Here is a 54651-nt window from a genome sequence, read left to right on the forward strand (position 1 = left end):
AGAGCAGCAGACCGGACCAGCCCACGAAAACGAAGCGGTCGCGCTTGAGCCAGTCGTCGAGGACGTCGAACCATCCACGCGTGGCCGGGGCGCGCCCCAGGGCGATCGTCATAAGGATGCCTTCATGAAGCTTTACAACGCGACTGTAAAAGATGAGAGCCGCTGCCGCGGCGGATCGTGCACGGGCCGGCGGCTGAATGAGCAGAAATGCTCAGCCGGTCCCGGTCGCCCCGCGATTCGTCAGAGTGGGCCCACTCTCCTGCCGCCCCCGGGCGACACGCCAGCCCCCCCCACCATGTACGTCGTCGAGATCTCCCTCCGGCTCAGCCCCATGCCCGTCGCCGTCCAGCGCAAGGAGCTGGAGGCGGCCCAGACCCTCTACGCAGAGGTGCGCCAGGCCCTGGAGAGCGGCCAGCCCAAGGTGCTGGAGCTGAGCTGCGAGAAGGATGAGCAGAAACGCATCAGCCTGCTCAGCGGCGAAATCCTGGCCGTGCAGATGTATGAGAAGTCAGCGGCGGCCGGCGGCGGCAAGCGGCCCGGTTTCAGCTTCGAGCCTTGACACCCTCCGCGGCGGCGGCGCCCCCCCTGTCCGTCGAGGGACTCCGCTTCGGCTGGGGCAAAGGGCCGCAGGCCCTGCAGGACTGCCGGCTGGAGATCCCGGGACCGGGTCTGTGGATGCTGGTGGGCAGCAACGGCAGCGGCAAGAGCACCCTGCTGCGGCTGATCGCCGGCCTGCTCACCCCGGAAGCGGGGCGCATCAGCTGCCCCTGCAAGCCGGCCCTGGTGTTCCAGAACCCCGACCACCAGTTGCTCCTGCCGAGCTGCGGCAGTGATCTGCAGCTCGCCCTCCCGGAAGACCTCAGTGCGGCGGAACGGGCGGAGCGGGTGGCCCGGGCCCTGGCCCAGGTGGGTCTGCCCGGGCTGGAGCGACGCCCCATCCACACCTTGAGCGGCGGCCAGAAGCAGCGGCTGGCGATCGCCGGAGCTCTGGCCAGCGCGGCAACCCTGCTGCTGCTCGACGAACCCACCGCCCTGCTGGATCCCGACAGCCAGAGGGAGGTGCTGGAGCTGATCCATCAGCTCTGCCACCGAAGCGACGCCCCCCTCACCGCCCTGTGGATCACCCATCGGCTCGAGGAACTGCGGCGCTGCGATGGCGCCGCCCGCATGGAGTCCGGCCGCATCGGGCCCTGGCAGAGCGGCGCCGCCCTTCGGCGCAGCCTGGCCCACTTGCCCGCCGGCGGCGCCGAAAGGTAAGCTCATCTGGCTCGGGGATCCGGCTTCAGGCGCGGAGTTTCGAGTGTTTTCCTCGGTAGCTCAGTGGTAGAGCGGTCGGCTGTTAACCGATTGGTCGCAGGTTCGAATCCCGCCCGGGGAGTTTTTCCTTTCAGCTTCGGGGACCAGCTTTCTGGTGCCGCTGGCCTTCGGCCAAGGCGCCGGGGTGGATTGGCGTTCCTGCCTGGGCCATGGCCCCTGACCGACTGGAGACCGGTCAGGAGGACGTGAAAAGGTTCAAAATGTCATACCTCGTAAGCTGTTGCGACTGCTTCGAAAGGCCCCTCTGAAGCCCCCCCGGCGCTCCGCAGAAGCCCCTTCCAAAGCACCACCCCAGAAGCAACGAAGACGCCCCGACGCCTGCCATGAAGCCCTGCATCCTGCTCATCGAAGACGACGGTGACATGCGTGAGCTCGTGGCCGGCCATCTCGAGCACGGTGGCTTCGACGTGCAGCGGGCGGAGGACGGCATCAAGGGCCAGGCCCTCGCCCTCCAGTACGGACCCGATGTGATCCTGCTGGACCTGATGCTGCCCAAGGTGGACGGACTCACCCTCTGCCAGAGGCTCCGTCGCGACGAGCGCACCGCCAAGATCCCCATCCTCATGCTCACCGCCCTGGGTGGCACCAAGGACAAGGTGAGCGGCTTCAACTCCGGAGCCGACGACTACCTCACCAAGCCCTTCGACCTCGAGGAGCTGATGGTGCGGGTCAAGGCCCTGCTGCGCCGCAGTGAACGGGCACCACTCTCCACCAAGCACAACGAGATCCTCAGCTACAGCTGCCTGACCCTGGTGCCGGAGCGCTTCGAGGCCATCTGGTTCGATGCGCCGGTTCGGCTCACCCACCTGGAATTCGAGCTCCTCCACTGCCTGCTCCAGCGTCACGGCCAGACGGTGGCTCCCTCCCTGATCCTCAAGGAGGTGTGGGGCTACGAACCGGACGACGACATCGAGACGATCCGGGTGCATGTGCGTCACCTGCGCACCAAGCTGGAGCCCGATCCCCGCAAACCCCGCTTCATCAAGACGGTCTACGGCGCGGGGTACTGCCTGGAACTCCCCGGCAGCGACCAGCTCGAACCCCTCACCACCCTGATCAACGAAGCCCGCGCCACCCGGCAGCAGGAACGGGCCGGCGGCACCGCGGTGGCCTGACGCCCCGCCTAAGCCCCCAGCTCCAGCAGGGCCACCTCCCAGGCCAGTCGCGGTTGCACATAGGCCAGCAACTGGCTGCGCAGCTGTTCGATCCGCCGCAGCGGGCCAGGCTCCCGGCATCGCCGCCAGAGCTGCCACTGCCACCAGTCGAGCAGCCAGAGCTGCTGCTCACCATCAAGGGACTCGCAGAGGTCCCGCGCCAGGGCCAGGGCCTCCATCGGCTCCCGTCCCAGGGCCAGCAGCCGCTCGGTGAGACCCTCCGGGAGCGCGCGCCAGAAACGCCGGTGGCGCAGCAGGGCGCCGGGGGAGCCGGCCGCCAGGTCCAGCAGTTCGGGGGGATCGCTGGAGGGAGCCTCTCCATCCGGCGGGAGCCGCTGCAGCACGTCCTGCACCAGGGCGGGGGAAAGACGCTGGAAAGGAATCGGCTGGCAGCGGGAACGGATCGTGGTCAGCAGCCGTTCGGGGGCTGCCGTGAGCAGGACGAGCAGGCCATGGCCGGGTTCCTCCAGGGTCTTGAGCAGGGCGTTGGCGGCTGCTTCGGCCATGGCTTCGGCGGCTTCCAGCACCACCAGGGAGCGATCCCCCTCGACGGGCCGACGACTGAGGAAGCGGGTCACCTCCCGCACCTGCTCCAGACGCAGCTGGGGGGGGCTGCGGCGGCTGACGCCTTGCTCCTCGGCCTCGGAGGCCTTTACCAGCCGGCCCTGGTGTGAATAGGTGGGCTCGACCCAGAGCAGGTCGGGGTGATTGCCCTGCTCCAGCCGTCGCCGCAGGGGCACCGAGCCGGCGATACCCCCGGCCAGCACCCCCTCAAGCAGGCGCAGGGCCGCCAGCCGGCGGCCCACCCCATCGGGCCCCACGAACAGATAGGCCGGCGCCAGCCGCTGTCGGAGGAGGGCGGCCGTGAGCAGCTTCACCGCCTGGGGTTGGCCGATCAGATCAGCGAACAGCTCAGCCATGGCCCTCCCGGGACGGGGCCCCGCCCAGCTGCGTGGCGATCAGCTCACGGCAGCGGGCGGTCACCTGCTCCCGGGGCAACCCCCCGTCCACCCGCTGCCAGCCGCGCTGCCGCGCCAGGGTGGCGAAGCCGTCGCTGACCCGCTGCAGAAAGGCGTCGCCGGCGGACTCGATCCTGTCGGCGGGCCGATCGCCGCGGCGGCGCAGCGAGCCCGCCAGAGGCAGGTCGAGCCAGAGGGTGAGATCCGCCTCCAGCCCAGCGGTGGCCAGGGTCTCGAGCTGGTGGATGGTGGCCAGGGACAGGCCGCGGCCGTAGCCCTGATAGGCCGCGGTGGAGCCGGTGAAACGGTCGCAGAGCACCCAGTCTCCGCTGGCCAGGGCAGGACGCAGGCACGCCTCCACGTGCTGGGCCCGGTCGGCGGCATAGAGCAGAAGTTCGCTGAGGCTGGACGGGGCCGCGTCCTCGGGCGGGCTCAGGAGCAGGGCACGCAGGGCACGGCCCAGGGCCGTGCCGCCCGGCTCCCGCGTCACCACCAGGCGGGCCCCCGGGCCCATCAGGCCGCTGGCGGGCAACCAGGCGCGCAGGGCCTCGATCTGGGTGGTCTTGCCGCAGCCATCGATGCCCTCCAGCACCAGAAAACGTCCGCTCATGGCGCCGGATCCGCCGGGGAACGCTGGAGCAGCAGGGCATTACCCACCACAGTGATGGAACTGAAGGCCATCAGCAGGGCCGCCAGCTCAGGCGAGAGGCGCAGGCCGAACCCCGGCAGCAGCACCCCGGCCGCGATCGGCAGCACGATCAGGTTGTAGCCGAAGGCCCAGGCCAGGTTCTGGCGCACCTTGGCCATGGTGCGGCGGGCGATCTCCAGGGCCCGCACGATGCCGTCGAGGTTCTCGCCCATCACCACCAGGGAGGCGCTCTCCTGGGCGATCTGGGTGCCCGTGCCGACGGCGATGCCGAGATCGGCGGCGGCCAGGGCCGGCGCGTCGTTGACTCCGTCGCCCACCATCGCCACGGCCCCCTGGCCATGGGCCTGCAGGATCCGTTCCAGCTTCTGCTCCGGCCGCAGTTCCCAGGCCAGTTCCTCTGGTTGCAGCCCCAGCCGGCGGCCCAGCAGCTGAACGCTGGCCCGGCGATCGCCGCTGAGCAGGCCCAGGCGCAACCCCTGTCGCCGCAGGCGGCTCACGGTCGCGGCGGCATCGCCGCGGGCCCGGTCCTCCACGGCCAGGAGCCCCAGCAACCGCCCCTCGCCGGCCACCGCGAGCACCGTGGCGCCGCCGGCTTCGAGCTCCTGCTGCAGGGTCTCCATGGCCGGATCCAGCGCCAGCCCGCACTGGTGCAACCAGGCCAGCCTGCCCACCCGGGCGGAGCTGTTGTCCTCGAGGTGGCCCTCCACCCCATCCCCCGGGATGGTCCTGGCGTCTGTGACGGGCAGCAGGGGCAGCCCCCGGCCCTGGGCCTCCTCGAGCAGGGCGTGGGCGAGGGGATGGCGGCTGTGCTGCTCCAGGCTGGCCGCCAGTTGCACCAGCCGGTTGGCCTGGTCCGCCGCCGCCGGACAGCCCGGGGGCGCTGCGGTGACCCTCACGGCCGTCACCACCGGCCGACCGATGGTGAGGGTGCCGGTCTTGTCGAAGAGCACTGCCCCCAGCCGCGCCGCGGTCTCGATCGCATCTCCGCCGCGGAACAGCAGCCCCGAGCGGGCCGCCAGGCCCGAACCCACGGTGATCGCCGTGGGGGTGGCCAGGCCCAGGGCGCAGGGGCAGGCCACCACCAGCACGGCGATGGCCAGCTGCAGACCCAGGGAGAAGGGTGTGGCTGGGCCGGAGCTGCCGCCATGGCCATGACCCCCGTGGCTCGCCGCGTCCGCAGCGACCAGCACCGTGGGCCAGTGCTGGCTGCCCCAGAGCCACCAGAACAGCAGCGTGGCCACCGCCAGGCCCAGCACCACCAGGGTGAAGCGCCCCGCGACCCGATCCGCCAGGCCCTGGATCGGGGCCTTGCGGGCCTGGGCCCGCTCCACCAGGTGCACGATGCGGGCGATGGCGCTTTCGGCGCCGCAGCGCCGTACCTCCAGCACCAGCGAGCCCTCGAGATTGAGCAGGCCGGCGGCCAGTTCGCTGCCCGGCTGCACCGCCCGGGGCAGGGGTTCGCCGGTGAGGGACGAGGCGTCGACGCAGGACGCCCCCTCCAGTACCACCGCGTCCACCGGCACCCGATCGCCGGGCAGGAGCCGCAGCCGGTCCCCCGGCCGCAGCCCCCCCACCCGGACCTGCCGGGGGGGGCCTTCGCCCAGCAGCAGCAGGGCGTGATCGGGCTGCAGGGCACTGAGTTCCTCGATCGCCCGGCCGGTGCGGTAACGGGCCCGCTCCTCAAGGAAACGGCCGGTGAGCACGAAGCCCAGCAGCATCACCGGCTCATTGAAGTAGCAGGGCCAGCCGCTGGCGGGCCAGAGCCAGCCCACCACGCTGGAGAGATAGGCACTGACCACCCCCAGCCCCACCAGGCTGTCCATGGCGGGCAGCCCGGCCAGGGCCGACCGCACACCCCGGAAGAGGATCGGCCGGCCCGGGAAGGCCAGGGCACCGGTGGCCACGAGGGCATGGAACCAGGGGGTACCCAGCAGGCTCCAGGGACCGCGCCAGGGCAGCTCCCCGGCATCGGCCAGGTGGCCCAGACCGGAGACGAGCAGCAGCAGCAGGGCCACCACCAGCTGGCGCCAGTGGCGCCACCAGTGCTGGGCCTGGCGGCGCTGCCACTCGCCGGCCTGGGCTTCCAGGCCCTGTGAGCGCGGCCTGGCCTGGAAGCCCAGGCCCTCGAGGCCGCTCAGCAGGGCAGGGAGCGGGTCCTCAGCGGCCGCTCCGGAACCGACGACCGGTGTCTCCAGGTCGACCCAGGCGGTGCGGGTGAGCAGGTTGACGCTGGCCTGACGCACCCCCGGGGTCTGCAGCAGCCGCTGCTCCACGGCGCGCACGCAGCCGCCGCACTTCATGCCCTCCACTTCGAGCAGCAGCGGCTCGACGGCGGCCTGGGAGGAGGGGGGGGTGCTGGCGATCACGCTGAGGGTTTCGGAGCAGACCCGGAACGGGGCCTCAGGCTAGGGACCCGCCACTGCTCCGCACTGGTGCGCCACTGCTGCGCCGCCCGTTCGCAGACCCTGCGCCCTCGCCTCCGGCCGCCCGAGGCAGGATGGGGGCACGATCCGGACCTGGACCCTTGCCCCGCTCGCAGCGCAACGACAACTTCATCGACAAGAGCTTCACGGTCATGGCCGACCTGATCGTCAAGCTTCTGCCGATCGATCCGAAGGCCAAGGAGGCGTACGTCTACTACCGGGATGGCCTCTCGGCCCAGAACGACGGCGATTACGCCGAGGCCCTGGAGAACTACGAGGAGGCCCTCAAGCTCGAGGAGAACAGCATCGACCGGGGCGAGATCCTCAAGAACATGGCGATCATCTTCATGAGCAACGGCGAGGAGCACAAGGCGCTCGACTACTACCGCCAGTCGCTGGACGCCAACAGCAACTCCCCCTCCTGCCTGAAGAACATGGGCCTGATCTACGAGAAGTGGGGCCGGCTGGCCGAGGAGAGCGGCGACCGGGACGCGGCGGACCGCTGGTTCGATGAAGCCGCCGTCCACTGGACCAAGGCGGTGCGGCTCTACCCGGGCGGTTACCTGGACATCGAGAACTGGCTCAAGTCCTCCGGCCGCAGCAACGTCGATGTTTATTTCTAGTCGGCGACGTCCTGCCAGGTCGTTCTAGTCGGCGGGGTTCACCCCCAGCCCCGCCACCAGGGCTTCCGCCACCGTCGCCGCCTCCAGCAGCTGCAGGCCCAGGCCGGCCGCCAGCGGCCCCAGGGCGCTGCCCCGGGGCACCACCGCCCGGGTGAAACCCAGCCGGGCGGCCTCCTGCAGGCGCAGCTCCAGCTGGCCCACCGGCCGCAGCTGGCCCCCCAGGCCCAGTTCCCCCAGCAGCACCGTGCCCGCCGGCAGGGTGAGGTCGCGGTAGCTGGCCACCACCGCCGCCGCCACCCCCAGGTCAGCCGCCGGCTCCTCCACCTCCAGGCCGCCGGCCACCGCCAGGTAGCAGTCGAACCGAGACAGGGGCAGACCCATGTGCTTCTCCAGCACGGCGAGGATCTGATGCAGGCGGTTGGTGCCGATGCCCGTGGCCGTGCGCCGCGGGCTGGCGTAGCTGGTGGTGCTCACCAGGGCCTGGATCTCCACCAGCAGCGAGCGGGTGCCCTCGCAGGCCACGATCGTGGCGGTACCCGGGCTTGGGCCGTCTCCGGCCAGGAACAGCTCGCTGGGGTTGTTCACCTCCACCAGCCCGGCCCCCTGCATCTCGAACACCCCCAGCTCATGGGTGGCGCCGAAGCGGTTCTTGACCGCCCGCAGCAGCCGGTGGCTGGCGAAGCGGTCCCCCTCGAAGGTGAGCACCGCGTCCACCAGGTGCTCCAGCACCTTGGGGCCCGCCAGCATGCCCTCCTTGGTGACGTGTCCCACCAGCACCAGGGCGGTGTGCTGGCGCTTGGCGATGCGCTGCAGGGCAGCGGCGCATTCCCGCACCTGGGACACCGAACCGGGAGCGCTGCCCAGCTCGCCGTCATGCAGGGCCTGGATGCTGTCGATGATCGCCACCGCCGGCCGCAGGGTCTCCAGCTCCTGCAGCACCAGCTCCAGGTCGGTCTCCGCCAGCAGTTGCAGACCCTCGCCCTCGCCTGCCGCGGGGCCGTCGTCCGCCAGGCGCCGCCAGCGCAGCTTCACCTGCTGGGCCGACTCCTCGGCGCTCACATAGAGCACGGCCGCCCGGGACGCCATGGCCCGGGCGCTCTGCAGCAGCAGGGTGCTCTTGCCGATGCCCGGATCGCCCCCCAGCAGCACCAGGGAGCCCGGCACGAGGCCGCCGCCCAGCACCCGGTCCAGCTCCCCGTAGCCGCTGGCCAGGCGCTGCAGGGGCTTCTCCCCCACGGCCTGGATCGGCTCGGAGCGGCGGGGCCGACCCGGGGCGGCGGCGCCGGCACCGTCCTCACCCCCGCCGCCGGCGACCGGACGGCGGCGGCGGCTGTCGACGCTCGCCTCGACCTGCTCGACCAGGGTGTTCCAGCCGCCGCAGCCGGCGCAGCGGCCAAAGAACTGCCGGGTCCTGGCGCCGCAGGCCTGGCAGACGAAGAAGGAGCTGGAACGGGCCAAGGCAAGGGCGCGGTGTGTATGAAGAAAGGTGGCGTTCGGTGAATTCGCGACCTTCCGGCCGGTTCAGTGGGTCGGAACCGTGTTGCATTCTCCGCGCCGCAATGACGGCCTCCCCCACCGCCAAGGAAACCATCCTCGTCGTCGATGACGAGGCAAGCATCCGCCGCATCCTGGAAACCCGCCTGTCGATGATCGGCTACCAGGTGGTCACCGCCAGCGATGGCGAGGAGGCCATTGAGGCCTTTCACCGTGTCCTGCCGGACCTGGTGGTGCTCGACGTGATGATGCCCAAGTTGGACGGCTACGGCGTCTGTCAGGAGCTGCGCAAGGAGTCCGACGTGCCGATCGTGATGCTCACCGCCCTCGGCGACGTGGCGGACCGCATCACGGGCCTGGAGCTCGGGGCCGACGACTACGTCGTCAAGCCCTTCAGCCCCAAGGAACTGGAGGCCCGCATCCGTTGCGTGCTGCGGCGGGTGGAGAAGGAGACCGGCGCCGGGATCCCCAACTCCGGCGTCATCCAGGTGGGCGATCTCCGCATCGACACCAACAAGCGGCAGGTGTACCGCGGCGATGAGCGCATCCGCCTCACCGGCATGGAGTTCAGCCTGCTGGAGCTGCTGGTGAGCCGCTCCGGAGAGCCCTTCAGCCGCGGCGAGATCCTCAAGGAGGTGTGGGGCTACACCCCCGAGCGTCACGTGGACACCCGGGTGGTGGATGTCCACATCTCCCGGCTGCGATCCAAACTGGAGGATGATCCGGCCAACCCCGAGCTGATCCTCACGGCGCGGGGCACCGGCTATCTGTTCCAGCGCATCGTTGAACCCGTTGCCACCGAAGGACCCTGAAGGCGGCAGCCGCGACAGCCGCCGCCTCATCTCCCAGCGCACCAAGCCCAACCGCACGATCCGGCGGCTGGTCATCTGGTATCGGCGCAACGCCGCCGTCACCAGCCTGGTGGGCACCGCCACAGCCACCGCAAGCGGGGCCGCCTCCGGGGCGGTGTCCGTGGCCGGCAGCATGGCCGGCTCCGTGCTCCAGCCCCTGGTCTTCGATCCCCTGCGACGGCTCCAGCAGGGAAGCGGCGGCATCGGCATCGATGATCGCGGGCGGCTCTGGGTGGCCGTGGACGGCATGGGCGGTGACCACGCCCCGGGACCGATCCTGGAGGGCTGCCTGCGGGCGGTGAGCCTGCTGCCCCTGCGCATCCGCTTCGTGGCCGAACCGGAGCCCCTGCGCCGGGCGGTGGCGGCGATGGGTCTGACCCAGGCGCTCGACGAGGCGGTGGAGCGGGGCCTGATCCAGCTGGTACCGAGCGGCCCCTCGGTGGGCATGAACGAGGAGGCCACCGTGGTGCGCCGCAAGCGCGACGCCAGCATCAACCTGGCCATGGACCTGGTCAAACGGGGCGAGGCCACCGCCGTGTACTCGGCAGGCAACTCCGGGGCCGTCATGGCCGCCGCCATCTTCCGCCTCGGCCGCCTGGCGGGCATCGACCGCCCGGCCATCGGCGCCCTGTTCCCCACCAAGGACCCCAGCCAGCAGGTGCTGGTGCTGGATGTGGGGGCCAACATGGACTGCAAGCCCGAATGGCTGCACCAGTTCGCCCTGCTCGGCAACATCTACAGCCGTGACGTGCTGCAGGTGCGGCGGCCCCGGGTCGGCCTGGTGAACATCGGCGAGGAGGAGTGCAAGGGCAACGACCTCTGCCTGCGCACCCACCCGCTGCTGGCGGGCGATGAACGCTTCGTGTTCGCCGGCAACTGCGAGGGGCGCGACATCCTTTCCGGCGACTTCGACGTGGTGGTCTGCGACGGCTTCACCGGCAACGTGCTGCTCAAGTTCCTGGAATCGGTGGGCAGTGTGCTGCTCGACGTGCTGCGGGCCGAGCTGCCCCGGGGCCGGCGCGGCAAGGTGGGTTCGGCCTTTCTGCGCAGCAACCTGGTGCGGATCAAGAAGCGCCTCGACCATGCCGAGCACGGCGGCGCCCTGCTGCTGGGGGTCGACGGCGTCTGCGTCATCGGCCATGGCAGCAGCCGGGCCCTGTCGGTGGTGAGCGCCCTGCGACTGGCCCACTCCGCCGCCAGCCACGGTGTGATGGACGACCTGCACGCCCTCGGGGAGGGGAGCGCCGGGGTGGCAACCACCTGTGGTTGACTGAGCCCACCTGTGAACCGAATGGGTGCCGCTCGGGGCAGACACCGCTGGGACCACGGCATCCTTCCGGGGCATGGCCCTGGTGGGCTGCGGCCGTGCCCTTCCTGTCGCCAGCATCCCTAACGAGCAGCTGAGCGAACGGGTCGAGACGAACGACGACTGGATCCGCAGCCGCACCGGCATCGGCGCCCGCCGGGTGGCCGGGCCGGGAGAGACCGTCACCAGCCTGGCCGCCGACGCCGCCCGAGCCGCCCTGGCCCACGCCGGCTGGGCCGCCGGGGAGGTGGATCTGATCCTGCTGGCCACCTCCAGTCCCGACGATCTGTTCGGCACGGCGCCGCGGGTGCAGGCGGCCCTGGGGGCCCACCGAGCCGTGGCCTTCGACCTCACTGCCGCCTGCAGCGGCTTCCTGTTCGCCCTGATCACCGCGGCCCAGTACATCCGCACGGGGGCGATGAGGCGGGTGCTGGTGATCGGCGCCGACCAGCTCAGCCGCTGGCTGGACTGGGACGACCGCCGCACCTGCGTGCTCTTCGGGGACGGCGCCGGGGCCGTCGCCGTGCAGGCCTGCGACCCCGACGAGGACGGGCTGCTGGGCTTCCGCATGCGCTCCGACGGCAGCCGCAACGCCTGCCTCACCCTGGCCCAGGTGACCGGGCACCGGCCACTGGTGGGGAGCCTCTCCTCCCAGACGGGAGGGTTCGCACCGATCTTCATGAACGGCCAGGAGGTCTACAAGTTCGCCGTGCGGGAGGTGCCCGCCGTGCTGGCAGAGCTGCTCGAGGGCACCGGCACGGACCCTGCTGCCGTGGACTGGCTGCTGCTGCACCAGGCCAACCAGCGCATCCTGGATGCGGTGGCCGACCGGTTCGCCATGCCCGCCGCCAAGGTGCTCAGCAACCTGGCCGCCTACGGCAACACCTCCGCCGCCACGATTCCGCTGATGCTCGATGAAGCGGTCCGGGACGGCCGGGTGGGCGCCGGCGACCTGATCGCCAGCAGCGGCTTCGGCGCCGGGCTGAGCTGGGGGGCGGCCCTGTTCCGCTGGAGCGGTCCGGGGGCGCCACCGGCCGAGGCCTAATCTCCTGCCGTTGAAGGGGGGCTCGCATGGCCATCGCCTGGGTGTTTCCGGGGCAGGGATCGCAGAAATCCGGCATGGCGGAGGGGGTCATGGCCCTGGCCGGGGCGCCCGAACGCTTCGCGAGGGCCTCGGAGCTGCTCGGCCGCGACCTGCTGGCCATCTGCGCCGGAGAGGGGACGACGGACGGGGAGGAGCCCGGCGACCTGAACGACACCCGCAACACCCAGCCGGCCCTGTTCGTGATCGAGAGCCTGCTGGTGGACGAACTGCACCGTCAGGGGCGCAGCGCCCAGCTGGTGGCGGGCCACAGCCTGGGCGAGCTGGTGGCGCTCTACGCCGCCGGCGTGTTCGACGCCGAGACCGGACTGGCCCTGATGAAGCGCCGCAGCGAGCTGATGGCCGCCGCCGGCGGCGGTGCCATGACCGCCGTGATGGGGTTCGACCGTGAGGAACTCGAGCATGTGGTGGCAGCCACCGAAGGTGTGGTGATCGCCAACGACAACAGCGCCGCCCAGGTGGTGCTCTCCGGCACCCCGGAGGGCGTGGCCAGCGTCAGCGCCACGCTGCGCTGCAAGCGGGCCATCCCCCTGGCCGTGTCGGGTGCCTTCCATTCCCCCTTCATGGCCGACGCCGCCGAGGCCTTCGCCGCCGAGCTGGAGGCGATCCCCTTCGCCGAGGCCCGGGTTCCCGTGCTTAGCAACGCCGATCCCCGGCCCGAGACCTCGGCCGCGGTGCTGAAGGAACGCCTGCGGCGGCAGATGACCATGGGCGTGCGCTGGCGGGAGACCATGGAGCAGTTGCAGAGCGCCGGCATCGGCACAGCGGTGGAGATCGGCCCCGGCAACGTGCTGAGCGGCCTGATCAAGCGCAGCTGCCCGGGGCTTGGCACGGCCCAGATCGCCGGCAGCGGCGACCTGGGCCTGTGAGGCGCCGACGCCGGCCCCCGGCCGACCCCCCGGCCCTGCTGAGCACGCCGAAGCCGAGCCTCACCTACCGGCTGATCAGCTACCTGCTGGTCTTCCCCATCTACCGGCTGCTGTTCCGGGGCCGCACCGCCGGCAACGCCAACGTGCCCCTCGAGGGAGCCGTGGTGGTGGTGGCCAACCACGGCTCCCACCTGGATCCCCCCCTGCTGGGCCATGCCCTGGGCCGCCCCGTGGCCTTCATGGCCAAGGCGGAGCTGTTCCGGGTGCCGCTGCTGGGGCCGATCATCCGCGCCTGCGGCGCCTACCCGGTGGAGCGGGGTGCCGGGGACCGGGAGGCGATCCGCACCGCCACCGACCGGCTGCTGCAGGGCTGGGCCACCGGCGTCTTTCTCGACGGCACCCGCCAGCAGGATGGCCGCGTCAACCAGCCCCAGCCCGGGGCGGCCCTGCTGGCGGCGCGGGCCGGCGTGCCCCTGCTGCCGGTGGCGATCATCAACAGCCACCGGGCCTTGGGGCCGGGGGGCAACGGGCCTCGGCTGGTGCCGATCCACATCCGCATCGGCACCCCGATCCCGCCGCCCGCCTCCCGGCGCCGGCCCGATCTGGACGCGGTGACCCGCGCCGCCCAGGACCAGATCAACCAGCTGCTCGACCTGGGCCCGATCAGCGAAACCCTGCTTTCTCCAGCCAGGGAGCGAGCCGGTCTTCCACCCAGGGCCTGATGTCACGGCCGCTCACCACCCAGAGCGCGGCCCGCACCCCATCCCCCCACAACCGCCGCCGCCCTTCGACGACGCAGAGGGGGCCGCAGGGGACCGGCACCGGGGTGAGATGGATGCCGCGGCTGCCGGCCACGATCCGTCCCACCAGCAGGGCCCGGTCCATGTGATCGGTGGAGGTGACCAGCAGGGCGTGGCGGATGCGGGCCTTGCGCAGGTCGTCGACCAGGGAGGTGAAATTGGAGACCGTGTCGCGGGCCCGGTAATCCAGCTGCACCTGGCGGGACGGCAGACCTTCCTTGTGCTGGAACAGCCAGTGGGCGTATTCCGGGTTGGTGCCGCCGGTCACCACCACCGGCAGGCCGTCGGAGCGGGCCAGGCGGGCGGCCGCCTCCTCCCGGGCCGCGTCGCCCCCCAGCACCAGGATCATCTGGGGCGGAGGCGGAGTGGGCCACCACCAGCCGCGGGAGAGCCACAGCAGGCCCAGCCCTGCCAGGCCGACGAGCACCAGCCGCCCCGGGAAGGACCGCCGCCGCCGGGCGGCCGGCGGCGGCGGTCGGCGGCCAGGGGAGGAAGGGGATGGGGCCCCTGGGGAGATCGGCCCGGCAGGGCGGCGGCGCCGCGGGCGACCACGACGGGTGCGGGGGCCGGGTCCGGGCCGACTCAGCATGGGAGCACCTCCACCGGGCTGGTGGGATAGAGAGGCAGCACTGGTTGCCAGGGGGCTGCCCGACCCCCAGCGGCGATCGCTTCGCTGATGGCGAGCAACTGGCGCACATCCTCGGGCAGCAGTGCCTGGGCGTTGCCCACCGGGAAGTCCGCCAGGTCCTCGACGGCGCGATGGAGCCGCGGAGCCTCCAGCTCAGCCACCCCGCCGGGCTGAGTCGGGTCGAGGCGATAGAGCCCCGCCACCACACCCCGCCGGGGCAGCTCCTGCATCAGCCAGAAGGGACCCGGCCCGGGGGGCTCCGGGCCAGTGATCCGTCGGCGGGCCACCAGCAGGAAACTGCTGACCCCATCAAGGGGCAGGTCGAGCTGCTGGGCAAGGGTGCGGGCGAGCACCACGGTCAGGCGGGTGCCGGTGAACCCTCCGGGGCCGGTGGCCACCGCCAGCCGGCCCAGGTCCGGCCAGGCGCTGGCGGGCAGCACCGATTCGAGGCACTCGAAGAGGCGGTTGGAGAGCGAACGGCCGAGGGGAAAGTGCTCGAGCCGCTCCGGCTGGGACGACCCGAGCCGCTGCAGCCCCACCCCGAGACTCTCACTGGAGCTGTGCAGGGCCAGCAGCCAACGGCCGGCCCCGGGACGCGGCGCCGTCATGTGGGCAGCGCCCCCTCGGGCCGCCAGCGCCGCCAGCGACCCGTATCGGAGCGGAAGTCGGAGCAGGCCCGCACATCCCACTCCACCCCGACGCCGCCCGTGCCTCCAAGGTCCCCGCGGCCATCCCCATCAAGGTCCATCACCTGCACATGGATACGGGGCTGCCGGGGCCTGAAGTCGGGATGGGAATTGAGGTGGGCGACGCCGTGCTGGCGCTCGACCGCGTGGTAGGCCTGACAGCGCTCGACCCAGTGGCAATCCACGCAGATGCACATGCCGCCACGGCCCAGCAGGGTACCCATTGTGGCGCGGGAGCCGGCGCGTCAAGCCGGGGAACTGTGGCGGGCCCTGGCGCCGGAGGGCTGGCCCCTGCCCCCTGGGCTGCTGCCGGCCGGCACCGCGCTGGTGGGAGGCGCGGTGCGGGATGGCCTGCTGGGCCGCCTGACACCGCACCCGGATCTGGACCTGGTGGTGCCCGTGGACGCCGTTGCCCTGGCCAGGGCCCTGGGCCGGAAACTCGGCGGCAGCTGCGTTGTGCTGGATCCGGAGCGCTCGATCGCCCGGCTGGTGCTGGCGGGGTGGACGATCGACCTGGCCCGCTGCGCCGGGGGCGACCTGGCGACCGACCTGGCCCGTCGCGACTTCACCGCCAACGCCATCGCCCTCCCCCTGCCGGCCGCGGTGCGGGCCGACGGCGACGGGGCGGCGGACCTGCGGCTGATCGACCCCTGCGGCGGCATGGGCGATCTGGCAGCGGGCCAGCTGGTGGCGATCAGCGAAGCCAACCTGCTCGACGATCCGCTGCGGCTGCTGCGGGGTGTGCGCCTGGCCAGCGAACTGGACTTCAGCATCGCTCCGGCCACCTGGGAGCTGATCCAGCGGCACCGGGAACGCATCAGCGCCGTGGCCGGTGAACGGGTGCTGGCGGAACTGGAACGGCTGGCCGCCTCCCCTGAGGGGCACCGGGGACTGGAGCGGGCCCTGGAGGCGGGGCTGCTCCAGCCCTGGGGGGCCGCCCTGGCAACCGCTGCCCCGCTGGCGCCCCTTGGCCCCGAGCGGCCCGAGGCCTGCGGCCTGACGCCCCAGGAGGCGACCTGGGCCCTGCCGCTGGCGCGCCTGGCTGCCGTTGCGGATGGCCCCAGCCTGGAGCGGTTACGGGCCAGCCGCCGCCTGCAGCAGCGCTGCCAGCGGCTGCGCTGCTGGCAGGGGCGGCTGCAGGCGGCGGCAGAGCGGACCGGCCAGAGCGGGCTGGACGCCCTGGCCGAGCCGGAACGGCTGCTGCTCCAGCGCCAGCTGGAGGACGACCTGCCCGCCCTGCTGCTGTCGCTGGAACCGCCACTGGCACAGCAGGCGCTGGATCGCTGGCGGGACCCGGCGGATCCCCTTTTCCACCCCCGCCCCCCCCTGGACGGACGTCGGCTGCAGCGGCTGCTTGCCATCAAGCCCGGCCCCAGGCTGGGCCGGCTGATCGATCACCTCACCGGCGAACGGGCCTTCGGGCGACTGGGCGATACGGCAGCGACCGACACAGCGGAAAAGGTCGAGGCGGGCGCGGTCGCAGAGGCCCGCCGCTGGCTGACCAGAGAGGCCGAAGGGCAGGAGATGGACCCGCGGCGTGATTAACTGCTGAATGCAATGGCGTGATCGCACCGCCTGCCAGATTTTTCCCTTTCCCGAGCCCCCTGCCATGAGCGTTCGTCTCTACGTCGGCAACCTGCCGCAAACCTTTGATGCCAAAGAGCTGGATGCGCTCTTCTCGAACGTGGGAGAGGGGGTTCGCTTCAAGGCCGTCAACGACAGAGAGACTGGCGCCTGCCGGGGCTTCGGCTTCGCCAACGTCGACGACCTGGCCCTGGCCGAAGCCGTCATCGCCCAGCTCAACGGCAAGGACTTCGGCGGCAGCACCCTGCGCATCGAGATCTCAGAGCAGCGCCGGGAGTCCCGCTCTGCCACAGGCGCCGACCGACGCCCCGGCGCCGCTCCGGCCGCAGCCCGCAAGAGTGTCAACAAGGTGGTCCATGCCGACGCCGTGGGCGAAGGGGGCCCGGATCCCCGCTGGGCCGGCGAACTGGCGAAACTGAAGAACCTGCTGGCCAACCAGAAGGCCGCCGTCTGAGGCTTTCCTCGGGCCCGCGCCTCCGGCGGCCCGATCCCATGAGCCCTTTCCCACCAGCTGGCGTCGCTGCCGTCTATCCAGCTCAGTGGCAGGGCCTATGGGACTGGCAGGGACTGTCGATCAGCTATGTGAGCAGCGGAGGCGGCAGTCCCGACCTCGACGATCAGGGCCCTGGGCAACGGACAGCTGCCACCACCGCCCAGCCCGCTCTTTTCATCCACGGTTTCGGCGCCTGCAAGGAGCACTGGCGCCACAACCTGGCCGAGCTCGGCGGGAGTCGTCCCTGCTATGCCCTCGACCTGGTGGGCTTCGGCGCCAGCAGCAAGCCCCCGTCGCGGCTCGATGGCGAACCGGAAGATGGCCTGGCCCTCCGCTACGGCATCGACCTGTGGGCCACGCAGGTGGCCACCTTCGCCAGGGAGGTGATCGGAACGCCGGTGCAGTTGGTGGGCAACTCCATCGGCGGTGTGGTGGCTCTGGCCGCGGCCATGCAGCTGGAACGGGAGGTGAGCCAGGTGATCCTGATCGACTGCGCCCAGCGCAGCCTGGATGACCGGCGGCTGGGCGAGCAGCCCCCCCTGGCCAGGATCGGCCGGCCGCTGCTGAAACAGCTGGTGCGGCAGCGGTGGCTCACCGCCCGCCTGTTCCGCTGGGTGGCCAGGGCGAGCGTTGTGCGTCGGATCCTCACTGTCGCCTATCCCTCGGGCGACGGCGTCAATGACGCCCTGGTCGACCTGCTGCTGACCCCGGCAAAAAGCCCCGGTGCCGTCGAGAGCTTTCGTGGCTTCATCAACCTCTTCCAGGATCGGCTGGCCCCGGACATGCTGGCCGAGCTGTCGATCCCTGTCCGGCTCCTGTGGGGCGAGGCTGATCCCTGGGAGCCCGTCGACGAGGCCCGTCGCTGGGAGCGTACCTTCAGCAGCGTTCGCGAGCTACGCGTTCTGAAGGGCCTGGGCCACTGCCCCCATGACGAGGATCCTCGTTCGGTGAATGCCGTACTGGAAGCGTGGCTAGCCAAGGCCGATCACCACTGAGGCAGATCACCACTGAGGCAGATCAGCCTGCGGCGGGCGCAGGCTGATCTGCCTCATCGCGCCTGGGCGATCACATAGGAGCAGGGAAGATCCAGCAGCTTGCCGACCCTGGGCACGAAGGCGCGGTGATTGAAGACATCGTAATCCAGCTGCTCGATGACATCAAGAATTCCCCGATACAATCTCAGAGATGCCCACACAGGCCAGCGCGCATCGGGTGCCAGCCAGCGCACCCCGGCCTCGGAGCGGGTGAACCACTCCCGGGCACGGCCCAACTGGAAGTGCATCAGGGCATGCCAGTTGTCATTGAGACGACCGGCCATCAGATCATCTTCCGAGTAACCGAAACGATCCAGGTCTTCCTGGGGGAGATAGATCCGGCCACGCCCCCGGTCTTCCCCCACATCCCGAAGAATGTTGGTCAGCTGATTGGCGATGCCAAGGGCGACGGCGGCCTCTGAGGTGTTGGGACGTTCGCTCCAGGGAGCGGAGGTGTAGGCGGCATCCACGCCCATCACCTCCTGAGTCATCAGTCCCACGGTGCCCGCGACCCGGTAGCAGTAGAGCTGCAGGTCGGCGAAGCTCGCATAGCGATGGCGCAGCACATCCATCCGCTGGCCCTCGATCATGTCGAGATAGGCCTGCAGGGGCTGGGGAAAGCGCTCGATGGTGTCCACCATCACCCGGTCGAAGCCATCGGTGGCCCTGCCGGCGAACAGGGCGCGGGTGCGCTCCTCCCAGGCATCGAGCCGTTCCAGCAACGCCGCCGAAGGAAGCGTCTGGGCCTGGGCACTGTCCATCAGTTCGTCGGTGCGCCGGCACCAGACATAGATGGCCCAGATCGCCCTCCGCTTGGCCGGGGGCAGGAGCATGGTGCCCAAATAGAACGTCTTGGCCCAGCGGGCCGTTTCGCGGCGGCAGGATTCGTAGGCCTCCTGAAGCTCGGAGGGGAGGGAGGCAGGCAGCGGGGCCAGCACACTCACACCGTCGCCAGGCTGGGGGCTGGGGTGGGACCTTCGCCACTGACGGACAGGTGGCCGTCCACGGCGGAGGCACAGAGTTTTCCGCTCAGCACCGCCCCCTCCATGGAGGCGAGGTAGCGCTGCATGGTGAAACAGCCCGCCAGGAAGAAATTGGGGATGGGTGAGGCCTGGGAGGGCCGCAGCTGCTGGCAACCCGGCACGGTCTTGTAGACGGAGAGCGGTGTCTTGACGACCACCGACTTGCGCAGCCGGGCTGGGGAATCACCGGTGAAGTGGATGGGAAAGAGCCGCTTCAGTTCCTCCAGGGTGGCCGCCACGATCTCCTCGTCAGGTCGGCCGATCCAGTCCTTGGCCGGCGCGAAGACCAGTTCGAGCATGGAGCGCTCCGGATCCTCGTATTCGCGACAGGTGTTGCTCATGTCGGCATAGACGCTGAGCAGGTCAGAACGGCTGAACAGCAGATGGTCGATGTCGGTGAGCTTGCGGTCGAACCAGAGATGGATGTTGATCACGGGGACCCCCCGCAGACCCTCCAGCTTGCTGAAGTAGGGAAGCTGCTTCCAAGGCTCCGGCAGCAGCAGCTTGAGCGGATCCACCGGCATGGCGCTGACATAGGCATCGGCCTGGATCTCACGCTCGGGCTGGCTCTTGATGCCGCCGATGCGGAATCCGGTGACGGCCCCATCCGCGTCGATGCGGATCTCCCTCAGAGGGGACTCCAGATGCACCTCACCCCCCCTGGCCTCGATGTAGTCGACCATCGGCTGGCAGAGACGTTCGGGAGGGTTTCCGTCGAGGAACGCCATCCGGGATCCGTCAGTCTCCTGGAGAAAGCGGTTGAGGGCCGTCAGTACCACCGTGCTGGAGATCTCCTCGGGGTTGATGAAATTCAGCGCCTTGCTCATGGCAAGAAAAACTTCATCATTGACTCGCTCGGGGATATTGTGAATGCGCAGCCATTCACTCCAGCTGTACTTGTCGCATTCCTCCACATACCCCTGCCCGCGCAGCATTGCCGGCACCAGGCCAAGACCGAAGGCGATCTTCTCGGGCCAGGTCAGCATGTCGTTGTTGCCGAGGATCGCCGCCACCCCGTTGATGGGAGCCGGCAAGTCCGGGAAATCGAACCGGCTGTAGGTGCCAGGCACCTCCTTCTGGTTGAAGATCATGGAATGGGACTTCCATTGCAGACGATCTTCGATATCAAGCTCAGCAAAGAGTTGGCGCATGTTGCGATAGGCGCCAAAAAAGATATGAAGGCCCGTTTCGTACCAGTCTCCATCGGCGTCCTGCCAGGCCGCCACCTTGCCGCCGAGCACGTCCCGGGCTTCGAGAACAATCGGTGTATGGCCGGCGTCACAGAGATATTTGGCGCAGGACAGGCCGGCCAGCCCTGCCCCGGCGATCGCAACGCGCATGTCGTACCCGAGATCAGCAGCAACCTTATCGGGCTCCCCGGGGCAGGGGAGAGCCGGGGGGGAGAGGAGCTGGGGCGATGGACCTGTGGGAGAGACAACAGAGGCGGCACCGGTTTCCTGCTCGGGCCTACCTAAAGTCGGATTGGCCCGCTTCGGTGCCATGCCCTCCTCCCATCCTCCGATCCCCAGGCCGCGACCATGGTCGACACGCTGCTCAAGTCCACCACCCGCCACATCCGGCTGTTCACGGCCCGGATTGAGAACGACGACCTCATCCCCGATCCCGATCAGCTGACCCTCGACATCGATCCAGACAACGAGTTCCTCTGGGACGACGCGGCCCTGGAGAAGGTGCGCGGCCAGTTCCGGGAGCTGGTGGCGGCCCAGGCCGGCCAGGACCTCACTGACTACAACCTGCGCCGCATCGGTTCGGAACTCGAAGGACTGGTGCGCCAGATGCTCCAGGCCGGGGAGCTGAGCTACAACCCCGAAGCTCGGGTGATGAACTACTCGATGGGCCTGCCGCGCAGCCCGGAAACCCTGTGACCCGTTCCCGCAGCAGCAACGGCCGTCCCGAGCCGAGGGGCTACGGCCCCCGCGCCGACCGCGCCGGTGATCCCTATGCCGACCGTTACGAGCGGGGGACCGACCGCTTCGCCACCGGCTACGGCCGCGGGGCCGAGCGCACCTCTGCCCGCAGCGACGACCCTCGCTCCGGAGCGCAGGGGCGCCGGGGCGGCGGTGGCGGTGGCAGGCCCCCCTCCGGCCCCGGCGGCGGACCTCCAGGGGGAGGGCCCAACATCCAGCTCAACGTGGCCACGGTCGCCGTGCTGGCTGGCGTCCTGGTGGTGGGCATCGGCATCGGCAGCGCCGTCACCAGCACCACCCAGGGCAACCAGGGCAACATCGCCAGCGCCCAGCAGCTGGACATGGCGGTGCCCGACCCGGAGTTCTGCAAGCAATGGGGAGCCAGTGCCTTCGTGATGGACATCGAGCTGTACACCACAATGAATCCCAGCAGCAGCTTCGTGACCCAGCCCACCCTCCAGCCCGGCTGCGTGATCCGCAGGGAGAACTGGTCGGTGCTGCAGAAGGAGGGGGCCGTGACGGCTGAGCAGATGCGCCAGTGCAAGCAGCGGATGAATACCTTCGCCTACATCGGTTCGGTGCGCGACAAGCCGGTGGTGCGCTGCGTCTACCAGACCGACATCAGTGGCAACAAGTTCCAGACCCGTGGCATCGCCGGCGCCGCCGATGACGCCGTCGGCCTCACCCCGGAGGCCGACCAGTTCTGATCGGGGCGGTGCCGCTCAGGCCTGCACCTGGCGCAGAGGGCTGTCCGGGCTGGCGAACACCGGCAGCACCTCCCGCCGGAAGGCATCGGAGGCGCGGGAGCAGTAGCGGGCGGGATGGGTGATCAGCTTGAGCTGGCGGCGCACCATCAGGTCGGCCACCTGGGGCCGGTGCAGGGTGCCGGCGGCCAGCTCCCGCTCGATCGACACCACCGGCAGGAACGCCGCCCCCAGGCCGGCCTGGACGGCATTCTTGATCGCTTCGAAGGAGTTGAGCTCCATCTCGATCTTGAGCCGCTGCACGTCGAGCTTGGAGCGGCTCAGCAGCTGATCCACCATCTTGCGGGTGGTGGACTGGGCATCGAGGCAGACGAAGCCGAGCCGGTACAGATCCTCCTTGGTGAGCTCGGGCAGCCGGGACAGGGGGTGCTTGGGGGGCAGCACCAGGGCCAGCTCGTCGTTGGCGTAGGGCACCACCTGCAGCAGGTCGTTGAGATCGGCCGGCAGTTCCCCGCCGATGATCGCCAGGTCGATCTGGCCGTTGGCCACGCTCCAGCCGGTGCGGCGGGTGCTGTGCACCTGCAGCTGCACCGCCACATCGGGGTACTTCTGGCGGAACAGGCCGATCATCCGGGGCATCAGGTACGTGCCCGTGGTCTGGCTGGCACCCACCACCAGGGAACCGCCGCGCAGGTTGTGGAGATCGTCGAGGGCACGGCAGGCCTCCTGGCACTGGCTCAGGATCCGGTCGCAGTAGCTGAGCAGGAGGTGGCCCGCCTCGGTGAGCTGGGCCTTGCGGCCGCCGCGGTCGAACAGGGAGACATCGAGCTGCTTCTCCAGGTTCTGGATCTGCAGACTCACCGCCGGCTGGGTGACGTAGAGGCTGTCGGCCGCCTTCTTGAAGCTGCCCTCGCTGGCGATGGCCCGCAGGATGCGGAGCTGGTCGAGGGTGAAAGGCAGATCTGCCATGGGTCGGGGAGGCCTCAGAGGGACCGTTGGCCGGATCCGGCAGGCCGTGCGGAACTCTAGGGGTCCCGCCCGATCGCCAGAATCCTGCGGATACATCCGCCATCGCCCCCGCGCCCCGATGCCCTCGTTGACGCTGATCCCGCAGGGCCCCCAGCACAGCAGCCTGGTGATGCTGGCCCTGCTGGTGGTCTTCGCCCTGATCCACAGCGGCGGCGCCTCCCTGAGGGTGTGGGGTGAGGAGCGGATCGGAGCCCGGGCCTGGCGGCTGCTGTTCGCCGGCCTGAGCATTCCCTCGGCGGTGCTGGTGGTGGGGTACTTCCTGGCCCATCGCTACGACGGGGTGCGGCTCTGGAATCTCCAGGACCAGCCCTGGATCGTGCCGGTGGTCTGGACCGGCACGGCGATCAGCTTTCTGTTCCTTTATCCGGCCACCTACAACCTGCTGGAGATCCCTGCCGTTCTGAAGCCCCGGGTGCGGCTCTACGCCACCGGCATCATCCGGGTGAGTCGCCATCCCCAGGCGGTGGGCCAGGTGCTGTGGTGTGCCACCCACCTGCTCTGGATCGGCACCAGCTTCACCGCCGTGGCCTGCGTGGGGCTGATCGGCCACCACCTGTTCGCCGTCTGGAACGGCGACCGCCGGCTGCTCCACCGGTTCGGCGCCGCCTTCGAGGAGCTGCGGGCCAGCACCTCGGTGCTGCCGTTCGCCGCCGTGCTGGACGGCCGCCAGAAACTGGTGGTGGAGGAATTCCTTCGACCCTCCCAGCTGGGCATCGCCATCGCCATCGGCGTGTTCTGGTGGGCCCACCGCTGGATCGGCCTGGGGGCCACGGCCTTCTCCCGCACCGCCCTGGCCCACTGGCTGGGGTAAGGAGGCCGTCGGGCCGCCGGGGACGGTGGGCAGGCCCCCACAGAGCCGGGGCCGCTTGGGCGAGCCTGCCTACACTCGCCCCAACAGAGCCCTCAGGATGCCCACCGCCTCCGAACTTGCCTGGCTGATTCCGGTGCTGCCCCTGCTGGGGGCCTGCCTCACCGGCCTGGGGCTGATCACCTTCAACCGCACCGTCAACCGCCTGCGCAAGCCGGTGGCCCTGTTTCTGATCACCACGGTGGGCATGGCCGCGGTGCTCAGCTTCGCGATCCTGGCCGAGCAGCTGGCGGGGGCCAGCGGCACCGAGGTGCTGTTCGACTGGGCGGGTGCCGGCACGTTCCACCTGCAGATGGGCTTCCGGGTGGATGCCCTGGGGGCGGTGATGCTCTCGCTGGTCACCACCATCGCCCTGCTGGTGATGGTCTATTCCGATGGCTACATGGCCCACGACAAGGGCTATGTGCGCTTCTTCACCTACCTGGCCCTGTTCAGCAGTTCGATGCTGGGGCTGGTGATCAGCCCCAACCTGCTCGAGATCTACGTGTTCTGGGAGCTGGTGGGCATGTGCTCCTACCTGCTGGTGGGCTTCTGGTACGACCGGGACGCCGCCGCCAACGCGGCCCAGAAGGCGTTCGTGGTCAACCGGGTCGGCGACTTCGGCCTGTTGCTCGGCATCCTCGGCCTGTTCTGGGCCACCGGCAGCTTCGCCTTCGAGGAGATCGGCGAGCGACTCGCGGCGGCGGTGGCCGGCGGCGGCCTGCCCACCGGGGTGGCCGTGCTGCTCTGCCTGCTGGTTTTCATGGGGCCGATGGCCAAGTCGGCCCAGTTCCCCCTGCACGTCTGGCTTCCCGATGCCATGGAGGGCCCCACCCCGATCTCCGCCCTGATCCACGCGGCCACCATGGTGGCCGCTGGCGTCTTCCTGGTGGCCAGGCTGCAGCCGGTGTATGAGCCCTTCCCGCTGGTGCAGGCGGTGATCGCCGTGATCGGCACGATCACCCTGTTCCTGGGAGCCTCCATCGCCCTCACCCAGATGGACCTGAAGAAAGGGCTGGCTTACAGCACCGTCTCCCAGCTGGGCTACATGATGCTGGCCATGGGCTGCGGCGCCCCGGTGGCGGGCATGTTCCACCTGGTCACCCACGCCTTCTTCAAGGCGATGCTGTTCCTGGGCTCCGGTTCGGTGATCCACGCCATGGAGGAGGTGGTGGGCCACGAGCCGGTGCTGGCCCAGGACATGCGCCTGATGGGCGGCCTGCGCAAATTCATGCCCGTCACCTCCGCCACCTTCCTGGTGGGCTGCGTGGCCATCAGCGGCATTCCGCCCCTGGCGGGCTTCTGGAGCAAGGACGAGATCCTCGGCCAGGCCTTCAACAGCTTTCCGCTGCTCTGGGCCATGGGCTTCATCACCGCCGGGATGACGGCCTTCTACATGTTCCGGCTCTATTTCCTCACCTTCGAGGGCCCCTTCCGCGGCCAGGACGCCGCCATCCGCTCCCAGCTGCTGACCGCAGCAGGCAAGGTGTCAGCCGAGGGCTCCGAGGAGGGTCACGCCGGCCATGCCAGCCATCCCCATGAATCGGGCTGGCAGATGGCCGCACCCCTGGTGGTGCTGGCGGTGCCGTCGGTGCTGATCGGCCTGCTGGGCACCCCCTGGAACAGCCGTTTCGGCAACCTCGTGGATCCCGCCGAGGCCGCCGAGGTGGCCGAGCATTTCCACTGGAGCGAATTCCTGCCCCTGGCCGGCGCCTCGGTGGCCATCTCCAGCCTGGGCATCGGCATTGCGGTGCTGGCCTATGCCCTGCACCGCATCGATCTGGCCACCGCCGTGGCAGGTCGCTTTCCGACCATCAATCGCTTCCTCGCCAACAAGTGGTACCTGGATGCCATCAACGACAAGCTGTTCGTCCAGGGCAGCCGCCGGCTGGCCCGACAGGTGCTCGATGTGGATTCCAAGGTGGTGGACGGCGTGGTCAACCTCACCGGCCTGCTCACCCTGGGCAGCGGCGAGGGTCTCAAATACTTCGAGACCGGCCGCGTGCAGTTCTATGCCCTGATCGTGTTCGGCGGTGTGATCGGTCTGGTGCTGCTGTTCGGCGCCTTCGGTTGAGGCGCTCCCTCCAGACCGTTCGATGATGGAGAGGCCCGGGAGCCCGCGGAAGGTGAGGCTGGCGAGGGAGCCCCACCTGGAACTGAAGGTTTTCTACCTCTGGGATCTGGGGGTCTCCGAGGCCCGTGACCCGGGTTTCCTCAAACCGCTGCAGTGGGACATCCCGCTGCTGGACGGCTACCGGCACGTCTTCATTCCGAACCGCTCGAGGAACCCGGGCAACCATCATTTTCTGGGCTACATCAACCCTTCCCTCAACCGGGCCGTCGCGGCATGGCAACCCGACGTGGTCCTGGTGATGAACTACGCCTTCCTCAGCTATCTGCTGCTGCTGATCGATCCCCGCTTCTGGTCCATCCCCTTCCTGTTCCGTGGCGACTCCCACGACCTGGCCCGCTCCGGCGGGATCAGGGCCTGGCTGGGTCAGGCCCTGCGGCGGCTGATTTTCCGGCGGTTCTCCGCCTTCCTGGTGGTGGGCCAGGCCAATCGCACCTACTACCGACGTTGTGGTGTGCCTGCCTCCCGGCTCATCGATGCCCCCCATGCGGTCGACAACGACCGGTTCCTGGCCGCCGCCGATGATGCCCGCCGCGAGGCGCTGGCGCTGCGGGAGCGGCTGGGCATTGCAGCCCATCACACCGTGGTGCTGTTCGTCGGCAAGTTCGTCGATGTCAAGCGGCCCTTCGACATCCTCGAGGCCTTCGGGCAACTGCCGGCGACCCTGCTGGACGGCGCGGGCTGAGCAACGTCCATGCTCTGCCTTTCCAGATCCAGCATCTGGGGACGCAGGGCTTTCACCCCTCCCACCTGGATTCCCACCATCACATCCACACGATCCGCTGGATGCTTCCGGTGGTTCTGGGCCTGCAGCGCCGACACGCCATCCGCAAGCTCCGCAACACCATGAACGTCTATGGGTTGGGCGGCGACGGCGGCAAGGGGAACGGGACTCCCTCCCTGAGACTGCGGACCGCCAAGAGCGCCTGGAGGCTGGCCAGCCGGTTGGGCGGCAGCCGCCTGCCACAGGTGTTCACCGGCCTGCATATCTTTCTGGCCGATCCCTCCCGAGCCGAATTTCTCTCGGCCGCCTCGATCGAACTGATGTGCCACCCCGGCCAGGGGGGGTTCGAGACGGAAACGACCCGGCTGCTCGATCCCTCCAGGCCCCTGCTGGATGGCCGTTACCGACTGCGCACCTACAACGACCTGCTCGCCTGAGTCAGGGCGGGGATCCCAGCGATCTGTGTGACAACGCCCATCCACGCGGTGCCCGGAAGGCCGGTATTTCTACACTCCGCCCAGATGAACAGCACCGTTCTGTGCCCTTTCCCTGGCTGAGCACCGCGATTCTGTTCCCGATCGGCGCGGCTCTGCTGATCCCCTTCGTGCCCGACAAGGGCGACGGCCGTCAGGTGCGCTGGTACGCCCTCGGCGTCGCCCTCACCACCTTCCTCGTCACGGTGGGGGCCTACCTCAACGGCTACGACCCGGCCGATCCCGGCCTGCAGCTGGCGGAGCGGGTCCAGTGGCTTCCCGACCTGGGCCTGGCCTGGTCGGTGGGGGCCGACGGCCTCTCCATGCCCCTGATCCTGCTCACCAGCTTCATCACCGCCCTGGCCTGCCTGGCGGCCTGGCCGGTGACCTTCAAGCCGAAGCTGTTCTATTTCCTGTTGCTGGCCATGGATGGCGGCCAGATCGCCGTGTTCGCGGTGCAGGACATGCTCCTGTTCTTCCTGGCCTGGGAGCTCGAGCTGCTGCCGGTGTACCTGCTGCTGGCCATCTGGGGCGGCAAGAAGCGCCAGTACGCCGCCACCAAGTTCATCCTCTACACCGCCGGCAGTTCCCTGTTCATCCTCCTGGCCGGGCTGGCTATGGGCTTCTTCGGCGGGGGCGCCCCCAGCTTCGAGTACACGGTGCTGGCCGCCAAGCAGTTCGGCACCGGCTTCCAGGTGCTCTGCTACGCGGGCCTGCTGATCGCCTTCGGCGTCAAGCTGCCGGTGGTGCCGCTGCACACCTGGCTGCCCGATGCCCACGGAGAGGCCACGGCACCGGTCCACATGCTGCTGGCGGGGATCCTGCTCAAGATGGGCGGTTATGCCCTGCTGCGTTTCAACGTGCAGCTGCTCCCCGAGGCCCACGTCCAGTTCGCCCCCCTGCTGGTGATCCTGGGGGTGGTCAACATCATCTACGCCGCCCTCACCTCCTTCGCCCAGCGCAACCTGAAGCGCAAGATCGCCTACAGCTCGATCAGCCACATGGGCTTCGTGCTCATCGGCGTGGGCAGCTTCAGCGCCCTGGGCACCAGCGGGGCCATGCTCCAGATGATCAGCCATGGCCTGATCGGAGCCAGCCTCTTCTTCCTGGTGGGTGCCACCTACGACCGCACCCACACCCTGCAGCTCGATGAGATGGGTGGGGTGGGACAGAAGATGCGCAAGATGTTCGCCCTCTGGACGGTCTGCTCCCTGGCCTCCCTCGCCCTGCCGGGCATGAGCGGTTTCGTGTCGGAGCTGATGGTGTTCGTGGGCTTCGCCACCAGCGAGGCCTACAGCCTGAGCTTCCGCATCGTGATCGCCGTGCTCGCGGCCATCGGCGTGATCCTCACGCCGATCTACCTGCTGTCGATGCTGCGGGAGATCTTCTTCGGCAAGGAGAACCCCCAGCTGGCCTCCTCCCACACCCATCTGGTGGATGCGGAACCCCGGGAGATCTACGTGATCTCCTGCCTGCTGGTGCCGATCATCGGCATCGGCCTCTACCCCCGTCTGGTCACCGACAGCTACCGGGCGGCGATCGAGGCCCTGGTCGACAGGGAGGCCACCGCCCTGGTCAAGGTGGGGCGGCCGCCCATGAAGGCGGTGATGGCCGGAGGAGCCTTCGCCAACCTGCCTCCCGCCCTGCTGCACGCCCCGGCCCTGGGCTGAAGCGCAAGCTCTTCCGACCGTCCGGGGGGCCGGTTACGAAACCCTGCGCAGCCCCCTGGCGCCTCCGCCTGCCTGCGGAGAGGATGCTTACGCTCCTGCATCGCACAGCAAGCGTCCCCATGCGGCAGATCAACTTCCTCCTGATCTTCAGCTTCGGCCTGGCGACGGTGATGTTCACCCTGGAGAACACCACCGCGACCACGGTGCACTTCCTCCCGGGGGTGAGCACCACCCTGCCCCTGGCGGCCCTGCTCCTGCTGGTGGGGGGCATCGGTGCCACGGCCGCCTGGATCTACGCCGTCTGGAGCGGGGTGGTGAAGAAGGTCGAAACCCTGCAGGACGGCGGCGAGGCGGAGGCCCAGCAGGTGCGCATCAGCGAACTGGAGAACGACCTGCGCCGCTACCGGGCCACGGTGGATGCCCAGCTGGGACTGCTCCCCGCCGCCGGCGAGAGCTCGGCCCGCACGGGCGATGAGGATGGTGACGAGAGCCTCTCCCTGGCGATGGACTGAGCCGGAGAGGGCGGGCTCCGGGCCCATTTCGTCGTGATGACGACTGGTCCCTCACGGCCTCAGCCGGTAGCTTGCCGGTGGAAGCCCTTCCCTGAGCAGGACAACGCGCGTGGCTGAAGCGGGCGCCAGGCTGGCCATCCGGTTGCTGCAGGACGCGGCCGAACGGGGTGACATCGACCCCTGGGACGTCGATGTGATCGCCGTCGTCGACGGCTTCCTCGACCAGCTGCGCCAGCGCATCGAGCTGCCCCGCCGCCTGGCCCTGCAGGGGGGCAGCTACGAGCGGGACCTGGCCGAATCCAGCGAGGCCTTCCTGGCGGCCTCCGTGCTGGTGGGCCTCAAGGCGGAGCTGCTGGAGTCGGCCACCTTTCCTCCCGAACCCCTGATGGAGGACCCCTTCGCCGGGGAAGAGGACGACTCCGACTGGAACAGTGCCGCCATGGTGCTGCCGCGGCGGCCGGAACGCCATCTGCGACGTCGGCCGGTGGCACCGCCGCCCCTGCAGCGCCCCGTCACCCTGGGGGAGCTGATCCGCCAGCTGGAGGACATCGCCGAGCGGCTTGAGCAGGAGGGCGGGGTCGCTCGGACCCGGCCCCGCCACCGCCGCTACAGCGAGCGGGCCGCCATCGCCCAGGTGACCGCCCTGGCCCACCGGGAAAAGCTGCCGGAAACCACCGCAGCCCTCAGCCGCTTCCTGCTGCACTGGGCACCGACAGCCGTGAACACGGCCTGGGTGACCTTCGATGGACTGGTGGCGGCCTGGGCAGAGGCGGTGGACAGCGGCGGCGCCGGGGCGACGGCTGCGGATGACCTCGACCGGGACCGGGTGGGGGTGTTCTGGGCCCTGCTGTTTCTCTCCTCCCAGGGCAAGGTGGAACTGGAGCAGGCCGGGGGGCTCTATGGGCCGCTGAGCCTGCGTCGGCTGCGGGAGGAAACCGCCGAACCAGTGGCGCTTCCGCAGCTCCCTGGCCAGGGGTCAGATAGGGGGCCGGCTCGTGAGGCGATGGCAGCCTGAGCGATCTCCCTAGGCTGTGCCGTGACCTCCGACCTGAAGCGACGCCGATGAAGGCGATGATCCTGGCGGCAGGCAAGGGAACCCGGGTGCGGCCCATCACGCACACCACCCCCAAGCCGATGATCCCGATCCTGCAGAAACCCGTGATGGAGTTCCTGCTGGAGCTGCTCCGGGAGCATGGCTTCGACGAGATCATGGTCAACGTCTCCCATCTGGCGGAGGAGATCGAGAACTACTTCCGCGATGGCCAGCGGTTCGGTGTCCAGATCGCCTACAGCTTCGAGGGCCGCATCGAGGACGGCGAGCTGATCGGGGATGCGCTGGGATCGGCGGGAGGCCTCAAGAAGATCCAGGACTTCCAGCCCTTCTTCGATGACACCTTCGTGGTGCTCTGCGGCGATGCCCTGATCGATCTCGACCTCACCGAAGCGGTACGGCGCCACCGGGAGAAGGGGGCGATGGCCAGCCTGATCACCAAGCGTGTCCCGCGCGACCAGGTGAGCGACTACGGCGTGGTGGTCACCGACGACGCCGGCAGGGTCCTGTCCTTCCAGGAAAAGCCCTCGGTGGAGGAGGCCGCCAGCGACATGATCAACACAGGCATCTATATCTTCGAGCCGGCCGTTCTCGACTTCATCCCCAGCCGGGAACCCTTCGACATCGCGGCCGATCTCTTCCCCAAGCTTGTGGCCTCCGGGGCGCCGTTCTATGCCCTGCCCATGGAATTCGAGTGGGTCGACATCGGCAAGGTGCCCGACTACTGGCAGGCGATCCGCAGTGTGCTCCAGGGCGATGTGCGCCAGGTCCAGATTCCCGGCAAGGAGGTGCGTCCGGGCATCTACGCCGGCCTGAATGTGGCTGCCGACTGGGACAAGATCCACGTGAAGGGCCCCATCTTCGTGGGCGGCATGACGAAGATCGAGAACGGGGTCACGATCATCGGCCCAGCCATGATCGGCCCGAGCTGCCACATCTGCGAGGGCGCCACGATCGACAACTCAATCATCTTCGATTACTCCCGCATCGGCGCCGGGGTGCAGCTGGTGGAGAAGCTGGTGTACGGCCGTTACTGCGTGGATCGCAACGGCGATCACTTCGATCTTCAGGAAGCCGCGCTCGACTGGCTGATCACCGACGCCCGCCGTCAGGACGTGGGCACTCCCTCACCGCAGCAGAAGGCCATGGCCGAGCTGCTCGGCACCGACCTCGCCGTCAGCCACGCCCCCTAGCCCCGCCAGCCGGAGGATCTGGGGGATGCGATGTTCGGCCTTGATCGCCATCAGGTGCACCCCCTGGGCGATCGATCGGTAGGCCGCCACCTGCTCGGCGGCGATCGCCACACCCTCGGCCGCCGGATCGGCGGCGCCGGCCAGGCGCTCGATCAGGGCCTCGGGGATGCAGGCCCCCGGCACCACCCGGTTGATGAACTGGGCATTACGGGCCGACTTGAGCAGAAACACCCCAGCCAGCACCGGCAGTCCCAGAGGAGCGGTGATCTCTTCCACGAAACGGCGCAGGCATCCCGCATCCATCACCATCTGGGTCTGGAGAAAGCGGGCTCCGGCCTCCCGTTTGCGCCGGACCCTGGAGCGGAGCCCGCTCCAGCTGGCCGACTGGGGATCGGCGGCCGCGCCGGGGAAGAGCGCGGTGCCCCCATCGGGGAGATCCCCCTGCACCGGGTCCTCGCCGCCATTGAGCCGCCCCACCAGCTGCAGCAGCCGCACCGCTTCGAGGTCATTCACCGCTCGAGCAGCCGGCTGATCGCCCGCCCGCACCGGATCCCCCGTCAGGCAGAGCAGATTGCGGATGCCGAGGGCGTGGGCGCCGAGCAGATCGGCCTGGAGGGCAATGCGGTTGCGATCGCGACAGGTCATCTGCAGGACCGGCTCGATGCCGGCCTCCAGCAGCAGGCGGCACACCGCCAGGCTGCTCATCCGCATCACGGCTCGGCTGCCATCGGTCACGTTGACCGCGTGCACCAGGCCCCTCAGACCGGCTGCGGCGGCGAGGGTGCGGGAGGCATCGGCGCCGCGGGGAGGGGTCACTTCCGCCGTGACGGCGAACCGGCCGTCCGCCAGGGCCTGTCGAAGCTGCAACGGCCACCTCCAAGACAGGGGCATCATGGAGCAGCAGCTGCCTAGAGTGAAGCTCCGCTGCCCTGGAGCCGATGGCTGAACGCAGGCAACCGGCGCCTTCCCTGTCCCTGGAGCGGCCCATGGTGCACCCACGCAGCGAGCTGTCGGAACGGGAAATCGAGATCATCGAGCTGGTGGCCACTGGCCTCACCAACCAGGAGATCGCCGGCCAGCTCACCATCAGCAAGCGCACGGTCGACAACCATGTCAGCAACATCTTCACCAAGACCGGTGCCAAGAACCGGGTGGCCCTGCTGAACTGGGCCATGGACAACGGCAAGATCTGCCGTGACGGCTTCAACTGCTGTGCCCTGCCCGGCGACGGCCAGGTTCCGCTGCCCGGCTGATCCCTCTCAGCTGACCTCCGCCAGCAGGGCCTGCCGTGCCTCCTCAGGCCAGTCGCTCAGGGGCCGCCGGGCCAGGGCGGCATTGCTGAGGTCACGGCGGCCGGTGATGTCCTGGACACACCAGACGGGCGGGTGAACAGGGCAGTCGACCCTGTCCAGCTCCACCTCCGCCACCACCAGCGGGGCGTTGACACCTCCGAACACGTCCAGCACCCAGTCGCCTCCAGCCAGATCCAGGTCGTAGCGGGTCTTGATCAGCCGATGGTCGCCGAGGGCCAGCAGGTCTTCCCCGTCAGCGGTTGGGATCGGATACTCAAACTCCAGCCGCGCCAGGGGCTGGCCTGCCGGAGCTGCCGCTGCAGCAGCCTGCTGCCGGGGCACCGGTGCCTTGAGGGTGAGGGTAGCCGTTTCGGCTCCCTGGAGAGGGCGGGCCAGTCGCACCCGCAGGGTGAGCCCCTGCGCTTCCGTCACCAGGTAGCCCTGGCGGATCGTGGTCTGCCGAAGCACATGGCCGCGCCACTGGACACCACGGACCAGGAAGCGACGCTCGATTTCCAGGGCCATGGCGAAGGCGGCGGCAGGGAGGCTGATGGGGCGGTCCGCTGGGGGCGCTCAATTGCGGGACGGCTCGCCAGCGGTGAGACTGCCGGCCCAGTGGAGCTTGTGGGTGAGGGTGCGGTAATAGGAGGGACTCTGCTCCAGCTGCAGCATCAGGGAGGGATGGCGTCCCCGCTCCAGGACGCAGCGATCGCCGGGTTCCAGCACGGTGGCATGGGCGCCGTCCTTCCAGAGCCTCACCCTTCGGCTGGCCTCCCCCAGGGGCCAGACCGACAGCCTGGAGCGGGGCGGCACCACCACGGCCCGGCTGGAGAGGCTCATGGGGCAGATCGGTGTGACCACGATCGCCTCGATGCCGGGGTGGAGAATGGGTCCCCCGGCGGCCATGGCGTAGCCGGTGGAGCCGGTGGGCGTGGCGATGATCAGCCCATCGCCCCGGTACTGATCCACCACCTCCCCGTCGATCTCCAGTTCCAGCACGCAGGTGGGCGAGAGTTCATCGAGGCAGGGACGGAAGTAGAAGTCGTTCAGGGCCGCGTGGGGCCCATCACCGACGTCGTCCTGCTCCCCACCTGAGGGGACGTCCCCCTCCTGGGGCACCCCGTCCCCCCGGTCGATCCGCGCTTCCAGCATCATCCGCTGCTGGATGGCGAAACGGTCGTCCCGCAGCCGCTGCCACAGATTGTCGTCCGGCGCCTGGCTGCCGTCGTCGCCGTTGGCCTCACCCCGGAGCCGCAGCAGACGTCGTTCATGGGTGAGGAAGCCCAGGTGACCGCCGACGTTAAAGCTCAGCACCGGCACACCGAAACGGGCCAGATGGCGGGCAGCGCCCAGCACGGTGCCATCCCCACCCAGCACCACGGCCAGATCGGGCAGCTCGGGCTCGGTGGCCAGCAGGCCAGGGAAGGGATTGACGGCCAGCCCGCTGACCGCGGTGGTGACGATCACCCCCTGGGAGCGCAGATCCTGGGCGCAACGGCGTGCCTGACGCTGGGCGGCCTGACTGCCATTGCGCACAATCAGCCAGACCCTCTCAAGCCGCATCGGCCGGCTCGCGGAAACCTGTCACGTCTACCAGCGCAACAGGTTGAAGCGCTCCATGTCCACCGTTTCACGGTTGCGGTAGAGCGACAGCAGAATCGCCAGGCCCACCGCCGCCTCCGCCGCCGCCACGGTGATCACGAAGATGGCGAACACCTGGCCGCGGATCAGCTGGCCATCGAGGTAGTCGGAGAAGGCCATCAGGTTGATGTTGACGGCATTCAGCATCAGTTCGATGCTCATCAGCACCCGCACGGCATTGCGGCTGTTGATCAGGCCCCAGACGCCCGTGCAGAACAGCAGGGCCGCCACGGCCAGGAAGGCCTCAAGGGGAATCGGAGACGCGGCGTCGGAGATCATGGCTTGGAGAGCAGGGTGGGCTCGGGAGTTGCTTTCTCAATCAGCAGGGGGGTGCGATCCTTCTCGATCAGTCCCTGGTCGGCCGGTTCACCGGTGATCACATCGGTGCTGAAGACATCGCGTCGGGCGAGCACGATGGCGCCGATCATGGCCATCAGCAGCAGCACCGAGGCCAGCTCGAAGGGCAGCAGATAGTCGGTGAAGAGATGCTCGCCGATGCGGATGGTGGCTTCCTCGCCCACCGGGACCGGACCGGGCAGGGCCCAGGGGGTGGTGAAGGCCACCCGCAGCAGCAGGGCGAACAGCCCGCCGCACACCGCACCGGAGAGCAACCGGCGCACCAGCAGACCGGGGATGGCCGCGAGGGTTTCCTTCTTGTTCACCAGCATGATCGCGAACAGGATCAGGACGTTGACGGCGCCGACGTAGACGAGGATCTGGGCCGCCGCCACGAAGCTGGCGTTGAGCAGCAGGTAGAGACCGGACACCGACAGGAAGACGCCGCCGAGCAGAAAGGCCGAATAGACGATGTTGGGGAGCAGCACGACGCCCAGGGATCCGGCCACCACGGCGGCGGACAGCACCAGGAAGCAGATCTGCTGGGTGGTGGAGGCGATCGTCATCAGGAAGCTCCGGTGCTGTCGGAAGGGGCGGCTCCAGCCGGGGTGGCCTTGGGCAGGGTCTCCAGCACCTGGGCGGGGAGCTGGCCGGCCCGGGGCGCATCGGCGGGCACCCCATGGGGGTCCATGGCGCCCTTGGGAAGGTAGGCCAGTTCGCGCAGGGCGAACACCGCCGGATCGGAGGTGACGCTGGTGGGCAGGCGGCCGAGGGCGACGTTGTCGTAGTTGAGGCTGTGGCGATCAAAGGCCGCCAGTTCGTATTCCTCGGTCATGGAGAGGCAGTTGGTGGGGCAGTACTCCACACAGTTGCCGCAGAAGATGCACACCCCGAAATCGATCGAGTAGTTGCGCAGTTCCTTCTTCTTGGTGGCCTTGTTCATCACCCAGTCGACCACCGGCAGATTGATGGGGCATACCCGCACACACACCTCACAGGAGATGCACTTGTCGAGTTCGTAGTGGATCCGGCCCCGGTAACGCTCCGAGGGGATCAGCTTCTCGTAGGGATACTGCACCGTGATCGGCCGCCGGCGCAGGTGGTCGAAGGTCACCGCCAGACCCTGGGTCATGGTCTGGGCCGCGCTCACCGCGTCCCGGGTGTAGTCACCGACTTGCTTGAGAAACCCGAACATGGCTGGAAGCGAGGGGGGTTACGGGGTGGGCACCATGATGGCCCCGAAGGAGCCAGGTTGTTGGTATCCGTGGACCGGGTTCAGCCGCCGAAGGCGGCCGGGAAGGCCAGCTTGAGCCCTGCGGTGACCAGCAGGTTGACCAGGGCGATGGGCAGCAGGAACTTCCAGCCCAGGTCGAGCAGCTGGTCGATCCGCACCCGGGGGGTGGTCCAGCGCAGCAGGATCGCGAAGAAGACCAGCAGGTAGGCCTTGAGGATCGTGCTGACGATGCCGATCGAGCCGGTGATGACCTGCACCAGGGGGGCATCGGGAGAGACCCCCAGCCAGCCGGTGATCCATTCCACCGGGATCGGGAAGCTCCAGCCGCCCAGGTAGAGCACCGACACCAGCAGGGCGGAGAGCACCAGGTTGATGTAGCTGCCCAGATAGAAGAGGGCGAACTTCATGCCGGCGTACTCGGTCTGGTAGCCGGCCACCAGCTCCTCCTCCGCCTCCGGCAGGTCGAAGGGCAGCCGCTCGCACTCGGCCAGGGCGCAGATCCAGAAGATCACGAAGCCCACCGGCTGGCGCCAGATGTTCCAGCTGAAGATGCCGGCGCCGGTCTGCTGGGCGACGATGTCGACGGTGCTGAGGGAGTTGCTCATCATCACCACCGCCAGCACCGCCAGGGCCAGGGGAATCTCGTAGCTGATCGACTGGGCCGCAGCCCGCAGGCCTCCCAGGAGGGAGTACTTGTTGTTGCTCGAGTAGCCGCTCATCAGCAGGCCGATGGGCTGAATGCTGCTCAGGGCGATCCAGAGGAAGATGCCCACGCCCACGTTGCTGATCAGCAGGTTCTGACCGAAGGGCACCACCAGCCAGGACAGGATCACCGGCACCACCACCAGCACCGGCCCGAGGCTGAACAGGAGGGTGTCGGCCCGGGCCGGAATGATGTCCTCCTTGAACACCAGCTTGAGGCCGTCGGCGAGGGGCTGGAGGACGCCCAGGGCGCCGGCGTACTCCGGGCCGATCCGCTGCTGCACCGCGGCGGAGATCTTGCGCTCCAGCCACACGCTCACGAGAACGCCGACCACGGCGCCCACCAGCACCAGCAGCATCGGCAGGGGCAGCCAGAGCAGACGGGCCGCCCCGGCCGTCAGCCCCGCGTTCTGGGCCAGATCGATGAAGCTCGACTGGAGGTCGAGCCCGGGGGCGACGACGGCGGCACCCAGCAAGCCAGTGGACAGCATCAGAGAACTCCGGTGGAGGGGAACCTAGGGGGTCAGGGGGCGGCCGGACAGAAATCAGCCCGGGACGGGACGGCTCTCGAGGGGAAGCCAGCCCCGCTCGCTGCAGCCCGTGTAGATCTGCGAGGGACGGTAGATGCGGTTGGCACCCAGTTGTTCCTTCCAGTGGGCAAGCCATCCTGCCGTACGGGCGATGGCGAAGATGGGGGTGAACAGGTCGCGCGGAATACCGAGTTTTCGGTACACCAGTCCGGAGTAGAAGTCGACGTTCGGGAAGATGCCCTTCGGCCCCAGCTTGCGGGCCGCCACCTCCTCGAGCCTGAGGGCCACGTCGTACATGGCGTCGTGACCGAAGCGCTGGAATAGCTCCTCCGCCAAGCCCTGCAGGATCACGGCTCGGGGATCCTTGACCCGATATTCACGATGACCGAAGCCCATGATCTTCTGCTTCTCGGCGATGGCCCGGTCGAGCCAGGGCTCCACCTGGTCGATGCTGCCGATCTGGTCAAGCATGTCGAGCACGTCCTCGTTGGCGCCGCCGTGCAGCGGCCCGGCCAGGGTGCCCACCGCCGAGGCCACCACGGCGTAGGGGTCGGTGAGGGTGCTGGCCGTGACCCGGGCACTGAAGGTGCTGGCGTTGAGGCTGTGCTCCGCGTGCAGGATCAGGCAGGCATCGAAGATCCGGGCCGCCAGGGGATCGGGCTCCCGCTCGGTGAGCATGTAGAGGAAGTTGGCCGAGTAGGCCAGGTCGTCGCGGGGCTGGATCGGATCCTGGCCTTTGCGGATCAGTTGGAACGCCGCCACCATCGTGGGGATCTTGGCGATCAGACGCACCACCGCGTCGACGATGTACTGGGGGTCGTAGAGGGCCCGGCGGGAATAGAAGAGCCCCAGGGAGGCGGCGCTGGCCTGCAGGGCATCCATGGGGTGTCCCGTGGCCGGGAAGCACTTCATCATGTCGCGGATGCGGAAACTCACCCGCCGGTGCATCTGCACCTCCTGCTCGAATTCCCGCAGTTGGAAAATGGTGGGGAGTTCCCCCCAGATCAGCAGATAGGCGGTTTCGAGGAAGCTGCTGTGACTGGCCAGCTGCTCGAGGGGATAGCCCCGGTAGGTGAGCAGCCCCTTCAGGCCGTCGATGTCGCAGATGGCCGACTGGGTGGCGGGCACCCCCTCCAGACCCGGCCGGAAGGGGGGCGTCGTCGGCTCCGGCGGGAGAGGGGTGCCCTGAGGGTGATTCGCCTCTGGGTTGCACTCCGCCGCCATGCCGTTTCCTGTGGGTGGCATGAACTTAGGCGCAGGAAACCGGGATTGACGTAGCGCCCGCTGCCGGCTCAGGGGCAGGGCAGCCAGAGTTTCGGGCGCACCAGCCACTCCAGACGGGCACTCCCGGCCAGGGGGGTGCCGGTCTCGGCGGGAGGAAGCCGCAGCAGGGCCATGCCCGCCTTGCGCAGGCTGATGGCTCCGGGCTCGGCCCCCAGCAGCCGGGCGGCCAGCAGACCCAGATCGGGCTCGTGGCCCACCAGAAGCAGCCGTCGCGGGAAAGGCGATGGGGGTTCCGAGGCCGCAGGGGCGGAACCAGCGTCCCCCCCCGCAACCAGCCAGACCGGCAGCAGCGGCAGGGGATCGCCTCCTGGCTCCAGGGCCTGGGCCAGCTCAAGGGCATCGGCCATTCCGGCCGCCAGGGCGATCTCCCCGGTCTGCCGGGCCCGGGCAAGGGGGCTGGAGAGGAGCCGGTCGGCCTTCAGACCCAGCTGGGCGGCCCGGTCCAGCACCGCCCGGGTGCGGATCCGGCCGGTGGAGGTGAGCTCCCGGCCCGGGTCGAGGAGGCCGGGACGACGCTCCTCGGCGATGCCGTGGCGCAGCAGCAGCAGTTCCCTTGCCTGTGCGGCCATCCTCAGGGGGCTCCGAAGTCGAGGCGACCCTGCACCACCAGGCCGTCGGGCTCTCCCTTCAGGGCCAGGGCCAACCCCTCGACCGGATCGGAGAGGGAGCCGCCGGCCAGGGCGGTGAGGCGCTGCCACGGCTGCCAGGCGGCCAACAGGGACCGGGCTCGGGGACCCTCCAGGGCCCATTGCAGGGTCGCGTCAGGACCGGCAAGCGCCTCCAGCTGCTCCTGCGGGCGGCGGCCGCCCTTCCTGAGAGGCCCGTCGAAGCGCTCCAGCTGACCCAGGGATTCGCCCCACCAGGCCTGGTCGTCCCGCTGCCAGCGCCAGCCTGCCAGCGGAGCCTGCAGCTGCTCGGGCTTGCCGTCCCGGCGTCCGGAGCCGGCCTGCAGCCGGGTCCAGACCCGCAGCGGATGGCCGTCGACCTCCAGTGGGGCGGCGATCAGTCCCTGGTCCGCCAGGGCGGCCTCCACCACCGCGGCATCAGGCCGATCGGCCGCCGTGCCGAGCAGCCACTGCTCACCAGTGGAGGCGGCCAGCAGCGGCCCGGCCGCGGAGGCCCTCACCAGGGCCGGCAGCGGACCCGCCGAGCCATCGCCCCCCACCATCCTCGAAAGCAGGGGCTGCAGCAGGGGAATCGTGGCCACCGCGGCCGGATCCTGCACCAGGGCGAGGCTGGCGGCAGGACCGCGCAGCCCCTCCAGCAGCTCCCGGCCCAGCCCCGCGTCCGCGCCCACCACGGGCAGCACCGTTTCCGGCGGCAGCCCCAGCAGGCCGTTCAGCCGCAGGCCCCGCCCCTCGGGCCTCAGGGCCACAAGCAGATCCCCGGGCCGCTGGTCGGCCCCCACCGGCAGGGGCAGGCCCAGCCAGCGCTCGAGGGCCGCAGGTCCGGCCTGGAGCAGGGCGGCACCGGAGCCCAGGCGGCGCAGTCCGTCCTGGAAGGAGGGCTGGCCGGCCTGGTTGAGCTCGGCGATCTGGGACACGTCGAGGGCCTGCTCCAGAACCCCACGGCCCGAGGCGATCAGTACCAGGTCGTCATCCACCAGGGCCGTGGCCAGGGGCATGGGTGAGCGTCCGAGCAGGGCCCCCTGGCCGCTGATCAGACCCATGCCCCGGTAGGTGCTGATCTGCAGATCCGTGCCAGCCAGGCTGCGGGTCTGCCAGAAACGCTGCAGGAAGCGACGGGCACCGTCGTCGTCGCGGCTGCCCAGGGCCAGCAGCCAGCCTCCCCGGGAGGGCGCTGCTGCCGCAGCGGAGCCGGCCGGGCCACCGGGGGAGGGGGGTGGCTCGAACAGGGCAAGGCCGACCGGTGCCGCCAGCCAAGAGCGCAGTTCGCCGTCGTAGTCGAGCCCCGCGGCGGCGAAGGCCCCGTCGCGCAGGCGGGCCACCGCCTCCGCCGCCTGGCGCCGCTGACGGGGCGGGGCAACGGCCCTGGCGTAGTCCACCGGCTGGTCGCCGTCGCTGAACAGGTACAGGCTGAGGGGCGCCTCGCGGGGCACGAACCGGGCGGCCCGGGGAATCCCCAGGGGCAGGCGCTGAAGCCGCAGGGCACTGCGCTGCCACACCAGCCACCAGCCACCGAGCCCCAGTCCGAACACCACCAGCACCAGGGCCAGCAGCACCGCCAGGAAAGGGCGGGCCTTCATGCTTTCTCAGCAGGATGGCTCCATCCTGACGCCACCCCCCCCTCCCACGCCCGCCATGGACGAGCCGACCCGCCCGGGGACCCCCCGGAGCCTTCCCGCAGCGGAGCTGCAGCGCCGGCTCGAGGCGGGGGAACCGCTACAGATCGTGGACGTGCGCGAGGACGCCGAACTGGCCCTGGCCCGCCTGCCCCACGCGGTGCTGCATCTGCCCCTGAGCCGCCACGGGGAATGGATGCCCCAACTGGCGAACCGGCTGGGGCGGAGCCAGCCGGTGGTGGTGCTCTGCCATGGCGGCATCCGCAGCTGGGACTTCGGCTGCTGGCTGATCCAGGAGCAGGGCTACGACGACGTCTGGAATCTGCAGGGCGGGATCGATGCCTGGAGCCGGGAGGTGGACCCCGGGGTGCCCCGTTACTGACCCCCCGTCACTGATCCCCCGTTACCAAGCCACTGAGAAGAGCGGGGAAAGGGCATCGCCTGCCTAGGATCGATCTTCCGGTTTTCTTTCACTCCCCCTACCCAGCTTTTGGATACATTGCCGCGCCGACAAGAGGAGGTGCTGCGGGCCACGGTGCGGCATTACGTGGACACCGTCGAACCCGTGGGCAGCCACACCCTGGTGCGGCGTTTCGGGCTGCCGGCCAGTCCCGCCACCGTGCGGACGGCCATGGGGGCGCTGGAGCAGCGCGGTCTGCTGACCCAGCCGCACACCTCCGCCGGCCGGATCCCCAGCCAGCGGGGCTATCGGCTCTACGTGGATCAGCTGCTGCCGGCTCCGGGGGCCGCCGCCCTTCAGCTGGAGCGGGAACTGGCCGGGCTGAGCCTGCAGTGGGCAGCCCTCGATGACCTGCTGCTGCACCTGGCCCGCCGTCTGGCCGATCTGACTGGCCTGCTGAGCCTGATCACCCGTCCCCAGCGGCCCAGCCCCCTGCTGCAGGCGGTGCGGCTGGTGCCCAGTGGCGACCGGCTGCTGGTGTTCCTCGTCCAGGGTCCCGACTTCAGCACCAGCCTCAACCTGCGCCTGGGCGCCGGTCTGGAGGAGGAGCTGCCGATCCTGGAGCGCTGGAGCAACCAGCAGCTGCGGGAATGCGGCCATGGCCGCATTCCCTGGGAACGGCTGCCGGCGGAACTGCGGCGCAGCGGCGGCCTGCTGCGCCAGGCCCTGGAAAGCCACGGCAGGATCCGCAGCGAGGAGCTCGATGCGGTGGTGGCGGCGGGCCTGGGCGGTCTGCTGAGCCAACCGGAATTCAGCCACACCTCCAGCCTGCTGCCCCTGGTGCAGCTCGTGGAGCATGGTCCCCGCGCCGTGCTGGGCCCCGCCGGCGGCGGCGACACCGCATCGACTGACACCATCTGGATCGGAAGCGAGCATCCCCATGCGGCCCTCGGCCGCTGCTCCGTGGTCCAGGCCACCTACCGCTCGGGCCACGGCGGCCGCGGCCAGGTGGCCCTGGTGGGGCCCATGCGCATGGCCTACGCCACGGCCCGCGCGGCAGTGCAGTCGGTGGCCACGATCCTGGAGAGGCTGCTGAGCTGATGACCTATTGCCTCGGCTTCCTGCTCGACAGCGGCCTGGTGCTCGCCTCCGACTCCCGCACCAACGCTGGGGTGGACTACATCTCCTGCTACAGCAAGATGCATGTGCTGGAGCCGGCTCCCGATCGGCTGTTCGTGCTGATGGCTGCCGGCAACCTGGGCACCACCCAGGCGGTGCTGAACCGCATCCGCCGCGACATCGAGAACCACGGGGCCGGCCCCAGCCCCCAGTGGGCCCGCAAGGATGATCCTCCGGCAGGGCCGGATCTGCTCACGGCCCGCTACCTGTTCGAGGTGGCCGACTACATCGGCCGGCTCAACGTGATGGTGCAGAAGGAATTCAACCCCAACCTGCGCCAGGCGGGGGCCAGCGGCGAAGCCAGCTTCATCCTCGGCGGCCAGATCGCCGGCCAGCCCCACGGCCTCTACATGATCTATCCCCAGGGCAACGCGATCATGGCCACCGCCGACACACCCTTCCTGCAGATCGGTGAGACCAAATACGGCAAACCACCGCTGGATTACATCGGCCATGTGGGTCTGTCCCTGGAGGATGCCGCCCGCCTCTGCCTGGTGTCGGAGATCGTCACCCGCCGTTCCAACCTGACCGTGGGGCCACCTTTTGAAATCGCCCTTGTGCGCAGGGACTCGCTGAAGGTGGGCCGCCATCTGAAGCTGGACAAGGACGCTGCCGAGATCACACGCACCATGGAGGTGTGGACACGACACATGAAGGAGGGGGTCAACAAGCTGCCCCGCTTCCCGTGGGAACAGGATCCTCTCTGACAGGGCCTGCCGCCCCAGGCCGGGGCAGATGTAGGAGCCGCTGGTGCTGGATCCTGCTGAGCAGAACGCGCCATACGCAGTAGCTTTCGAAATCAAGTTGCCATCCACTGACCCACCCGTCAGGCCTGCAGGTCTGGGGAAAGGGCTGATGAATGGCCTGCATCCCTTCCTGCGCATCCCCTCCTGTCTTGCCGAAGAAGATGCCTACAAGAAGCGGGCTGCTGAACACGGCCGCGATAGCCGCCGCATCAGGACTGTTCCTTTACCTGGGATGGCTTGTCCTGTATCGCCTTGCTTTGATGCCCGGCCTCCACGCCGATGAAGCGAGATTTGGTCTGGCAAGCCTTGATGTGCTGCAGCGGGGCATCCAAACCATCCATGGCGTCAATCACCGCACCGGAGCCGCCTATCCATGGCTTGTCTCCGTCGCCTTTCGCCTCGGGGGGACCAGCGTCTGGACCCTGCGAAGCGTGGGAGCCATTGCCAATCTCCTCGCCGTTGCCCTGCTGACCTGGTCACTGCACAGGTACAGAAGCAAGAGGGCGGTTGCCTTCTTACTTCTGATCGTGGTGTGCTCTCCTTTCATTGTCGTCAATGCCCGCGTTGCGTGGGAAGTCACTGCCCTGCAGTTTCTCCTGGTCAGCATTCAGATCAGCATCCTGCTGGGTGCCATCCATCAAGGAAGAATGAACAACGGTGCAGGCCTGGCTTTCGCCATCACATCGTCATTGGGCGTGTTCAACCATTTCATCTTCCTCTCCAATCTTTTTGCCTTCTTTCTGAGCTCTGCCTGTCTTTACGTTCTGAGCGCCTCCGACAGCCATCAAAAGACGTTCGCGTCAAGACTATTACATCTTTCAATCCTCACCGTTGCCTTCGCAGCCATTCTGATTGTCCTCAAGCCAATCATCGGCGATGCCCAGAGACAATGGCTTGTGGCGGTGATTTTCATGGTGGCGTTCGTCCTTTGTTTTTCTTCATTTGTGAGCCGCTCTTCTGCTGATTTCTGTGAGCAGATGATCGCCAGGCTCTGCCAGCGCCTGGCCGAGGCCGGAAAAGCGATACTGCCTCTGGCCAGGCATGTCCAAGCCCGACAGTTCGGCCTTGCCACCGTGATCACGGCCGCTGTCATCATTGGGCTCATGGCCGACTTTGGGGGCAGAAGTCCGTGGGTTCTTTATACCAAACACACCTGGGGACTTCTTGGCTCACTGACCAGCGTGCTACCGCTTCAGAGGATCATGATGCATCCTCTTCAGGATGACTACCTGATCATCTCTCATGGGTTCTGGATCGTTCTGCTGGGCATCTATGCGTGGTTGACCTCCAGGGTCATCCTGGCGGCCATCAAGACCAAGGGCGCAACCTGCGACATCGACCTGATCTTTTATCTCTATCCAATATTTGCCTTTGTCGTCTTACCAATTTTCGTGCAGCTGAGTTCTGAGCGCTATTATCTGATCACTTGTTATCTGATGGTTTCCTGTGTCCCGATCCTCTTGGCTTCACCACCCTCAAAGGAGGTTTTTGCCTACCCATTTTTTCAACCGAAACGTCCACTCGCTTTCGTTGCCACTGGCATGCTGCTCTTGCTTATCCTGAGCGATGCGATCAGCGCACAGCGCACCATCCTGGCATCCATTGGGCGCGACAACAGCCAGACCGAGGGATTCACGATCACCTATCCCGGCTATTCAGACACCTCGTTGCATTTCGCCGACACTGCGAAACTATACAACGACCTGAAGGATCAGCAGGTCTGTCGAAACATCAAGGCCAACTTTTTCATCCTCGAACCTCTCAGATTCTATCGCGCGATTGATGGCGACCGGTGCTCTGGAAATCGATATGCCCAGATCACCTATTGTGAATCCTGCTCCCAGCCGGGCGATCATTTTGAGGTGCTTGTGAAAAACAGGTGATCAGATCACTTTGGGATCCAAGGGCAGAAAAGGGGCCACGGAGCTGAGTGCTACCGAGGCACACCCTCAGCAAGGCGCTCAGAAAGGACGCTGCAGCCCCAGGACACGCAAGTAGAAATATATCTGCAGGATGATGCCTACGGGTGCACTGGCAAGCCACCCATAGACGCTCCAGGAAACAACCTGAACACCCCAGAGGCCCAGTCCAAGCGGTGCCATCCAGCCAGGCATGATCAACGTCTGCAGCTGATGCGGGAAGCGGGAGAGTTCTGCAAATTTCACCTGCCAGGTCATCGGGGTCTCAATGGCCAGAACAAACGCCGTCATCAGACAGAGAACCACCCATCGACCATGGTCCCAGGAGTGATAGAAGACGGGTGCCATGATCAGAAACTGACAGAGCGCAGCCGCCACGAAGAACCAGGCACGCCGTGGGGATGCGCGACCGATCACCGCTGCCAGAAGCACCACTCCGCTGATGCTTACCAAAACAAGGATCAACCAGAAGGGGAAACCAAAATGAAGCTGGGACAGCACGCCTTGCGAATCAGCGATGTACCTTTCGCTTGGCAGGGGAAGCCAAGCAATGGCCCCTTTGGGTCCCGTGAATGGCAAACCCGGAGCAAAGGCGCTCTTCCAGGACAGTGCGATCGCATCGGCACGTTCGTCGGTTCCTCGGAAGAACAGAATAGCGACGAAAGATGTGAGGGGAATGAACAGCCAGAGCAGGCTGGCGCAGGCCCCGCGCGCGGCACGCCTGAAGTTGGAGCCCTCGGCAGATTCACGCAACAGCATCAGAAGCGCAAGGGAGGGGAGCGCAAGGAAAGCGATCAGCTCATGCGAAAGGATGCCAACCAATAACAGGAGACTGGCGATGCCATCAGAAAGGGCCTTTCGGTGCGTGCACACGAGCTTCACCGCCAGGGCAAAGAGCAGAAGAATCAGTAAGTCCTTCCGGATCAGTATGCGATCTACGAACACCGGATAGCCAAGCAGAGGTGTCGTCAGCAACACCCATCTGGGCACGATTCCCGAAGATTGACGCCAGAGATAGATGCCGAAAGCGAGATAAAGAAATAGGCAGGAAATGACAATACTCAGATTTGGCGCAAGCTGAAACTTCTCATGCAGGCCATGGATGAGGGCACCCGGCAACCCCCTGCGCTGGAACCCACCGGCATAGTTGATCAACCATTCCGTCAGTCCGTAGTTGGTGGTGAAATCAAGCTGCCTGGCCGCCAAGAAGAAGGCTGCAACCAGCCGCTCCAGGAGCCGGGCCCCGAAGGCAAGGCCAAAGAGGATGAGAAGGCCCCTGTCGTATGACTTCTGGGTCTGGCTTCCCGTGGGGATCTCCGCCATGGCCGCTTCCTGGCATCAGCGGGAGCCTAATTCGCCCCCCTGGAGACAGCCACAGCCGGGCTGCGCACCTCTCCCCTGACCGCCGGGGCGGGGCGGCGGCCAGGCTCCAGACCGGATCAGATGCCGTTTCCCAGCTTCTCGGCCACCGTGTTGACGTCCTTGTCGCCGCGGCCCGAGAGGTTGAGCACCACCTCGGTGCCGGGGGCCAGCTGGGGGCAGAGGGTTTCGAGCCAGGCAAAGGCATGGGCCGTCTCCAGGGCGGGGATGATCCCCTCCAGTTCGCTCACCCGCTGCAGGGCCTCCAGGGCCTGGCCGTCGGTGACGGCGGCGTATTCGGCCCGGCCGATCTCACGCAGATAGCTGTGCTCCGGACCCACGCCGGGGTAATCGAGGCCGGCGCTGATCGAGTGGGCCTCCTGCACCTGGCCCTCACTGTCCTGCAGCAGCAGGCTCATGGCACCGTGCAGCACCCCCACGCGCCCTTCGGTGATCGTGGCGGCATGGCGGCCGGTGGCCACGCCCTCCCCGGCGGCCTCGACGCCGATCAGGCGCACGCCGGTGTCCTGCACGAAGGGATGGAACAGGCCCATGGCATTGGAGCCGCCGCCGACACAGGCGATCAGGACATCCGGCAACCGGCCGAAGGCCTCGGCGCACTGGCGCTTCGTCTCCTGGCCGATCACGGCGTGGAAATCCCTGACCAGCATCGGGTAGGGGTGGGGCCCGGCCACCGACCCGAGGATGTAGTGGGTGGTCTCCACATTGGTCACCCAGTCGCGGATGGCTTCGCTGGTGGCGTCCTTGAGGGTGGCGGTGCCGGCGGTCACCGGCTGGACCGTGGCCCCCAGAAGCCGCATCCGGAACACGTTGAGGGCCTGGCGGCGCATGTCCTCGGCGCCCATGTAGATCAAGCACTCCAGCCCGAAGCGGGCACAGACCGTGGCCGTGGCCACCCCGTGCTGGCCGGCGCCCGTCTCGGCGATGATCCGCTGCTTGCCCATGCGCAGGGCCAGCAGGGCCTGGCCGAGGGCGTTGTTGATCTTGTGGGCACCGGTGTGATTGAGGTCCTCGCGCTTCAACCAGAGGCGAGGCCCCCCGTCCGGACGGCGGTAACGGGCCGTGAGTCGTTCCGCCTCATAGAGGGGCGTGGGACGGCCCACGTAATGGCGCAGAAGATGGTCGAGACGGGCGGTGAAGGCGGGATCCGCCCAGGCCTCGGCCGCCGCGGCCTCCAGTTCCGCCAGGGCGGGCATGAGGGTCTCGGGCACGTACTGGCCGCCGAAGGGGCCGAAACGGCCGAGGCCATCGGGGCGGACCGAAGGCAGCAGGTCGGCCGGCTCGGCGCTGCGGGGAGAAACGCTGCTGGTCACCGGCGGAGCGAGCAGGGGGACTGTCACCTTAGGGAGGCGCCACCGCCACCGCCTCGTTGCGGATCCCAGGCGCAGAAGGACGTTGGCGCTGGCCGCTCCCCCGGGACGGACCCACTCCGGGGCGCCTCGGCTGCCAGGCTGGCCAGGGGGACCGACGGTCGCCCAGCAGGATCACCAGCGGAGCGGCGAACCATGCCCAAGGGCAGCTGGCAGGAGTTCAGCGGACCGGAGAGCCTCCAGAGGCCTGATGCGACGACGGACCCGCAGCCCAGGGCCCGGCAGACGGTGCGGGTCCAGCGCACCAGGGCCGGCAAGGGAGGAAAGATGGTGACCGTGATCTCGGGGTTGGTGGCACCGGACGGGGAGGCGCGGCAACTGCTGAAGCGGCTGAAGGCCTCCGCCGGAACGGGCGGCACCCTCAGGGATGGGGTGATCGAGCTCCAGGGAGACCAGGTGGACGCCGCCCTGGCGGCCCTGGAGCGGGAGGGCTACCGCCCGAAGCGGGCCGGTGGGTAGCAGCCGCCGGACCGGGGCAGCCGGGCGATTTCGTTACGTTGAAATTCGCTCCCGACCGGATCAGCCATGGCTCATGCCGATCGCCGACAGGGCCTCAGCCGGCGTCAGGTGCTCCAGCTGGCGAGCCTCGCCGCGGGGAGCGCCGCCCTTTCCGCAGCCTGCGGGTCCACCGGCTCCGTTGCCACCGAATCCCCAGGCGGCACGACGACGGCCGCGTCCATGGGCGCTGGGGTGAGCCGGGTGGCGCTCATCCGCAGTGGGGACCGGGCCGCGGGCACCCGGGCGGCGATCGATCTGCTGCAGCCGGATGGCCTCGCCGGCCGGACCGTGTTTCTCAAGCCCAACTACAACACCGGTGATCCGGCCCCCGCCGCCACGGACACGCCCCTGCTGGAGTCCCTGGTGCGGGAACTGCAGAACGCAGGCGCCGGGGCGATCACGGTGGGGGACCGCTCAGGCATGGCCGACACCCGCGAAGCGATGGGGACCAAGGGGGTGTTCGCCCTGGCGGACCGGCTGGGATTCGAGGCGATGGTGCTGGATGAACTGGACCGGGACGGCTGGCAGGCCGTGGCGGCGGAGGGTACCCACTGGCCGAAGGGCTTCGCCTTCGCCCGGCCGGCCCTGGATGCGGGAGCGGTGGTGAACACCTGCTGCCTGAAAACCCACCGTTTCGGCGGCCACTTCACCCTGTCGCTGAAGAACAGCGTGGGGCTCGTGGCCAAGTACGTGCCCGGGGACCCCCACAACTACATGGGGGATCTCCATTCCTCGCCCCACCAGCGCCAGATGATCGCGGAGATCAACCAGGCCTATGCCCCGGCCCTGGTGCTGCTCGATGGTGTGGAGGCCTTCACCCAGGGGGGGCCGGAAGCCGGTGTCAGGGCCAGGCCGGAGGTGATCCTGGCCGGCACCGATCGGATCGCGGTCGACGTGGTGGCGATCGCCATCCTGCGGTCCCTCGGCACCACCGCCGACGTGTCCCAGGGCTCCATCTGGCGGCTGGAACAGATTCAGAGGGCCGTCGAGCTGGGTCTGGGGGCCGCCGGCCCCGATCAGATCGAGATCGTCACCGCCGATCGAGCCGGGCAGACCATGGCCGACACGCTGCGGCGGATCATCGCCGCCTGAACCCTGCCATGCCGGCGGCGGCAGGGAGAATGGCGCCCATCGCCCTGTCCATCCCCGCCATGTCGCACGAGTCCACCACCGGCACCGCCGCCAAGGCCACCAACATCGTCTGGCACCACTCCACGGTGACCCGCGCCGCCCGGGCCCATCAGCGTGGGCACCGCAGCGCCATCCTCTGGTTCACAGGGTTGTCGGGAGCGGGGAAGAGCACCCTGGCCAACGCGGTCAATTCGGCCCTGTTCGAGCAGGGACTGGCCTGTTATGTGCTCGATGGCGACAACGTGCGCCATGGTCTGTGCAGCGATCTGGGCTTCTCCGATGCCGACCGGGAGGAGAACATCCGCCGCATCGGTGAGGTGGCCAAGCTGTTCCTCGACGCCGGGGTGGTGGTGCTGACCGCCTTCGTCTCTCCCTTCCGGGCGGATCGCCAGCGGGCCCGGGAGCTGGTGGCGGCGGGCGATTTCCTCGAGATCCACTGCGCCGCCGATCTGGAGATCTGCGAGCAGCGGGATACCAAGGGGCTCTACGCCAAGGCCCGGGCCGGAGAGATCAGGGAATTCACCGGCATCTCCAGCCCCTACGAGGCGCCGGAGAGCCCCGAGCTGCGGGTGGGCACCGGCGAGCAGAGCCTGGAGGACTCGGTGGCCCAGGTGATGGCGGAACTGAAGCGGCGGAGCATCATTCCGGCGCCGGCGGAGCCCTGAGCGGCTCCGAAGGGGGCAGCCCGGGAGCGGACGCCGGGGGGCGGACGCGCAGGGCCCAGGCATCAAGGAAGGTCTTGGCGCAACTGGCCACCGGCACCGCCAGCAGCAGGCCCAGCAGTTCTCCGAGCCCCAGCAGCCCCCCCAGCCGGGCGCCGATCGGCAAGCTGATCAGCAGCCAGGCCGGCTGCAGCCCCACGATCGAACCCATCAGCCGGGGCTGAATCACCTGATCCACCACCTGGCCGACGGTGATGGCCACGGCCAGCACCTCCAGGCCGGTGCGGGGATCCTGGAGGGCCAGCAGCACGCTCACCACCACGATGGTGAGGGCACTGGCGTAGGGAATCAGGGTGGTGAAGCCGATGGCCACGGCGAACAGCACGCCGTAGGGAATCCCGAGCAGGGTGAACACCAGGCTCTGGGCGCCGCTGAGAATCAGGGCCAGCACCACCTGACCGGCGAAATAACCCCGGAAGGTGCGGTCCAGGGTGCTGAGCACCAGGCTGCGGGCACCGCTGGGCAGCCACTCGGCCAGCCCCATGGCGATGGCTTCCCCCCCCAGCAGCAGGAACACCGCCAGCACCAGCACGATCACCACATTGACCGTGATGCTCACCGTGGCCCCGAGGATCCCCAGGACCTGCTGGCTGAGCTGGGAGGCGAGCTTGCTGGTGCGGCTGATCAGATCACTGCTGATCCCGCCGAAATCGGTGGGCAGGCCGCGCTCGGTGGCCCAGCGCTGAAGCTGTCCCAGCAGGGTTTCCCCCCCCGCCAGCCAGCCGGGCAGGGCCAGCACCAGATCGCCCAGCTGATTCACCAGGCGGGGCACCAGCACCAGGACCGCCAGCACCACCACGCCCAGGCTGAGGCCGAGCACCAGCACCAGGGCCAGGGGGCGGGGCAGTCCCCGCCGGATCAGCCAGCGGCTGGGGATATCGAGCAGGAAGGCGAGCAGGGCCGCCGTGAGGAACAGGGCCGGGAACGGCGCCAGCGGCACCAGCAGCTGGCGCAGCACCCAGAGGTTGAGCACCAGCAGGGGCAGGGCGAGGGAGAACCGCATCGGGATGGGCAGTTCCAGCCTCTGAAGCATCCGCGGCAACAGGGCCTGGGCCCCGGGGAATCGACGATCGGCAACCAGCATGGCGGGCCGAAGCCGATGTCGCCAGCGACTCAGCCCTGGCCCATTGTCTCCAGGTAGGCGGCACTGCCCAGGGATTGGAGCCGCGCGTCCTTGGCCACCACCTGATCATGCTGGGCACGGCGATGGGTCTCCAGGGCCTCGGCGAGCACCGGATCCGCCGTCGCCAGGATCGCCGCAGCCAGCAGTCCGGCATTGAGGCCGCCACCGATGGCCACCGTGGCCACCGGAATGCCTGCCGGCATCTGCACGATCGAATGGAGCGAATCCACCCCCGACAGGGCCTGGCTGCGCACCGGCACACCGATCACCGGAAGCATGGAGAAGGCCGCCACCATGCCGGGCAGGTGGGCGGCGCCGCCGGCACCGGCGATGATCACCCGGAAGCCCCTGGAGGCGGCCGCTTCGGCGAAGGCCGCCATCTCCCAGGGGGTGCGATGGGCCGAGAGCACCCGCACCTCGCTTCCGACGCCGAGCTGTTTGAGAATCCGCGCCGCCGGCTCCATGGTCGGCAGGTCGGAATCGCTTCCCATCACGATCGCGACACGGGGGCGAAGGGGGGCGGACTCCATGGGGCGGGGGCGGTGAGGATGGCATTGTCCCGTCCCGCCGCTGCCTCCATGCGCTGGCTGACCCGTGTGCGACTGGCCGGCGACGGGGCGGACCCCGGCCAGGAGGGGCCGACCGGGGTCCTGTGGCGGGTGGGCATCGACCGGGACGGGCTGATCGCCCGGGTACGGCCGACCGAGCCGGGCAGCCGTGCCGCCGGGGAGGACTGGGGCGGCGACTGGCTTTCCCTGGGAGGCGTGGACCTGCAGATCAACGGCGGCCTGGGCCTGGCCTTCCCGGAACTCAACGCCGCCGACCTGCCGCGTCTGGTCAAACTGCTGGAGCTGCTCTGGCATGACGGGGTGGACGCCATCTGTCCCACCCTGGTGACCTGCGCCGCCGACCCCCTGCGCCAGGCGCTGGCGGTGCTGGCCGAGGCCCGTCGCCACCACCGCCCGGGCCGCTGTCGGCTGCTGGGCGCCCACCTGGAGGGGCCGTTCCTGGCGCCGGAACGGCGCGGCGCCCACCCCCGGCAGCACCTGCTCGACCCCGACAGGGAAACCCTGGAGCGTCTGATCAGCGGCTTCGAAGGCGGCCCCGAGGCGGACATCGCCCTGGTGACCCTGGCGCCGGAACTGGAGGGGGCCAGGGAGGTGATCGAGGAGCTGCGGGCCAGGGGCGTGGTCGTGAGCCTGGGCCACAGCGGCGCCGATGAGGACCAGGCCCACCAGGCCTTCGCATGCGGGGTGGGCATGCTCACCCACAGCTTCAATGCCATGGCGGGGCTGCACCACCGCGCCCCGGGACCGGTGGCGGCGGCGCTGAAGCAAGGGACCGTGGCCCTGGGGCTGATCGCCGACGGTGTCCACGTGGCCCCGACCATGGCCGTGCTGCTGCAGCGGCTGGCCCCGCGGCAACTGGTGATCGTCAGCGATGCCCTGGCCCCCTACGGGCTCGGCGAAGGCGCCCACCGCTGGGACGAACGGCTGCTGCTGGTGGAGGACGGCAGCTGCCGCCTGGAGGACGGCACCCTGGCCGGGGTCACCCTGCCGCTGCTGGAGGGGGTGCGCCGGCTGGCGGGCTGGGGCGGCCTGGAGGGGGCCTCGATTGCCGCCGCCACCCTGGCGCCGCGCCGGGTGCTGGGCGACACCCGGCCCCTGGAGCAGCTGCTGCTTGGGCGCGCCCTGGGGGACACCCTGCGCTGGAGCACGACGGACGGACGCCTGCAATGGCGTCGCCCGGCCCTGGCCCCGGCCGCGGGACCGGGGGCCGCCCAGGGCCTGGCTCCCTAGGATCCGCGCCACCCGAACGGTCGCCGCGCGCCATGCCCCCGGAACTGAAACAGCCCGAGCAAGCCGAGCGGGAGGCCCAGAAGCAGGCGGAGAAGGCCGAGGTGCAGGCCTACTTCGAAAGCACCGGCTTCGAGCGCTGGAACCGCATCTACAGCGACAGCGAGGAGGTGAACCGGGTCCAGCGCAACATCCGCATCGGCCATCAGAAGACGGTCGACGCGGTGCTGAGCTGGCTGGGCGCCCAGGGCGATCTGGGCAGCCGCAGCTTCTGCGATGCCGGCTGCGGCGTCGGCAGCCTCAGCCTGCCCCTCGCCGCCCTGGGGGCCGGCTCGATCGCCGCCAGTGATCTGTCGGCCGCGATGGTGGACGAGGCCCGCCGGCGGGCCGAAGCCGCCGGACTGACTGCCGAACGGCTGAGCTTCACCAGCTCCGATCTGGAAAGCCTCCAGGGCCGCTACGACACCGTGATCTGTCTGGACGTCTTCATCCACTACCCCCAGGCGGCCGCTGAAGCCATGGTGCGGCACCTGGCCTCCATGGCCGAACGGCAGCTGATCGTCAGCTTCGCCCCCTACACCCCCCTGCTGGCGGTGCTCAAGCAGATCGGCCAGCTGTTCCCCGGCCCCAGCAAGACCACCCGGGCCTACACCCTGCGGGAGGAGGGCATCGTGGCGGCCGCCGCCGAAGCGGGCTTCCAGCCCGTCCACCGCAGCCTCAATCAGGCCCCCTTCTACTTCTCCCGCCTGATCGCCTTTGAGCGGGTCTGAAGCGGCCATGGCCGGAGTCTCCACCGCTGGGGCCTACCGGCCCGAGATCGACGGGCTCAGGCCACTGGCCGTGGTTGCGGTGATCTTGAATCACTTCGACAAGAACCTTCTCCCGGGTGGCTTTCTGGGAACGGCAATCCACTGGCCCGCGAGTCCCAGTGCGGACCTGTCGTTGCGGTCAGGCCATGGTTTCATTTCACGGGCCAGCCCTGCCCCTTCCACAGCCGCCGGCAGACCCTGGCACGGCGTGGCCGCCTGGATGGCATCCTCCGGGATCTGGAGGCGCAGCAACGGCTCAGGGTCATCGATCTGTTCGATGTGTTCTGTCCCAGCCCCACCTGCACCCACGAGGGAAACCGGGGTGTGGTGCTCTACCGGGATGCCTGTTCCCATCCCTCGATCGATGCGGCGCGCTGGTCAGCCCCCCGGATCAGGGCCGCCCTGATCGCCCCACCCGCTTCACCCCCCGCAGCCGCTGGCAACTGACCGGTGCGCAGGTGCGGGGCCGGGGGCAGCGGGGACGAGTTCTCCTGGCGGCGGGGCCTCCCAGAGGACTGCCTCGCCACCGGGCCCGGCGAGGCCCAGCCGATGGGCGTGCAGCCGGTAGCCCCCGGACCCCGGCAGCGCGTCCACACGGGCCCCGCCGCCCGGGAGATACAGCGGATCGCCCAGCAGCGGCGCCCCGACCCCGGCGCAGTGGATACGGATCTGGTGGGGCCGGCCCGTGGCGATCACCACATCCACGAGATCCCCGTCGCAGCGCCGCTCCAGCAGGGTGAGGGTGCTGAGCGCGGCCAGTCCCCCCTCCGGACAGGCGCACCAGATCTTCCCCAGCAGGGGGTGCTCCCGGCATCCGATGGGGATGGAGATGGGCAGGGGATCGCCCACCTGCCGATCGAGGCCCCCCGGCTCCAGCAGGGCCCGGTAGACCTTGCGGCAGGCGGAAGGCTCTCCCGGCTTTTCGAGCAGGCCGCTGCTGTCCCGCAGCCGGCGGCTCAGCCAGGCGCGGGTGGCGGCACGACGGGCGCAGACCAGCAGGCCGGAGGTGAAGCGTCCCAGCCGGTGCACCGGCCGGGGCGGGGGCCCGGCCGCCGCCATGG

Annotated in this window: 58 protein-coding genes, 1 tRNA gene and 1 pseudogene (1 of these 60 only partly in view); 34 read left to right on the plus strand and 26 right to left on the minus strand. The window is 69.0% G+C overall.

Annotation, left to right across the window (positions count from 1 at the left end; translation table 11 throughout):
* Positions 1–112: pseudogene (locus KUG41_RS10295) on the minus strand (photosystem II D2 protein (photosystem q(a) protein)); the annotation flags it as partial.
* A 183-nt stretch (positions 113–295) separates the two neighbouring features.
* Here KUG41_RS10295 and KUG41_RS10300 point away from each other — a divergent pair.
* From KUG41_RS10300 to KUG41_RS10315, 4 genes are all read left to right on the plus strand, one after another.
* Positions 296–559 (plus strand): hypothetical protein, encoded by a 264-nt coding sequence (locus KUG41_RS10300; protein ID WP_216903857.1) that lies wholly within the window; start codon positions 296–298, stop codon positions 557–559.
* Positions 556–1257, plus strand: coding sequence for an ABC transporter ATP-binding protein (locus tag KUG41_RS10305; protein ID WP_216903859.1), 702 nt, complete (start codon positions 556–558; stop codon positions 1255–1257). Before KUG41_RS10300 ends, KUG41_RS10305 begins: the two co-directional genes overlap by 4 nt.
* Before the next feature lie 49 nt (positions 1258–1306).
* Positions 1307–1378, plus strand: a tRNA-Asn gene (locus KUG41_RS10310).
* A gap of 262 nt (positions 1379–1640) precedes the next feature.
* On the plus strand, positions 1641–2432 hold the full coding sequence (locus tag KUG41_RS10315) for a response regulator transcription factor (RefSeq protein ID WP_216903860.1): 792 nt from the start codon (positions 1641–1643) through the stop codon (positions 2430–2432).
* A gap of 8 nt (positions 2433–2440) precedes the next feature.
* Here the strand turns inward: KUG41_RS10315 and KUG41_RS10320 are convergent, their stop codons facing one another.
* The 3 genes from KUG41_RS10320 to KUG41_RS10330 are packed head-to-tail and all read right to left on the minus strand — an operon-like array spanning position 2441 to position 6379.
* Positions 2441–3391 carry a DNA polymerase III subunit delta' gene (locus tag KUG41_RS10320; RefSeq protein WP_216903862.1) on the minus strand — a complete coding sequence of 317 codons (951 nt, stop codon included), beginning with the start codon at positions 3389–3391 and terminating at the stop codon, positions 2441–2443.
* Positions 3384–4040 carry a dTMP kinase gene (gene tmk, locus KUG41_RS10325; protein WP_216903864.1) on the minus strand — a complete coding sequence of 219 codons (657 nt, stop codon included), beginning with the start codon at positions 4038–4040 and terminating at the stop codon, positions 3384–3386. The genes KUG41_RS10320 and tmk overlap by 8 nt, the downstream gene beginning before the upstream one ends.
* Positions 4037–6379: a cation-translocating P-type ATPase gene (locus tag KUG41_RS10330; RefSeq protein WP_216904023.1), complete on the minus strand. Its 2343-nt coding sequence runs from the start codon at positions 6377–6379 to the stop codon at positions 4037–4039. The genes tmk and KUG41_RS10330 overlap by 4 nt, the downstream gene beginning before the upstream one ends.
* Positions 6380–6603: 224 nt before the next feature.
* On the opposite strand from KUG41_RS10330, the gene KUG41_RS10335 reads away from it, so the two are divergent.
* On the plus strand, positions 6604–7125 hold the full coding sequence (locus KUG41_RS10335; protein WP_216903866.1) for a photosystem I assembly protein Ycf3: 522 nt from the start codon (positions 6604–6606) through the stop codon (positions 7123–7125).
* Between the two features lie 24 nt (positions 7126–7149).
* On the opposite strand, the gene radA is transcribed toward KUG41_RS10335, so the two are convergent.
* A complete protein-coding gene (radA, locus tag KUG41_RS10340; RefSeq protein WP_216903868.1) occupies positions 7150–8583 on the minus strand; it encodes a DNA repair protein RadA in 1434 nt (477 codons plus the stop codon).
* Between the two features lie 101 nt (positions 8584–8684).
* On the opposite strand from radA, the gene rpaB reads away from it, so the two are divergent.
* The 5 genes from rpaB to KUG41_RS10365 all read left to right on the plus strand — a co-directional run bounded on the left by rpaB (position 8685) and on the right by KUG41_RS10365 (position 13469).
* Positions 8685–9431 (plus strand): response regulator transcription factor RpaB, encoded by a 747-nt coding sequence (gene rpaB / locus KUG41_RS10345; protein ID WP_216903870.1) that lies wholly within the window; start codon positions 8685–8687, stop codon positions 9429–9431.
* The gene (plsX, locus tag KUG41_RS10350) at positions 9412–10740 is read left to right on the plus strand and encodes a phosphate acyltransferase PlsX (protein WP_216903872.1); all 1329 of its coding nucleotides are present in this window, start codon (positions 9412–9414) and stop codon (positions 10738–10740) included. The genes rpaB and plsX overlap by 20 nt, the downstream gene beginning before the upstream one ends.
* Positions 10741–10813: 73 nt before the next feature.
* Entirely contained in the window at positions 10814–11821 is a 1008-nt protein-coding gene (locus tag KUG41_RS10355) for a beta-ketoacyl-ACP synthase III (RefSeq protein ID WP_216904025.1), read from the plus strand.
* Positions 11822–11847: 26 nt separating this feature from the next.
* Complete coding sequence (gene fabD, locus KUG41_RS10360; RefSeq protein WP_216903874.1) at positions 11848–12747, plus strand: ACP S-malonyltransferase; 900 nt, start codon at positions 11848–11850, stop codon at positions 12745–12747.
* Positions 12744–13469 (plus strand): lysophospholipid acyltransferase family protein, encoded by a 726-nt coding sequence (locus tag KUG41_RS10365; RefSeq protein WP_216903876.1) that lies wholly within the window; start codon positions 12744–12746, stop codon positions 13467–13469. The genes fabD and KUG41_RS10365 overlap by 4 nt, the downstream gene beginning before the upstream one ends.
* On the opposite strand, the gene KUG41_RS10370 is transcribed toward KUG41_RS10365, so the two are convergent.
* Genes KUG41_RS10370 through KUG41_RS10380 form a run of 3 tightly spaced genes read right to left on the minus strand, consistent with a single transcriptional unit; the run spans position 13411 to position 15058 of the window.
* Complete coding sequence (locus KUG41_RS10370; RefSeq protein ID WP_254217118.1) at positions 13411–14136, minus strand: YdcF family protein; 726 nt, start codon at positions 14134–14136, stop codon at positions 13411–13413. The genes KUG41_RS10365 and KUG41_RS10370 overlap by 59 nt on opposite strands.
* The gene (gene tsaB, locus KUG41_RS10375) at positions 14130–14783 is read right to left on the minus strand and encodes a tRNA (adenosine(37)-N6)-threonylcarbamoyltransferase complex dimerization subunit type 1 TsaB (RefSeq protein WP_216903878.1); all 654 of its coding nucleotides are present in this window, start codon (positions 14781–14783) and stop codon (positions 14130–14132) included. Before tsaB ends, KUG41_RS10370 begins: the two co-directional genes overlap by 7 nt.
* The gene (locus tag KUG41_RS10380) at positions 14780–15058 is read right to left on the minus strand and encodes a Ycf34 family protein (protein ID WP_216903880.1); all 279 of its coding nucleotides are present in this window, start codon (positions 15056–15058) and stop codon (positions 14780–14782) included. Before KUG41_RS10380 ends, tsaB begins: the two co-directional genes overlap by 4 nt.
* 28 nt (positions 15059–15086) lie before the next feature.
* Between KUG41_RS10380 and KUG41_RS10385 the strand changes: the two genes are divergently transcribed.
* From KUG41_RS10385 to KUG41_RS10395, 3 genes are all read left to right on the plus strand, one after another.
* A complete protein-coding gene (locus KUG41_RS10385; protein ID WP_371734112.1) occupies positions 15087–16406 on the plus strand; it encodes a CCA tRNA nucleotidyltransferase in 1320 nt (439 codons plus the stop codon).
* Between the two features lie 64 nt (positions 16407–16470).
* Positions 16471–16899 carry an RNA-binding protein gene (locus KUG41_RS10390; RefSeq protein WP_216903884.1) on the plus strand — a complete coding sequence of 143 codons (429 nt, stop codon included), beginning with the start codon at positions 16471–16473 and terminating at the stop codon, positions 16897–16899.
* A 38-nt stretch (positions 16900–16937) separates the two neighbouring features.
* Positions 16938–17933: an alpha/beta fold hydrolase gene (locus KUG41_RS10395; protein WP_216903886.1), complete on the plus strand. Its 996-nt coding sequence runs from the start codon at positions 16938–16940 to the stop codon at positions 17931–17933.
* Between the two features lie 53 nt (positions 17934–17986).
* Here KUG41_RS10395 and KUG41_RS10400 read toward each other — a convergent pair whose 3' ends face one another.
* A complete protein-coding gene (locus tag KUG41_RS10400; RefSeq protein WP_216903888.1) occupies positions 17987–18916 on the minus strand; it encodes a phytoene synthase in 930 nt (309 codons plus the stop codon).
* Positions 18913–20334, minus strand: coding sequence for a 15-cis-phytoene desaturase (gene pds / locus KUG41_RS10405; RefSeq protein ID WP_216903890.1), 1422 nt, complete (start codon positions 20332–20334; stop codon positions 18913–18915). Before pds ends, KUG41_RS10400 begins: the two co-directional genes overlap by 4 nt.
* A 198-nt stretch (positions 20335–20532) precedes the next feature.
* On the opposite strand from pds, the gene KUG41_RS10410 reads away from it, so the two are divergent.
* Together KUG41_RS10410 and KUG41_RS10415 are read left to right on the plus strand one after the other, a co-directional pair.
* The gene (locus tag KUG41_RS10410) at positions 20533–20880 is read left to right on the plus strand and encodes an NAD(P)H-quinone oxidoreductase subunit M (protein WP_216903892.1); all 348 of its coding nucleotides are present in this window, start codon (positions 20533–20535) and stop codon (positions 20878–20880) included.
* Positions 20877–21629, plus strand: coding sequence for a DUF3172 domain-containing protein (locus KUG41_RS10415; RefSeq protein WP_216903894.1), 753 nt, complete (start codon positions 20877–20879; stop codon positions 21627–21629). The genes KUG41_RS10410 and KUG41_RS10415 overlap by 4 nt, the downstream gene beginning before the upstream one ends.
* A gap of 15 nt (positions 21630–21644) precedes the next feature.
* On the opposite strand, the gene KUG41_RS10420 is transcribed toward KUG41_RS10415, so the two are convergent.
* On the minus strand, positions 21645–22595 hold the full coding sequence (locus KUG41_RS10420; protein WP_216903896.1) for a LysR family transcriptional regulator: 951 nt from the start codon (positions 22593–22595) through the stop codon (positions 21645–21647).
* Positions 22596–22713: 118 nt separating this feature from the next.
* Here KUG41_RS10420 and KUG41_RS10425 point away from each other — a divergent pair, with 118 nt between their 5' ends.
* From KUG41_RS10425 to KUG41_RS10460, 8 genes are all read left to right on the plus strand, one after another.
* Positions 22714–23466: an NnrU family protein gene (locus tag KUG41_RS10425; RefSeq protein ID WP_216903898.1), complete on the plus strand. Its 753-nt coding sequence runs from the start codon at positions 22714–22716 to the stop codon at positions 23464–23466.
* Positions 23467–23563: 97 nt separating this feature from the next.
* The gene (locus KUG41_RS10430) at positions 23564–25576 is read left to right on the plus strand and encodes an NAD(P)H-quinone oxidoreductase subunit 5 (RefSeq protein WP_216903900.1); all 2013 of its coding nucleotides are present in this window, start codon (positions 23564–23566) and stop codon (positions 25574–25576) included.
* A 52-nt stretch (positions 25577–25628) separates the two neighbouring features.
* Complete coding sequence (locus tag KUG41_RS10435) at positions 25629–26318, plus strand: glycosyltransferase (RefSeq protein ID WP_216903901.1); 690 nt, start codon at positions 25629–25631, stop codon at positions 26316–26318.
* Between the two features lie 26 nt (positions 26319–26344).
* Positions 26345–26794 carry a ChbG/HpnK family deacetylase gene (locus KUG41_RS10440; protein ID WP_371734118.1) on the plus strand — a complete coding sequence of 150 codons (450 nt, stop codon included), beginning with the start codon at positions 26345–26347 and terminating at the stop codon, positions 26792–26794.
* 101 nt (positions 26795–26895) lie between these two features.
* A complete protein-coding gene (locus KUG41_RS10445) occupies positions 26896–28500 on the plus strand; it encodes an NAD(P)H-quinone oxidoreductase subunit 4 (protein ID WP_216903903.1) in 1605 nt (534 codons plus the stop codon).
* Between the two features lie 119 nt (positions 28501–28619).
* Entirely contained in the window at positions 28620–29012 is a 393-nt protein-coding gene (locus tag KUG41_RS10450) for a lipopolysaccharide assembly protein LapA domain-containing protein (RefSeq protein WP_216903905.1), read from the plus strand.
* 109 nt (positions 29013–29121) lie between these two features.
* Entirely contained in the window at positions 29122–30027 is a 906-nt protein-coding gene (locus tag KUG41_RS10455) for a segregation/condensation protein A (RefSeq protein ID WP_216903913.1), read from the plus strand.
* Between the two features lie 47 nt (positions 30028–30074).
* Entirely contained in the window at positions 30075–31256 is a 1182-nt protein-coding gene (locus KUG41_RS10460) for an NDP-sugar synthase (RefSeq protein WP_216903915.1), read from the plus strand.
* On the opposite strand, the gene KUG41_RS10465 is transcribed toward KUG41_RS10460, so the two are convergent.
* Positions 31191–32147 (minus strand): methylenetetrahydrofolate reductase, encoded by a 957-nt coding sequence (locus KUG41_RS10465; protein ID WP_371734113.1) that lies wholly within the window; start codon positions 32145–32147, stop codon positions 31191–31193. The two genes, KUG41_RS10460 and KUG41_RS10465, sit on opposite strands and share 66 nt — an antisense overlap.
* A gap of 95 nt (positions 32148–32242) precedes the next feature.
* On the opposite strand from KUG41_RS10465, the gene KUG41_RS10470 reads away from it, so the two are divergent.
* Positions 32243–32509 (plus strand): helix-turn-helix transcriptional regulator, encoded by a 267-nt coding sequence (locus tag KUG41_RS10470; protein WP_216904031.1) that lies wholly within the window; start codon positions 32243–32245, stop codon positions 32507–32509.
* A gap of 6 nt (positions 32510–32515) precedes the next feature.
* On the opposite strand, the gene KUG41_RS10475 is transcribed toward KUG41_RS10470, so the two are convergent.
* The 9 genes from KUG41_RS10475 to KUG41_RS10515 all read right to left on the minus strand — a co-directional run bounded on the left by KUG41_RS10475 (position 32516) and on the right by KUG41_RS10515 (position 40481).
* Complete coding sequence (locus KUG41_RS10475) at positions 32516–33073, minus strand: CYTH domain-containing protein (protein ID WP_216903918.1); 558 nt, start codon at positions 33071–33073, stop codon at positions 32516–32518.
* Between the two features lie 48 nt (positions 33074–33121).
* On the minus strand, positions 33122–34111 hold the full coding sequence (locus tag KUG41_RS10480) for an NAD(+) kinase (RefSeq protein WP_216903920.1): 990 nt from the start codon (positions 34109–34111) through the stop codon (positions 33122–33124).
* A gap of 27 nt (positions 34112–34138) precedes the next feature.
* A complete protein-coding gene (gene nuoK, locus KUG41_RS10485; RefSeq protein WP_216903922.1) occupies positions 34139–34468 on the minus strand; it encodes an NADH-quinone oxidoreductase subunit NuoK in 330 nt (109 codons plus the stop codon).
* Positions 34465–35091: an NADH-quinone oxidoreductase subunit J gene (locus tag KUG41_RS10490; protein ID WP_216903924.1), complete on the minus strand. Its 627-nt coding sequence runs from the start codon at positions 35089–35091 to the stop codon at positions 34465–34467. Before KUG41_RS10490 ends, nuoK begins: the two co-directional genes overlap by 4 nt.
* Positions 35091–35720, minus strand: a complete 630-nt coding sequence (gene ndhI, locus KUG41_RS10495) for an NAD(P)H-quinone oxidoreductase subunit I (protein ID WP_216903926.1) — start codon at positions 35718–35720, stop codon at positions 35091–35093. The genes KUG41_RS10490 and ndhI overlap by 1 nt, the downstream gene beginning before the upstream one ends.
* 80 nt (positions 35721–35800) lie before the next feature.
* Entirely contained in the window at positions 35801–36952 is a 1152-nt protein-coding gene (nuoH, locus tag KUG41_RS10500; RefSeq protein ID WP_216903928.1) for an NADH-quinone oxidoreductase subunit NuoH, read from the minus strand.
* Between the two features lie 54 nt (positions 36953–37006).
* Complete coding sequence (locus KUG41_RS10505; protein WP_216904033.1) at positions 37007–38215, minus strand: citrate synthase; 1209 nt, start codon at positions 38213–38215, stop codon at positions 37007–37009.
* A 68-nt stretch (positions 38216–38283) separates the two neighbouring features.
* Positions 38284–38844 carry a histidine phosphatase family protein gene (locus KUG41_RS10510; protein ID WP_216903936.1) on the minus strand — a complete coding sequence of 187 codons (561 nt, stop codon included), beginning with the start codon at positions 38842–38844 and terminating at the stop codon, positions 38284–38286.
* Between the two features lie 2 nt (positions 38845–38846).
* The gene (locus KUG41_RS10515; RefSeq protein WP_216903938.1) at positions 38847–40481 is read right to left on the minus strand and encodes a DUF3352 domain-containing protein; all 1635 of its coding nucleotides are present in this window, start codon (positions 40479–40481) and stop codon (positions 38847–38849) included.
* Positions 40482–40536: 55 nt separating this feature from the next.
* Here KUG41_RS10515 and KUG41_RS10520 point away from each other — a divergent pair, with 55 nt between their 5' ends.
* The 4 genes from KUG41_RS10520 to KUG41_RS10535 all read left to right on the plus strand — a co-directional run bounded on the left by KUG41_RS10520 (position 40537) and on the right by KUG41_RS10535 (position 44725).
* Positions 40537–40899 (plus strand): rhodanese-like domain-containing protein, encoded by a 363-nt coding sequence (locus KUG41_RS10520; protein ID WP_216903940.1) that lies wholly within the window; start codon positions 40537–40539, stop codon positions 40897–40899.
* 108 nt (positions 40900–41007) lie between these two features.
* The gene (locus KUG41_RS10525; protein ID WP_216903942.1) at positions 41008–42018 is read left to right on the plus strand and encodes a heat-inducible transcriptional repressor HrcA; all 1011 of its coding nucleotides are present in this window, start codon (positions 41008–41010) and stop codon (positions 42016–42018) included.
* On the plus strand, positions 42018–42803 hold the full coding sequence (locus KUG41_RS10530) for a 20S proteasome subunit A/B (RefSeq protein ID WP_216903944.1): 786 nt from the start codon (positions 42018–42020) through the stop codon (positions 42801–42803). The genes KUG41_RS10525 and KUG41_RS10530 overlap by 1 nt, the downstream gene beginning before the upstream one ends.
* A 188-nt stretch (positions 42804–42991) precedes the next feature.
* Positions 42992–44725, plus strand: a complete 1734-nt coding sequence (locus KUG41_RS10535; protein WP_216903946.1) for a glycosyltransferase family 39 protein — start codon at positions 42992–42994, stop codon at positions 44723–44725.
* Positions 44726–44803: 78 nt separating this feature from the next.
* Here the strand turns inward: KUG41_RS10535 and KUG41_RS10540 are convergent, their stop codons facing one another.
* Both KUG41_RS10540 and trpB read right to left on the minus strand, forming a co-directional pair.
* Positions 44804–46084, minus strand: a complete 1281-nt coding sequence (locus tag KUG41_RS10540; RefSeq protein ID WP_216903948.1) for a hypothetical protein — start codon at positions 46082–46084, stop codon at positions 44804–44806.
* A gap of 116 nt (positions 46085–46200) precedes the next feature.
* Complete coding sequence (trpB, locus tag KUG41_RS10545) at positions 46201–47454, minus strand: tryptophan synthase subunit beta (protein ID WP_216903955.1); 1254 nt, start codon at positions 47452–47454, stop codon at positions 46201–46203.
* A gap of 192 nt (positions 47455–47646) precedes the next feature.
* Between trpB and KUG41_RS10550 the strand changes: the two genes are divergently transcribed.
* The 3 genes from KUG41_RS10550 (at position 47647) to cysC (ending at position 49805) form a co-directional block, all read left to right on the plus strand.
* On the plus strand, positions 47647–47970 hold the full coding sequence (locus tag KUG41_RS10550; protein WP_216903957.1) for a translation initiation factor: 324 nt from the start codon (positions 47647–47649) through the stop codon (positions 47968–47970).
* 66 nt (positions 47971–48036) lie between these two features.
* The gene (locus KUG41_RS10555) at positions 48037–49101 is read left to right on the plus strand and encodes a DUF362 domain-containing protein (protein ID WP_216903959.1); all 1065 of its coding nucleotides are present in this window, start codon (positions 48037–48039) and stop codon (positions 49099–49101) included.
* Positions 49102–49160: 59 nt separating this feature from the next.
* Positions 49161–49805: an adenylyl-sulfate kinase gene (gene cysC / locus KUG41_RS10560; RefSeq protein ID WP_216903961.1), complete on the plus strand. Its 645-nt coding sequence runs from the start codon at positions 49161–49163 to the stop codon at positions 49803–49805.
* On the opposite strand, the gene KUG41_RS10565 is transcribed toward cysC, so the two are convergent.
* Both KUG41_RS10565 and purE read right to left on the minus strand, forming a co-directional pair.
* Entirely contained in the window at positions 49780–50895 is a 1116-nt protein-coding gene (locus KUG41_RS10565; RefSeq protein ID WP_254217140.1) for an AI-2E family transporter, read from the minus strand. The two genes, cysC and KUG41_RS10565, sit on opposite strands and share 26 nt — an antisense overlap.
* Positions 50896–50975: 80 nt before the next feature.
* Positions 50976–51515, minus strand: a complete 540-nt coding sequence (purE, locus tag KUG41_RS10570; protein ID WP_216903963.1) for a 5-(carboxyamino)imidazole ribonucleotide mutase — start codon at positions 51513–51515, stop codon at positions 50976–50978.
* Between the two features lie 48 nt (positions 51516–51563).
* Here purE and KUG41_RS10575 point away from each other — a divergent pair, with 48 nt between their 5' ends.
* The 3 genes from KUG41_RS10575 to KUG41_RS16130 all read left to right on the plus strand — a co-directional run bounded on the left by KUG41_RS10575 (position 51564) and on the right by KUG41_RS16130 (position 54037).
* The gene (locus KUG41_RS10575) at positions 51564–52784 is read left to right on the plus strand and encodes an N-acetylglucosamine-6-phosphate deacetylase (RefSeq protein WP_216904035.1); all 1221 of its coding nucleotides are present in this window, start codon (positions 51564–51566) and stop codon (positions 52782–52784) included.
* Between the two features lie 32 nt (positions 52785–52816).
* The gene (gene bchM, locus KUG41_RS10580; RefSeq protein WP_216903965.1) at positions 52817–53551 is read left to right on the plus strand and encodes a magnesium protoporphyrin IX methyltransferase; all 735 of its coding nucleotides are present in this window, start codon (positions 52817–52819) and stop codon (positions 53549–53551) included.
* A gap of 141 nt (positions 53552–53692) precedes the next feature.
* Positions 53693–54037 (plus strand): SGNH hydrolase domain-containing protein, encoded by a 345-nt coding sequence (locus tag KUG41_RS16130; RefSeq protein WP_371734119.1) that lies wholly within the window; start codon positions 53693–53695, stop codon positions 54035–54037.
* Here the strand turns inward: KUG41_RS16130 and KUG41_RS10585 are convergent.
* On the minus strand, positions 54011–54651 hold the 3' portion of the coding sequence (locus tag KUG41_RS10585; RefSeq protein WP_254217121.1) for a pseudouridine synthase. 430 nt of this gene lie beyond the right edge of the window; 641 of the gene's 1071 nt are visible here — the last part of the coding sequence; its start codon lies beyond the right edge, outside the window; it ends in the stop codon at positions 54011–54013. The two genes, KUG41_RS16130 and KUG41_RS10585, sit on opposite strands and share 27 nt — an antisense overlap.

Origin of the sequence: Synechococcus sp. CCY 9618, assembly GCF_019038415.1 — a bacterium.
In the GTDB taxonomy this organism is placed as follows: Bacteria; Cyanobacteriota; Cyanobacteriia; order PCC-6307; family Cyanobiaceae; genus Cyanobium.

Coding starts and splice junctions, on each gene's coding strand:
- KUG41_RS10300 (WP_216903857.1), top strand. CDS start 296: ATGTACGTCGTCGAGATCTCCCTCCGGCTCAGCCCCATGCCCGTCGCC.
- KUG41_RS10315 (WP_216903860.1), top strand. CDS start 1,641: ATGAAGCCCTGCATCCTGCTCATCGAAGACGACGGTGACATGCGTGAG.
- KUG41_RS10320 (WP_216903862.1), bottom strand. CDS start 3,391: ATGGCTGAGCTGTTCGCTGATCTGATCGGCCAACCCCAGGCGGTGAAG.
- tmk (WP_216903864.1), bottom strand. CDS start 4,040: ATGAGCGGACGTTTTCTGGTGCTGGAGGGCATCGATGGCTGCGGCAAG.
- KUG41_RS10330 (WP_216904023.1), bottom strand. CDS start 6,379: ATGAAGTGCGGCGGCTGCGTGCGCGCCGTGGAGCAGCGGCTGCTGCAG.
- rpaB (WP_216903870.1), top strand. CDS start 8,685: ATGACGGCCTCCCCCACCGCCAAGGAAACCATCCTCGTCGTCGATGAC.
- KUG41_RS10355 (WP_216904025.1), top strand. CDS start 10,814: ATGGCCCTGGTGGGCTGCGGCCGTGCCCTTCCTGTCGCCAGCATCCCT.
- fabD (WP_216903874.1), top strand. CDS start 11,848: ATGGCCATCGCCTGGGTGTTTCCGGGGCAGGGATCGCAGAAATCCGGC.
- KUG41_RS10370 (WP_254217118.1), bottom strand. CDS start 14,136: ATGCTGAGTCGGCCCGGACCCGGCCCCCGCACCCGTCGTGGTCGCCCG.
- tsaB (WP_216903878.1), bottom strand. CDS start 14,783: ATGACGGCGCCGCGTCCCGGGGCCGGCCGTTGGCTGCTGGCCCTGCAC.
- KUG41_RS10380 (WP_216903880.1), bottom strand. CDS start 15,058: ATGTGCATCTGCGTGGATTGCCACTGGGTCGAGCGCTGTCAGGCCTAC.
- KUG41_RS10390 (WP_216903884.1), top strand. CDS start 16,471: ATGAGCGTTCGTCTCTACGTCGGCAACCTGCCGCAAACCTTTGATGCC.
- KUG41_RS10395 (WP_216903886.1), top strand. CDS start 16,938: ATGAGCCCTTTCCCACCAGCTGGCGTCGCTGCCGTCTATCCAGCTCAG.
- pds (WP_216903890.1), bottom strand. CDS start 20,334: ATGCGCGTTGCGATCGCCGGGGCAGGGCTGGCCGGCCTGTCCTGCGCC.
- KUG41_RS10410 (WP_216903892.1), top strand. CDS start 20,533: ATGGTCGACACGCTGCTCAAGTCCACCACCCGCCACATCCGGCTGTTC.
- KUG41_RS10420 (WP_216903896.1), bottom strand. CDS start 22,595: ATGGCAGATCTGCCTTTCACCCTCGACCAGCTCCGCATCCTGCGGGCC.
- KUG41_RS10425 (WP_216903898.1), top strand. CDS start 22,714: ATGCCCTCGTTGACGCTGATCCCGCAGGGCCCCCAGCACAGCAGCCTG.
- KUG41_RS10430 (WP_216903900.1), top strand. CDS start 23,564: ATGCCCACCGCCTCCGAACTTGCCTGGCTGATTCCGGTGCTGCCCCTG.
- KUG41_RS10450 (WP_216903905.1), top strand. CDS start 28,620: ATGCGGCAGATCAACTTCCTCCTGATCTTCAGCTTCGGCCTGGCGACG.
- KUG41_RS10460 (WP_216903915.1), top strand. CDS start 30,075: ATGAAGGCGATGATCCTGGCGGCAGGCAAGGGAACCCGGGTGCGGCCC.
- KUG41_RS10465 (WP_371734113.1), bottom strand. CDS start 32,147: ATGCCCCTGTCTTGGAGGTGGCCGTTGCAGCTTCGACAGGCCCTGGCG.
- KUG41_RS10470 (WP_216904031.1), top strand. CDS start 32,243: ATGGTGCACCCACGCAGCGAGCTGTCGGAACGGGAAATCGAGATCATC.
- KUG41_RS10475 (WP_216903918.1), bottom strand. CDS start 33,073: ATGGCCCTGGAAATCGAGCGTCGCTTCCTGGTCCGTGGTGTCCAGTGG.
- KUG41_RS10480 (WP_216903920.1), bottom strand. CDS start 34,111: ATGCGGCTTGAGAGGGTCTGGCTGATTGTGCGCAATGGCAGTCAGGCC.
- nuoK (WP_216903922.1), bottom strand. CDS start 34,468: ATGATCTCCGACGCCGCGTCTCCGATTCCCCTTGAGGCCTTCCTGGCC.
- KUG41_RS10490 (WP_216903924.1), bottom strand. CDS start 35,091: ATGACGATCGCCTCCACCACCCAGCAGATCTGCTTCCTGGTGCTGTCC.
- ndhI (WP_216903926.1), bottom strand. CDS start 35,720: ATGTTCGGGTTTCTCAAGCAAGTCGGTGACTACACCCGGGACGCGGTG.
- nuoH (WP_216903928.1), bottom strand. CDS start 36,952: ATGCTGTCCACTGGCTTGCTGGGTGCCGCCGTCGTCGCCCCCGGGCTC.
- KUG41_RS10505 (WP_216904033.1), bottom strand. CDS start 38,215: ATGGCGGCGGAGTGCAACCCAGAGGCGAATCACCCTCAGGGCACCCCT.
- KUG41_RS10510 (WP_216903936.1), bottom strand. CDS start 38,844: ATGGCCGCACAGGCAAGGGAACTGCTGCTGCTGCGCCACGGCATCGCC.
- KUG41_RS10515 (WP_216903938.1), bottom strand. CDS start 40,481: ATGAAGGCCCGCCCTTTCCTGGCGGTGCTGCTGGCCCTGGTGCTGGTG.
- KUG41_RS10520 (WP_216903940.1), top strand. CDS start 40,537: ATGGACGAGCCGACCCGCCCGGGGACCCCCCGGAGCCTTCCCGCAGCG.
- KUG41_RS10530 (WP_216903944.1), top strand. CDS start 42,018: ATGACCTATTGCCTCGGCTTCCTGCTCGACAGCGGCCTGGTGCTCGCC.
- KUG41_RS10540 (WP_216903948.1), bottom strand. CDS start 46,084: ATGGCGGAGATCCCCACGGGAAGCCAGACCCAGAAGTCATACGACAGG.
- KUG41_RS10550 (WP_216903957.1), top strand. CDS start 47,647: ATGCCCAAGGGCAGCTGGCAGGAGTTCAGCGGACCGGAGAGCCTCCAG.
- KUG41_RS10555 (WP_216903959.1), top strand. CDS start 48,037: ATGGCTCATGCCGATCGCCGACAGGGCCTCAGCCGGCGTCAGGTGCTC.
- cysC (WP_216903961.1), top strand. CDS start 49,161: ATGTCGCACGAGTCCACCACCGGCACCGCCGCCAAGGCCACCAACATC.
- KUG41_RS10565 (WP_254217140.1), bottom strand. CDS start 50,895: ATGCTTCAGAGGCTGGAACTGCCCATCCCGATGCGGTTCTCCCTCGCC.
- purE (WP_216903963.1), bottom strand. CDS start 51,515: ATGGAGTCCGCCCCCCTTCGCCCCCGTGTCGCGATCGTGATGGGAAGC.
- KUG41_RS10575 (WP_216904035.1), top strand. CDS start 51,564: ATGCGCTGGCTGACCCGTGTGCGACTGGCCGGCGACGGGGCGGACCCC.
- bchM (WP_216903965.1), top strand. CDS start 52,817: ATGCCCCCGGAACTGAAACAGCCCGAGCAAGCCGAGCGGGAGGCCCAG.